The sequence below is a fragment of the Gammaproteobacteria bacterium genome (assembly GCA_013003425.1).
Classification (GTDB): domain Bacteria; phylum Pseudomonadota; class Gammaproteobacteria; order Steroidobacterales; family JABDKV01; genus JABDJB01.
Genome location: JABDJB010000081.1, coordinates 1 through 47786 on the forward strand (window position 1 = coordinate 1; position 47786 = coordinate 47786).

37 protein-coding genes are annotated in these 47786 nt (G+C 58.5%); 24 read left to right on the top strand and 13 right to left on the bottom strand.

All coding sequences use genetic code 11. The features are described from left to right. Window positions 1–37: 37 nt before the first annotated feature. On the bottom strand, window positions 38–1123 hold the full coding sequence (locus HKN06_11550) for an efflux RND transporter periplasmic adaptor subunit (GenBank protein ID NNF61946.1): 1086 nt from the start codon (window positions 1121–1123) through the stop codon (window positions 38–40). Continuing rightward, complete coding sequence (locus tag HKN06_11555) at window positions 1120–4413, bottom strand: efflux RND transporter permease subunit (protein ID NNF61947.1); 3294 nt, start codon at window positions 4411–4413, stop codon at window positions 1120–1122. Before HKN06_11555 ends, HKN06_11550 begins: the two co-directional genes overlap by 4 nt. 110 nt (window positions 4414–4523) lie before the next feature. Here HKN06_11555 and HKN06_11560 point away from each other — a divergent pair, with 110 nt between their 5' ends. The 3 genes from HKN06_11560 to HKN06_11570 are packed head-to-tail and all read left to right on the top strand — an operon-like array spanning window position 4524 to window position 6342. Then, window positions 4524–5054: a GNAT family N-acetyltransferase gene (locus HKN06_11560; GenBank protein ID NNF61948.1), complete on the top strand. Its 531-nt coding sequence runs from the start codon at window positions 4524–4526 to the stop codon at window positions 5052–5054. Further along, window positions 5051–5950, top strand: a complete 900-nt coding sequence (locus HKN06_11565) for a hypothetical protein (GenBank protein ID NNF61949.1) — start codon at window positions 5051–5053, stop codon at window positions 5948–5950. The genes HKN06_11560 and HKN06_11565 overlap by 4 nt, the downstream gene beginning before the upstream one ends. After that, window positions 5947–6342, top strand: a complete 396-nt coding sequence (locus HKN06_11570; GenBank protein NNF61950.1) for a GFA family protein — start codon at window positions 5947–5949, stop codon at window positions 6340–6342. The genes HKN06_11565 and HKN06_11570 overlap by 4 nt, the downstream gene beginning before the upstream one ends. Here HKN06_11570 and HKN06_11575 read toward each other — a convergent pair. Beyond that, on the bottom strand, window positions 6339–6719 hold the full coding sequence (locus HKN06_11575; protein ID NNF61951.1) for a hypothetical protein: 381 nt from the start codon (window positions 6717–6719) through the stop codon (window positions 6339–6341). The two genes, HKN06_11570 and HKN06_11575, sit on opposite strands and share 4 nt — an antisense overlap. Next, window positions 6716–9082: a phosphoenolpyruvate synthase gene (gene ppsA, locus HKN06_11580; GenBank protein NNF61952.1), complete on the bottom strand. Its 2367-nt coding sequence runs from the start codon at window positions 9080–9082 to the stop codon at window positions 6716–6718. The genes HKN06_11575 and ppsA overlap by 4 nt, the downstream gene beginning before the upstream one ends. A 52-nt stretch (window positions 9083–9134) precedes the next feature. Between ppsA and HKN06_11585 the strand changes: the two genes are divergently transcribed. From HKN06_11585 to HKN06_11595, 3 genes are all read left to right on the top strand, one after another. Then, the gene (locus HKN06_11585) at window positions 9135–9959 is read left to right on the top strand and encodes a kinase/pyrophosphorylase (GenBank protein NNF61953.1); all 825 of its coding nucleotides are present in this window, start codon (window positions 9135–9137) and stop codon (window positions 9957–9959) included. A gap of 212 nt (window positions 9960–10171) precedes the next feature. Continuing rightward, the gene (locus tag HKN06_11590; protein NNF61954.1) at window positions 10172–10564 is read left to right on the top strand and encodes a DUF1249 domain-containing protein; all 393 of its coding nucleotides are present in this window, start codon (window positions 10172–10174) and stop codon (window positions 10562–10564) included. 30 nt (window positions 10565–10594) lie between these two features. Further along, window positions 10595–11656 carry a hypothetical protein gene (locus HKN06_11595; GenBank protein NNF61955.1) on the top strand — a complete coding sequence of 354 codons (1062 nt, stop codon included), beginning with the start codon at window positions 10595–10597 and terminating at the stop codon, window positions 11654–11656. 54 nt (window positions 11657–11710) lie between these two features. Here the strand turns inward: HKN06_11595 and HKN06_11600 are convergent, their stop codons facing one another. The 4 genes from HKN06_11600 to HKN06_11615 all read right to left on the bottom strand — a co-directional run bounded on the left by HKN06_11600 (window position 11711) and on the right by HKN06_11615 (window position 21380). Then, window positions 11711–14800: an efflux RND transporter permease subunit gene (locus tag HKN06_11600; protein ID NNF61956.1), complete on the bottom strand. Its 3090-nt coding sequence runs from the start codon at window positions 14798–14800 to the stop codon at window positions 11711–11713. Next, complete coding sequence (locus HKN06_11605) at window positions 14797–18003, bottom strand: efflux RND transporter permease subunit (GenBank protein ID NNF61957.1); 3207 nt, start codon at window positions 18001–18003, stop codon at window positions 14797–14799. The genes HKN06_11600 and HKN06_11605 overlap by 4 nt, the downstream gene beginning before the upstream one ends. 2 nt (window positions 18004–18005) lie before the next feature. Continuing rightward, window positions 18006–19118, bottom strand: coding sequence for an efflux RND transporter periplasmic adaptor subunit (locus HKN06_11610; GenBank protein NNF61958.1), 1113 nt, complete (start codon window positions 19116–19118; stop codon window positions 18006–18008). 156 nt (window positions 19119–19274) lie between these two features. Next, entirely contained in the window at window positions 19275–21380 is a 2106-nt protein-coding gene (locus HKN06_11615) for a carboxy terminal-processing peptidase (protein ID NNF61959.1), read from the bottom strand. A 114-nt stretch (window positions 21381–21494) separates the two neighbouring features. Between HKN06_11615 and HKN06_11620 the strand changes: the two genes are divergently transcribed. Continuing rightward, on the top strand, window positions 21495–21779 hold the full coding sequence (locus tag HKN06_11620; GenBank protein NNF61960.1) for a hypothetical protein: 285 nt from the start codon (window positions 21495–21497) through the stop codon (window positions 21777–21779). A 213-nt stretch (window positions 21780–21992) separates the two neighbouring features. After that, complete coding sequence (locus HKN06_11625; GenBank protein NNF61961.1) at window positions 21993–24173, top strand: hypothetical protein; 2181 nt, start codon at window positions 21993–21995, stop codon at window positions 24171–24173. Here HKN06_11625 and HKN06_11630 read toward each other — a convergent pair. Beyond that, window positions 24170–24466, bottom strand: a complete 297-nt coding sequence (locus tag HKN06_11630; GenBank protein ID NNF61962.1) for a hypothetical protein — start codon at window positions 24464–24466, stop codon at window positions 24170–24172. The genes HKN06_11625 and HKN06_11630 overlap by 4 nt on opposite strands. A gap of 326 nt (window positions 24467–24792) precedes the next feature. On the opposite strand from HKN06_11630, the gene HKN06_11635 reads away from it, so the two are divergent. The 4 genes from HKN06_11635 (at window position 24793) to HKN06_11650 (ending at window position 30209) form a co-directional block, all read left to right on the top strand. Next, window positions 24793–27162, top strand: coding sequence for an EAL domain-containing protein (locus HKN06_11635; protein NNF61963.1), 2370 nt, complete (start codon window positions 24793–24795; stop codon window positions 27160–27162). 63 nt (window positions 27163–27225) lie between these two features. After that, entirely contained in the window at window positions 27226–28320 is a 1095-nt protein-coding gene (locus tag HKN06_11640; protein NNF61964.1) for an AI-2E family transporter, read from the top strand. 79 nt (window positions 28321–28399) lie between these two features. Continuing rightward, on the top strand, window positions 28400–29233 hold the full coding sequence (locus HKN06_11645; protein ID NNF61965.1) for a hypothetical protein: 834 nt from the start codon (window positions 28400–28402) through the stop codon (window positions 29231–29233). Beyond that, on the top strand, window positions 29223–30209 hold the full coding sequence (locus HKN06_11650; GenBank protein NNF61966.1) for a hypothetical protein: 987 nt from the start codon (window positions 29223–29225) through the stop codon (window positions 30207–30209). The genes HKN06_11645 and HKN06_11650 overlap by 11 nt, the downstream gene beginning before the upstream one ends. 208 nt (window positions 30210–30417) lie before the next feature. Here HKN06_11650 and HKN06_11655 read toward each other — a convergent pair whose 3' ends face one another. The 4 genes from HKN06_11655 to HKN06_11670 all read right to left on the bottom strand — a co-directional run bounded on the left by HKN06_11655 (window position 30418) and on the right by HKN06_11670 (window position 35221). Then, window positions 30418–31860: a mechanosensitive ion channel gene (locus HKN06_11655; protein ID NNF61967.1), complete on the bottom strand. Its 1443-nt coding sequence runs from the start codon at window positions 31858–31860 to the stop codon at window positions 30418–30420. Between the two features lie 210 nt (window positions 31861–32070). Next, a complete protein-coding gene (locus HKN06_11660; protein NNF61968.1) occupies window positions 32071–32532 on the bottom strand; it encodes a hypothetical protein in 462 nt (153 codons plus the stop codon). A 1-nt stretch (window position 32533) separates the two neighbouring features. Further along, window positions 32534–34417: a hypothetical protein gene (locus HKN06_11665; GenBank protein NNF61969.1), complete on the bottom strand. Its 1884-nt coding sequence runs from the start codon at window positions 34415–34417 to the stop codon at window positions 32534–32536. A gap of 3 nt (window positions 34418–34420) precedes the next feature. Then, window positions 34421–35221, bottom strand: a complete 801-nt coding sequence (locus HKN06_11670; protein ID NNF61970.1) for an SAM-dependent chlorinase/fluorinase — start codon at window positions 35219–35221, stop codon at window positions 34421–34423. A 141-nt stretch (window positions 35222–35362) separates the two neighbouring features. Here HKN06_11670 and HKN06_11675 point away from each other — a divergent pair, with 141 nt between their 5' ends. From HKN06_11675 to recQ, 12 genes are all read left to right on the top strand, one after another. After that, entirely contained in the window at window positions 35363–35950 is a 588-nt protein-coding gene (locus HKN06_11675; GenBank protein NNF61971.1) for a hypothetical protein, read from the top strand. A 166-nt stretch (window positions 35951–36116) separates the two neighbouring features. Further along, a complete protein-coding gene (locus HKN06_11680; protein ID NNF61972.1) occupies window positions 36117–36581 on the top strand; it encodes a cytochrome c in 465 nt (154 codons plus the stop codon). Window positions 36582–36719: 138 nt separating this feature from the next. Next, window positions 36720–38315 carry a hypothetical protein gene (locus HKN06_11685; protein ID NNF61973.1) on the top strand — a complete coding sequence of 532 codons (1596 nt, stop codon included), beginning with the start codon at window positions 36720–36722 and terminating at the stop codon, window positions 38313–38315. A 109-nt stretch (window positions 38316–38424) separates the two neighbouring features. Further along, window positions 38425–39360, top strand: a complete 936-nt coding sequence (locus HKN06_11690) for an FkbM family methyltransferase (protein ID NNF61974.1) — start codon at window positions 38425–38427, stop codon at window positions 39358–39360. Between the two features lie 231 nt (window positions 39361–39591). Beyond that, window positions 39592–40332 carry a class I SAM-dependent methyltransferase gene (locus HKN06_11695; protein NNF61975.1) on the top strand — a complete coding sequence of 247 codons (741 nt, stop codon included), beginning with the start codon at window positions 39592–39594 and terminating at the stop codon, window positions 40330–40332. 124 nt (window positions 40333–40456) lie between these two features. Next, window positions 40457–41377 carry a hypothetical protein gene (locus HKN06_11700; protein NNF61976.1) on the top strand — a complete coding sequence of 307 codons (921 nt, stop codon included), beginning with the start codon at window positions 40457–40459 and terminating at the stop codon, window positions 41375–41377. Between the two features lie 5 nt (window positions 41378–41382). Then, on the top strand, window positions 41383–42747 hold the full coding sequence (locus HKN06_11705) for an oligosaccharide flippase family protein (GenBank protein ID NNF61977.1): 1365 nt from the start codon (window positions 41383–41385) through the stop codon (window positions 42745–42747). Between the two features lie 10 nt (window positions 42748–42757). Then, a complete protein-coding gene (locus HKN06_11710; GenBank protein ID NNF61978.1) occupies window positions 42758–43942 on the top strand; it encodes a glycosyltransferase in 1185 nt (394 codons plus the stop codon). Window positions 43943–44162: 220 nt separating this feature from the next. Next, complete coding sequence (locus tag HKN06_11715; protein NNF61979.1) at window positions 44163–44765, top strand: alpha/beta fold hydrolase; 603 nt, start codon at window positions 44163–44165, stop codon at window positions 44763–44765. After that, window positions 44755–45003, top strand: a complete 249-nt coding sequence (locus HKN06_11720; protein NNF61980.1) for a hypothetical protein — start codon at window positions 44755–44757, stop codon at window positions 45001–45003. Before HKN06_11715 ends, HKN06_11720 begins: the two co-directional genes overlap by 11 nt. A gap of 15 nt (window positions 45004–45018) precedes the next feature. Next, complete coding sequence (locus HKN06_11725) at window positions 45019–45498, top strand: DUF2269 family protein (protein ID NNF61981.1); 480 nt, start codon at window positions 45019–45021, stop codon at window positions 45496–45498. A 24-nt stretch (window positions 45499–45522) separates the two neighbouring features. After that, window positions 45523–47328, top strand: coding sequence for a DNA helicase RecQ (recQ, locus tag HKN06_11730; GenBank protein ID NNF61982.1), 1806 nt, complete (start codon window positions 45523–45525; stop codon window positions 47326–47328). The last annotated feature ends 458 nt before the right edge of the window (window positions 47329–47786 follow it).

A 47786-nucleotide genomic window follows, 5' to 3' on the forward strand; every position in this document is an offset into this window, starting at 1 on the left:
CCCACCGAGCACGAAGGCACTGCCGCGATGGTATGAATCAGGAGCCGGCGGCGGAAGAGGGTGCGCCAGCGGGCGCGCCGCCGCCGTTGTTTATCATGACGTCCTGGCCAGGCCGCAGTCGCTCGGCACCACGAATCACGACAGTGTCGCCGACCTGGATATCGCCGGCGATGGCAATCATCTCGCCTGCACCAACGCCAGGCTGCACCGGTACGCGTTCGGCCTTGTTCTCGCTATTGACGCGAAATACTGCTGCACCGTCAGCGCGCAGCACCAGCGCGTCGCGCGGCACGGCAAGTACCTCCTGGTACGCTGCCGTCGGCACCTGCACCCGTACACTCTCGCCCACGATCCAGGCATCTGCCGGTACGTCAATGCGCATCTCGAACATGTGGGTGCGCGCATCGCCGTAGGGAACAACGGCCCTGATGATGCCGCTGCCGCTGGTGCGCTCGCTGGCAACGGCAATCGAAGCGCCTTCCTCGAGAAAACTCACGGCGCTAAGCGGGGCGCGAGCCACCACTTCGAGGCGATCGAGGTTGATCAGGCGCACGACGTCACCACCAATGCTGGCGCGCTCTCCAGTATTGACGAAACGTTCGGTGACCCGCCCGGAAAAAGGCGCACGCACTGCGGACTTGTACAAACCGATCTCGATCTGCGCCAGCCGCGCCTGCGCAACGCGCAGCTCGCTGCGGGCAATGCTGAGGTCAGACTCGGTCTGGTCCAGCTGGCTGCGGGCAGCGTTGTTTTGTGCGGCCAGCTTGCGCAGACGGGAAACTTCGCGCTGCAGGAAGGCGATTCGCGACCGTGCGCTTGAGACCAGTCCTTCGTTCTCTGCCTTTTGCTGCAACAATAACGCGTCTTCCATTTTTGCAACGACGTCACCGGAAGCGACGCGATCGCCGATTTCGGCGATCGTCACGATTAGTCCGGCGACTTCAGCTGAAAGCCTCGCATCGTCGCGACTGATGACAGTCCCGGAGACCTGTACCTGTGGCGCCAACTGCCTCATCTCTGCCTTGGCAACGGCGACCGGCGCAGGAAAGCCGCCGCCCTGCGCATGCGCCGTACCGGCAGCCAGCGCGAACGCCATAGTCAAAATTCCAAACTTCAATTTCATCCTCCGTCTCCGCGCACCCGGTCTGACAGGCCGCCGCCGGCGCCCGCAGCTGCTGGCGCGGGTTGTTCCAGACCAAAAAGCCGGCCGAGACGCGCCAGCAAATCATCAAGGAAAGTCGCGCGTAGCAGGCTGGGTAGCAGCACCAGTGTGAACACCGTACTCACGCTGAGGCCGCCGACGATAACGGCAGCCAGTCCGCGATACAACTCGGTGCCGGGCCCGGGAATCAGCAGCAGCGGCAGCATGCCGAACAGGCTTGTCAGCGTGCTCATCAGAATTGGTCGCAGGCGGATCCGTACCGCGCCGCGCACCGCATCGTCGCGTGATGATCCGCCGCGTTCAAAGGCGCGTGTCTGGTGCACCAGCAGGATCGCGTTGTTCACCACCAGGCCGAGCAGCGTGATAAAGCCGATCATCGTCAGCAGGTCCATTGGCTGATAGCTGCCAAGCTGGCCCGTGAAAGCCTTGCCAATCCACTCCAGCAGCGAACCGTCGCGTCGCTGGAAGGCAAGCAGCGTGTTGGTCATGTGCAGGCCCAGAACGCCACCTACTGTTGCCAGCGGCAGCGCCAGCACGACCAGTAAACCATCCTTGAAAGAGCGGAACAGGGCGCAGATCAGCAGGTACAGAATCGCGACAGCGAGCAGCAGGCTGTTGCGCATGTTTTCCAGCGCGATGCGCAGGTTGTCAGCGCTGCCGTAGTAGCTGACCTCGCCGTCCTCCGGCAGGATATTCAATATCACCGGCTCGACTTTTTCTTTCAGCGTGTCGATCGACTCCTGCAGCGACATGTCTTCCGGCGGGGTGATTTGCAGCGTGATTGCCCGGCGCCGGTCGACCCGCCTGATCTGGTCAGGCCCGACGGTACGCGACATTTTTGCCAGCTCACTCAACGGCACTACGCCCAGTTGCGGCGTCGCCAGTGGCATTGCCTCGAGTTCCTCGGGTGTCAGCCAGGGCGCCGCGCGCAGGACGATGTCGCGGCGTCGGTCGCCATCGAAATAATCACCAACGTAAAGGCCGTCGCCGAGGGAGCGAATGATCCGGGCCATCGTCTGCCGGTTCCAGCCGGCCTCGACGATCAGGCGCTCGTCGGGTACGAACCGTAATTCCGGTTCGGCCAGTTCCAGTCCCGGATCGGGGCGCACCTGGGCGCCGGGCAGAGCCTGCATCGTGACCCCGAACGCCGCCTGTGCCGCGGACAGCATGGCGTCGAGGTCGCGGCTCTGGATATTGAGCTCTATGCCGCGACCAGCGCCGACATTGCTGAATATGCCGCGCCGCGAGGCAAAGGCCATGGTGTCAGGAAAGCCGCGCAGCACCTGCCCGTTGAGTGCCGCGACTGCCTGCTCAACCGGGTCGTCCGCAAACATCTGGCCAAACTGGCACAGCGAGCGCCTGACCGCGCTGAGGACAAAAACCGGATCCTCCGGCGGCTGGCAGGGCTGGGTGACACGCGCACCCATGAAGCCGAAGCGACCGAACACACCAAGGAAGTACATGTCGAGGCTGGGTTCCTGCTCGCCGTTGATGTAAGGCATCAGGCGTTGGTCGACAACCTTTGCGAATTCCTTTTCGGCCGTATCGACGCTCTGGCCCGGCGGCGGGATGATGAAACCAAAAACAAAGTTCTGCTTGCCGGTTGGCAGGTAGTCGGGTTTTGGCAACAGCAGCAGGCTGAGGCCGATTGCCGCCGAGAACAGGCCAATAAACCAGACGGTGCGTCGCAGCGGCGTAGCGGTCAACTTCATGATCAGGTTGGTGCCGCCTTCCCACCAGTTGGTATGAGGGTCGACCAGCTCGGTATTGCGCAGCCAGGTTCGCGCAGCAGTGGGGATAACGGTTACGGCGATTATCAGCGAAATCACGACGGCCGTTGCCAGGGTGAATGCCAGGTCGGCAAACAGCTGACCGGAGACGTCTTTAAGAAAGATGATCGGGAGAAAGATCGCGACCGTCGTCGCCGTCGAAGCAAGTAACGCACCCCACACCTGGGTCGCACCATGCTCGGAAGCAACCGGGCCGGACTCGCCCTGTTCGCGCAGCCGTACGATGTTCTCCAGAACAATAATGGCCGAATCGAGCACCATGCCCATGGCGAAGGCGAGGCCGGCCAGCGAAATGATATTTAGTGTCCTGCCGCTGATCTCCAGCGCGGTAAATGCAACGAACAGGGAGATTGGAATGGCCAGGGCAACCACCAGCGTGGCCCTGAACTTGCGCATGAACCACCACAGGATGGTTACGGCCAGGCCAATGCCGATGAGCAGGTTTGTGCGCAGCATGCTGACAGAGTCATCGATGTAGACGGTCTCGTCGTAGACCTGCTGGATGCGCATGCCGGCGCGCGTCACCGGACCATTATTGAGCTCCTCCACAGCGATCTTGAGCTCATCCATGACTTGCAGCACGTTTACGCCAACCTCGGCCTGCGCATTGAAAGCAATCGACGCGCCACCGTTCTGGCTGAGAATGCCGCCACGGTCGACCAGCGTACGCTCGACCGTTGCGATATCGCGCAGCCGCACCGGACTGCCGTCGCGCCACGCCAGCACCATGTTGGAAAAATCATCCAACGCGTATTTGCCGGCATAGCGCACGGTGTAGTTGCGCCGGCCGACTTCGCTGGAGCCGGCCGAGATATCCACGTTGTTGCCGGTGAGCGTTGCCAGGGTGGGAATGTCGATGTTGTAAGCGGCGGCGCGATAAGGGTCGAATGTAATTCGAATTTCACTCGGCCGGCCGCCATAGACATCGGAATTGGCGATACCGGCGACCCTTTCGACGCGCGGCTGGATGACTTCCTCAACAAAGTCCTGCTGCTCTGACATATTGATATCAGTGCGATCGGCCAGTGGCCGTATGGCAAACCAGGCGATGGCGTTACCGAATTGCCCGCGGCCGGCATAGATTATTGGCTCGGTAACGTCAGGCGGGTAATTGGCGACCCGGTTCAACCGGTTCATAACCTCGATGAGCGCGCGTTCCAGCGGCATGTCCACTTCGAAGGTGATGGAGATGCTGGCAGAACCACTGGAAGCGCTGGCTTCCATCTTGCGGGCTCCGGGCAGGCCGCGCAGCGCATCTTCCTGAGGTTCGAGTATCTCTGCCTCGACTTCCTCCGGGGCCGCAGCGCGCCAGCCGGTGTTGATCTGGATCAGCGGGCGCTCGATATTTGGAATCATCTGCACCGGCAGCCGGAACAGGCTGACGACACCGAACAGCAGCACGAGCAGGATCGCGGCGACGACCGCGACCGGGTTGGATAGGGCCAGACGTGTCAGATTCAAGCGGGATCTCCTCCGTACAGCCCGTCATTGTAGCTTTATTCTGTAACGATGCACTGCCGCGCGGCCTGTCTGATATGAGATCATTGCGGGCCTGAAAGGTTGCAGTGAACATGGCAAAAGCGCGATTCAAGGTCTGTGCAGCAACGGATGCCGACGCCGCGGAGGTCCGGGCGCTGGTATTTCCCATCATGGAGGAGTTCGGCCTCGGGCTGGCACCGGCCGGTGCTGATGCTGATCTTTACAAGATTGAGGCAAGCTACCAGGCTCGTGGGGGCTGGCTGGACCTGGTCAGATCCGACGACCAGCTGGTAGGTACGGTCGGCATGTACCCGCTGGACGATCACACCATCGAGTTACGCAAGATGTACCTGCGCGCTGACCAGCGTGGCAGCGGGCTGGGTAAGGCGCTGTTGGCGCGCTCGATTCGCAGGGCGGCGGCTGCCGGATACGGCGAAATCGTGCTGGAAACCGCCACCGTGCTGAAAGCTGCCATCGGCCTTTATCGCAGTTTCGGGTTTGAACGCGACGACGGTAACCGGCCGGGTTGTGGCAAGCAGTCCTGCGACCAGGTCTGGCGGTTGCGTCTGGACCAGTTCCAGCTGCCGCAAATCGAGACACCACACCTGGAGGAATGCGCATGAGATCTATGCTGTGGCTTGCATTGTTGCTGGCGGGATGTGCCGCTACGGGTAATGGTCCGGCCGCGGACGCCAATCGTGCAATTGCTGCCGATGCGCCAGGCAGCGAGGTCTGGCTGGGCCGTCTGCAGCGTGGCAGTAACTGGGCAATCAAAGGCCTGAAAAATATTTCGACGCGGCAGGGCTACGACAACCAGCCGGGATTTGTCGCCAACAGCAGCGGCGTCTATTACACATCGATTCGCGATGGTGAACAGGCAGACATATATCTGTACGAGCCGGCGGTCGGTGGCCGTCATCGTCATACAGCGACGCCGCAGAGCGAGTTCTCCGCCCAGGCGATGCCGCTTGGGCAGGGTTTTTCTGTTGTCAGGGTTGAACAGGACGGCAGTCAGGGGCTGTGGAGTTATGCCGGTGGCAGACCGTTCAACCTGTTGGCCAACGTTACCAACGTCGGTTATTACACCTGGCTCGATCCCCAGACTGTGGCCGTCTTCCAGGTGACCGAGCCGCCACAACTGGCGATTGCGACGGTGCCCAACGGCTCGCTGGAGACCGTCCGTGCCGTGCCTGGCCGGTCGCTGCACCGTCTGCCCGGGACTGGTGACCTGACGTTTGTCGACAAGACCGATGCGGATGCCTGGTGGATAAGCCGCTACGAACGGGCGACTCGCAGAATCAGCCGGATCGCTCCGGCGTTGCCGGACAGCGAAGATTTTGCCTGGACCCCGGACGGGCAGTTGCTGATGGCAAGCGGCCGGAAGATTTTTGTCTGGCGTGATGAATGGCAGCTGGTTGCGGACCTGGGCGATACCGTGGCGGGGAAGATCACCCGCATTACGGTCGCACCTGACGGCAGGCAGATCGCACTGGCAGCTGCCGAGGGTGGCGGCGGTTGAGCGCATTACTCGAACATACCGGTGGCTGTCACTGTGGTGCCGTGCGTTTTGTCGCAAAGGCGCCGGCTGATGCGGTGGTGCAGACGTGCAATTGTTCGATTTGCAGCATGACCGGTTTTGTACACCTGATTGTGCCGGCGGCGCGTTTTCACCTGCTCGAGGGTGAGGATGCCCTGACGACCTATACATTTAACACCGGTGTGGCAAAACACATGTTCTGCCGGCTTTGCGGTATCAAGTCGTTTTACGTGCCGCGATCAAATCCCGACGGTTACAGCATCAACGTCAACTGTATCGACAGCGATACTACTGCGGGCTTCAACAAGGAAAATTTCGACGGGCGCAACTGGGAGCAGAACGCCGCTGGTCTGCGCCACCTGAGCGAGGATTAGTCTGCCGGCGGTCTGGATTCCCGCACCACCCGGTCAAGCGCCGAATCAACAGCCTGTCGTGCCGATGCGGTAATACCGCCCTTGCGATACTGCTCGGCGATCAGCGCTTCAATGCGATCGACAGCCTCATCAATGCCGCTGCCGCCACCGTAGTTACCAAACAGGTTTATCCATACATCGGTCCGCCGGCCCAGCGACAGCAGGTTGTAAAATCGGTTACCGCCGGTCACCAGGTCAGCCAGCGTCAGGAAAAAAGAAAGCGGGGACAAAATAAGGTCACGCATGCCATCGGCAAACAGCTTGACCTGGAAGACGGCAGCGTCGCGGATGAGCTGCCAGCGTCCCGGGCTGGTATCGCCACTGCTTTGTTCGGTCATGACGCTGTAGCGCTTTGTCCTGCAAGCATCAGTCGGGTCTCAATGACGGTATCCGGATTGAGCGACATGCTTTCGATGCCCTGTTCCATCAACCACTGCGCAAGGTCCGGGTGGTCCGACGGACCCTGGCCGCAGATGCCAATGTACTTGTTGCGCTTCTTGCAGGCCTTGATCGCCATCGACAGCAGTGCCTTGACGGCGTCGTCGCGCTCATCGAACAGGTCGGCGACCAGCCCGGAATCACGGTCCAGACCGAGAGTGAGCTGGGTCAGGTCGTTGGAGCCGATAGAAAAACCGTCGAAGTGATCGAGGAACTTGTCGGCCAGCAGGGCATTCGACGGCAGTTCGCACATCATGATGATTTTCAGCCCGTTCTCGCCGCGACGCAGGCCGTTTTTTGCCAGGGCATCGATTACTGCCTTTGCCTCGGAAACTGTGCGTACAAACGGCACCATGAGCTGCAGGTTGCTCAACTGCATCTCGTCACGCACCTTGCGCAGGGCGCGGCATTCGAGTTCGAAGCAATCAGCGAAGGAGCTGTCGACGAAGCGCGAAGCGCCACGAAAACCCAGCATCGGGTTTTCTTCGTGCGGTTCGTATTTGCTGCCACCGATAAGGTTGGCGTACTCGTTCGATTTAAAGTCAGACAGCCGCACGATGACGGGCTCGGGGGCAAACGCCGCGGTGATGGTCGCCACACCCTCGGTCAGTCGCTCGATAAAGAAACTGACCGGGTCGCGGTAGCCGGCCATCTGATGACGGATGGTTTCCTGCAGCGAGTCATCGAGACGGTCGAACTCCAGCAGTGCCTTGGGGTGTACCCCTATCATCCGGTTAATAATGAACTCGAGCCGCGCCAGGCCGATGCCGTTGTGGGGCAACGAAGCAAAATCGAAAGCCCGGTCAGGGTTGCCGACGTTCATCATTATCTTGGTGGGCAGCTGCGGTATGTTGTCCAGCTCGATCTGCTCATGCTCAAAGTCGAGCTGGCCGGAATAGACCTTGCCGGTGTCACCCTCGGCGCACGAGACGGTTACCTCGGCAGCATCGGCAACAGCCATAGTGGCGTCGCCGGTTCCAACGACCGCCGGTATCCCCAGTTCGCGCGCGATGATGGCGGCATGGCAGGTGCGGCCACCACGGTTGGTCACGATGGCTGCGGCGCGTTTCATAATGGGTTCCCAGTCCGGGTCGGTCATGTCGGTTACCAGCACGTCACCGGGTTGGACCCGGTCCATTTCTGCCGGTCCGTTGACGATACGCGCCATACCCTTGCCGATGCGGTGGCCTATGCTGCGGCCGGTAGTCAAAACCTTGCCGTGCTGCTTCAGCGTGAAGCGCTCGAGTGTCTGGCCCTGGTGACGGCTCTTTACCGTTTCCGGGCGGGCCTGGACGATATAGAGCTTGCCGTCGATGCCGTCCCGGGCCCATTCGATATCCATGGGACGCTTGTAATGATCCTCGATGACCACGGCGAGATGGGCCAGTTCCTGTACGTCAGCATCGTCGATACAAAACTGCTGACGCTCTGCTTCCGGCACGTCAACTGTTTTTACCGGCTCGTCGCCTGAGTCGCAGTACACCATGCGGATAGCCTTCTGGCCGAGGTTGCGTCGCAGGATGCCGTTGCATTTGCTGCGCACAGCGGGCTTGTAGACGTAGAATTCATCGGGATTGACGGCGCCCTGCACAACAGTCTCGCCCAGCCCGTAAGCTGCGGTAATGAAGACGGCGTCGCGAAATCCCGATTCAGTATCAAGGGTGAACATGACACCGCTGGCACCAATATCGCTGCGCACCATACGCTGCACGCCGGCCGACAGCGCCACTTCGTGGTGCTCGAAGCCGTGGTGCTCACGGTACGAGATGGCACGGTCATTAAACAGCGAGGCAAAAACCTCCCTGACTGCCAACAGCACGTTGTCCAGGCCTTTGACGTTCAGGAAGGTTTCCTGCTGCCCGGCAAACGAGGCTTCCGGCAGATCCTCAGCGGTTGCGGAACTGCGTACCGCAAACGAAACATCGGCGCCGGCATGCTCCTGCCAGGCGGAGCCAATTTCTTCGACCAGCCGCTGCGGTAACTCGCTGGCCATGACCCAGCCGCGAATTTTCTTGCCGGTTGCCGCAAGCTGGCCGACATCACTGACGTCCAGCTTGTCCAGCTCGGCGCGGATTCGGGCATCCAGCCCGTCCTGCGCGAGGAAATCGCGATACGCGTCGGCCGTTGTGGCAAATCCGGTGGGAACCCTGATGCCGACCGCCGCCAATGCGGAGATCATTTCCCCCAGCGAGGCATTCTTGCCACCGACCTGGGGTACGTCATTCATGCCGAGTTTCTCAAAGGGTATGATGTAGTCGCTCAAGGTCGCTCCCATAACTTAATGAGCCAGTTGGTGACATTGTGATACGAACAGTATGAACAGACGCACTGTTTTTTTCGTTTCCGATCAGACGGGGATTACCGCTGAAACGCTGGGCCGCAGCCTGCTCACGCAGTTCGATGCGCTCGATTTCAGGCAGGTGACTTTGCCATTTATCTCTACTGAAGACAAGGCGATGGAGGCCGTCAGGCGGATCAAGTTGACCGCACAGGTCGAGGGGCGCCGGCCGGTTGTGTTTGCCACCTTCGCGAGCGGTGAACTGGGCGACCTGATCCGCCAAAGCGGCGCGTTATTTCTGGATTTTTTTGACGCGTTTATCGAGCCGCTGGAAAAGGAATTTGAAACCCGCTCTTCGCATACGATCGGCCGTACACATGGCGTGTCCGGCGACGAATCCTACCAGCGCCGGATTGACGCGATGAACTTTGCGCTGTCTACGGACGATGGCACGGGTATGCGTAGCTATGAGGAAGCAGAGGTAATTCTCATTGGCGTTTCACGCACCGGCAAGACACCAACCTGCATTTACCTGGCACTGCATTACGGTGTGTATGCGGCGAATTATCCACTCACCGACGAGGACTTCGAGATGTCGGGTCTGCCAAAGACAGTGCAGCGATACCGCAACAAGCTGTTCGGATTGACCATCGACGCAGACCAGCTGCGTCGCATTCGTGAGGAGCGCCGCCCCGACAGTCGTTACGCATCAATGCAACAGATAAATTTCGAGTTGCGTGAATCGATGGCAATGTTCCGGCGTAACGGAATATCCTATGCCGACACGACTGACAGTTCGATCGAGGAAATATCCAGTACTATCCTCGATACCATGGAAATAGACCGCGCCGATCGCCGCTAGTGATGCTACAGGCCGGTGGAGTGTGAACTCCGTCGCAGAATTTACCGCACGCTTGCCGCACAGTGCTTATTGACCATAAATGGCCGGGCCGGTGACCTTGCATGCGTGTGGTATAGTGATTTTCAGTGGATTTACAGACATTAAGCGTACGCAAATCAGACAGCGCAGTGGTGTTGCCGAGGGCAACAAGACCGCTGAGTTTTGCTGGTCTGATGACCCTGTACGAAAGCAATTATGTTCGTCTTGGCTGGCTGGTACCGGAGTTGCCGGAGCAGGGCAGCAGCCTGGTTTCACGGCCCGGAACGGACATGCCGCTGCATCTGTCGGTGCAGGAAGTCGCACGTTACACGACCACATTGCGCCTCACCTATTACTTCAGGGACGGCGGCGCGCTGATTGCCGATCCGGATCTGCTGGTGCGGGTTTACCACGATGCCGGGCTGGTCGAGGCGATGGCCTGCAGTCACGAGCACCGGCACGAATTACTGCGTGCCTACCCGACCGGTCGTGGCAGCGAGCTGGAGCGGCGCTGGGTTCGCAACATGATGCTCAACAAATGGTTGGAGTATTGTGCGGACCAGGGTCACTCCTTCAGTCGCGACTGACACCAGGCACCGTCGAGGGAGTACTCCAAAGTGGGAATTAGCCAGACAGTGGGCCTTAACCCCGGCGACGAAGTTCCGGCAAAGACGACCGAGGAAGATCGTCTACTCAACCTGTTCTGGAACCGCGCTGAGCTCAAGAAAGAATTTTCCAACCTGCGTGATGATCGCGATCACCTGATCGAGCGCCTGCAGGAGCAGGAAAAGCAGACAGAGCGCGAACGCAAGCGTATGCGCGATATGGAGAAGCTGCTCGCCAACCCCGATTCGGGTTACCGCGCGATCGTTTACTTCCAGCTGCGTGCATTGTGGGGCAAATGCCACCGCCAGCTGGAGAAGTTTTGCGACCAGCTGAAAAAGCAGCAGCAGGACCGTGAGCGCAAGCGCCAGATCATGGAGTTCAACCAGGAACGACAGAAGCGCCTGCAGGAAATCAATGGTCGCATTGTTTCGACCAAGGCAGAGGCAGATGACATGAAAAATGTCATTGCCGGGTTCGAGCGCCAGCGTGACAACCTGCGTGGCTTCTGGAATTACTTCAAGCGGCGCAATATGCAGGCGACTGTCGACGAGCACAAGACAAAGCTGGCTGCGATCCGGTCTCGCCTGGAAGACCTGTTCGACCGCCGCATCAAGATCGAAAGTGAGCCATGGCCCGAGTACCCGGGGCTTGGTATTTCCGGCAAGCGCGCCATCAACGTAGCCATGCTCGCCTTGTCGCAGCATCTGTTTGTGCAGCTGTCAGACGGCACCGTTGCCAACCTGGCCCGCACTGCCAAGCACAAGAAAGTGCAGGATGTCGATTATGGCACGCGCTCGGACTGCGAGTACAAGATGAAAAAGATTGACGAGCTGGCCAATGCGCTGATGTCCAACCGCAACTATGCGGATGAGCTGCGCGCTCGCACCGACATGCTGAACAAGCAGGTGGAGTTCAAGAGCAACACGGAGACTGTGCCGGCAGCGACCTCAGTTGCACGGCTGGCCTCGGCCGTTCCCGGATTCGACCCGGGACGTACCGTTGCATCGATTCCGCTGGAGATAAATGTGCTGGCGGACGACTACTGGGATATCCAGAAGCTGCTGATGAAGTAACGCAGCCGGCTTGTCATCAGTTACGAGAAGGGGCCGCAGAGGCCCCTTTTCTGTTTATTTGATTGCAGCAGGCGTGGAGCCGGACGTGCCTCTTGCGGTACTGAGTACCTTGCGCCACCAGCGGGCGAGCCCGTCAAACCAGACGTAAACCGTTGGCACCACCAGCAGCGAGGTGATGGTAGAGAATGCCAGCCCGCCGATAATGGCACGTGCCATCGGGTAGTAGGGTGGCCCACCGCCACCGATCTGCGTATTGCCAACGGCTAACGGCATCAGCCCGAGGATGGTTGTAGCCACCGTCATCAGGATCGGACGCAGTCTGTCACGCGCACCCTGCAGTATGGCCTCGTGCCTGGTGTGTCCTTCGCGACGCAGGTTATTGATGTGGTCGATCAGCACGATGCCGTTATTAACCACAACGCCGATAAGGATCATGATGCCGATCGAAGCCATGAAGGAAAACGTGGTGCCGGTGATCAGGAAAAACCAGAACACGCCGAATATTGACAGCGCAATAGAGGTAACGATCGAAATCGGGTAAAGCGACGATTCGAACAGCGCCGCCATAACAATAAAGATAAGCATTATGCCAAGCAGGATATTTACTGCCATGATCTGCTGGGTTTCGTCGTTGCGATCAAAGCCGCGGCCGAATTTCCACGAGTAGCCCGGTGGTAACTCAAACTCTTCCATCAACGATTTTATTTCTGGTCGTACCTCGTCCATGGTTGTATCGTCGAGGTTTGCGTTGATAATGACGGCAGTCTGTCGGTCGACCCGCGTGATTTGACGCGCACCGCGCGTTACATGGAATGACGCAACGCTGCCCAGCGTAATGCGTTCGCCGGCGCCGCTCCACAGCGGCAGATTGGCCAGATCCTCGATGGTCTGCCGGTCGTTTTCCCTGAAAGCCAGCCGCACGTCGACCTCACCTTCGGCGCCGCGAAATTCCCGCAGGTTGTCACCACGCATGGCAATGCCGACGGAGGTCGCCACCTCGCCGGCCGTCAGGCCGACCCTGCTGGCCCGTTCACGGTCAACAATGACCTGTACTTCGTTTTCGCCGTTGGCCATATCGGCACGAATGCCTTCCAGGCCATCAACGGAGCGCAATATGCGTGTCACATCCTGTGCGATCACTGCCAGTTGCTCGGTCGAGTCCCCGCTGATCTGCAGGCTGAAGCCTTCGCCGCCGCCTTCCTGGTCGAAATCGAAACTCGGCTTGCCGATGATTATCTCGGGCAGATTTTCTTCGACAAACTCGATAACATCTTCGGTGCTTATAGTCGCGTCTTCGCGTTCGGTCAGCAGGATAGTCGACTCGGCCCGGCCTGGTTCGAAGTAGCTGTATACTGCGACGATATCCAGCTTTTCACGATTGTCGTAAAGGAAGCCCTCGACCTTGTAGACAGCTTTCTCCACTTCATCCAGCGGGTGCTGGTTCTCGATATGGAATGGCAGGAATAACCGTCGTGCCGCGGCCTGCGGGAAGGTCTCGAATTCGACGAGTTTGCCCGGAAACGCGATGCTCAGCCCGATGACCGCACTGCCACTGGCAACGATCAGGACGATGCCGAGCAGCGTCCACCAACGATGATGCAAGGTCCAGTCCAGCAGGTCGGCATACCCGTGCGACAACCGGGCCATCAGCGACCCGGTACGCGGTACGGGCGGGGAAGGCACCCTGGCGGCCAGCATTGGCACCAGCGTCTGGGCAATGACCAGCGAAGCCAGCATGGCGACAGAGATTGTCACCGCAACATGCGTCAGGAAAACAGTAATGTCGGTTTTTGTGCCAAACATCACCGGCACAAACACGATAATTGATGTGGCGGTGCCGGCAATGACCGCAACGCCGACTTCACGCACGCCCATCAGCGTGGCCTTATGGGGCTCGTCGGGGTACATCTGGCGGTAGCGGAAAATGCTCTCGGTAACCACGACAGCATTGTCGACGAGCATCCCGACGCCGAGCATCAGCCCCATCATGGACAGGATGTTAAGGCTGAGCCCGCTGAAATACATAACTGCCAGAGAAATCAGCAGGGAGAAGGGCACTGACAATGTCACGATGAGGGTCGTCGTCCAGTGACGCAAAAAAGCGTACAGCACGATGATTGCCAGCACCGCGCCGATCAGGCCGGACCTCAGAAGGTCGCTGAGCGACGAGCGTACGCCGTCTGCCTTGTTATCGAGCGTGAAGATATTGACCCCGCGCATCTGAGGCAAGGTACGGGCTTTCTCCACTTCCTCCATTACCCGGTCGGCGACTTCGACCATATTGGCGCCGGTAGTTTTAAACACGCTGATCCCGATTGCATACTGTTGGTCGAGATGACGGCCAAAATTGCGTTCCGGCGTGTGTAAGGATACGTCTGCTATATCGCGCAGCCGGAGCCCCTGGCTGCCGATGACCAGGTCGCGGATTTCTTCAAGTGATTGAAACTCGCCGCGGGGGCGAATACTGAAGCGTTGCCCGGCGTCAGTGATACGACCTGCGCTGACGGCAAAATTGCTGCGTTCCAGCTGCTCGCGCACCACGCGCACATCCAGCCCATGCGCCGCTATCCGGTTAGCATCAAGCAGGATACGAATCTCGCGCGGCATAACGCCCTGCAGTTCGACCCTGGATACACCTTCGATGCGTTCGATACGCCGTTTGAGCAGCCGGTCGAGCATGTCGTAGGAGTCTTCGAGATTGCGCGAATCGCTGGAGATTCGCAGCACGAGTATCGGCTGGTCACCCAGGCTGCCGGTGAAGATGAATATCCGTCGTATATCGGCCGGCAGGTCGCCACGGATTGCATCGACCTTGGCGCGCGCTTCGATGCCCTTGGCAGACACCTCTTTGTTCCAGCCGAACTGCACGAAGATTTGTGCCTGGCCCTCACTGGTCTGTGACTGGATCCTTTCGATGCCGCTGAGTGTCGCCAGTGCTTCCTCCACCGGTCGGGTGATCATCGTTTCTACTTCCTCGGCAGTAGCGCCGGGGTAGGGGATCTGCACGAAGATGCCGGGGAATTCGATGTCCGGAAACTCTTCCAGAGGCAGCAGCTGCGAGCCAATCAGGCCGACTACGCCCAGCGCCAGGAAAACCATCACCGTGCCGATGGGACGGCGCAGCGCAAGGGCGGTGTGTCTCATGCGCTGACCTCCGGCTGGCTGTGTAACTGTGGTTGTCGTGCACGGCCGCGATCGAGCAATGAATACACGACCGGAATGACCAACAGGGTAAGAACGGTCGATACCAGCAGCCCGCCTATCACGGTGATGGCCATGGGTGCACGCACTTCCGCCCCTTCACCAAAACCGATCGCCATGGGTAACAGACCCAGAGCGGTGGTCAGGGTGGTCATCAGAATCGGGCGCAGGCGGGTACGACCGGCTTCCATCAGTGCGCTGGTTTTGTCAGCGCCGCGGGCACGCAGCTGGTTGACCAGGTCGATGAGCACAATGGCATTGTTCACCACGATGCCGGCCAGCATGATCACGCCGATCAATACAACTACGTTAATCGGCGTATTTGTCAGCGTGAGGCCCAGTACCGCGCCAACCAGCGCCAGGGGAATAGTGAAAAGGATCACGAACGGGTGGATGATGGATTCGAACTGGGCCGCCATCACCAGGTAAACGAGAAAAACTGCCAGCGCCAGGGCAAAACGCATCGAGTCAAACGATGTCTCCATGTCACTGCTCTGCCCGCCCACGACAGCGCCGATCTCGGCAGGCAGGGGCGTGGCAGCCAGGATCTGTTCGACTTCAGCGACAGCGCTGCCCAGGTCGCCGTAGCGAGTATCGGCAGAAATGACAATAACGCGTTCCTGGTCGACGCGGCGGATTTCCGTCGGTCCCTGGGCAATAATGATATCGGCTACTGCATCAAGGGTAACGGGGCGTTTGCTCTCCGGGTTAACGATCAGGCGCCGGATATCGTCAAGCGTGGCATTGCGCTCATCGATACCACGCACCAGGACCGGAATTTTCCGGTCACGCCACGTGTAGCGTGTTGCCAGTTCGCCGCGTACCTTGGCCACCACCCGGTCGGCAATATCGCGCACCGCCAGGCCCAGTTTCGCAGCCCGTTCCTGGTCAAAAACAATCTGCACTTCCGGATTTCCGGTTTCCAGCGAGGTCCGCAGGTCGGTAAACCGGTCGGATTGTTCCATTGCCGCATAGATGCGCTCGCTGACCGCTTCGATCGCCGTCAGGTCATAGCCGCTTACTTCTATTTCCAGCGGACTGGCAAAGCTGAACAACTCGGGCCGGCCAAATTCGTACTGCAATCCCGCCAGTTCGTCCAGCTGTCGCCGCACATCGTTCATGACGCGGGTTTCATCGTCTCTCGATGCCGAGGTCTTGAGCTTGACGCTGAGTGAACCACTGTTTTCACCGGCATCGACCGGGCTGGCGTCGAGCCGGTTACCGGTTCCGGCGACCGAAAAGGTCAGCTCGACGTCGGCAAGGTCGCGCGTGGCCAGCTGGGCGCGCTGAATCATTTCATCGGTGCGTTCCAGCGGGGCGCCCGGTGCGAGGCGCAGGTCGATACGAAACTCACCCTGCGACAGCTGTGGAATCAACTCGGTGCCCAGGCGAGGCACCAGCGTCATGGTGCCGGCGAAAATTGCCGCCGCGACGAGGACGACAAACAGCCTGTTGCGCAGTGCCCATGCCAGCGTCGGGTCGTAAACGCGTGCGGCGATTGCATTCAGCGCCTGGAATACAGCTACAACCGGAGTGAAAGCCAGGCGCAACAATTTGCCGACAAACAGGGCCGCGCCAAGGACCATGCGCACCAGCCAGGCGATTGCCCGGGTAAACCGGGCCGGCTCGGTGTGACTCTCGGCATCGCTGAACGCATGTCCGGCACCCCATGCGGCCAGCATGGGTATGAGCGTCAGCGCCACGAGCAGTGAGAACAGCAGGGCAAAGGTGACGGTCAGGGCCTGATCGCGAAACAGCTGCCCGGCAATGCCGTGCACGAATACCATCGGGAAGAACACGGCAATGGTCGTCAGCGTTGCGGCAATGACAGCGGATGTCACCTCACCGGTGCCCTCACGCGCAGCGGTGCGGACATCAGCACCGCCTTCACGCTTGCGCACGATGTTTTCCAGCACCACGATGGCATTGTCTACAAGCAGGCCGACTGCCAGTGCTATACCGCCAAGCGACATGATATTGAGCGTCAGGTCCGAGGCATACATCAGTACAAAGGTACCGATGACCGAAACCGGTATAGCCGTGCCGATGATCATCGTTGCACGAATATCGCGCAGGAAGGAATACAGCACGATTATCGCCAGGATTCCGCCGATAAGCGCGGCAGAGAGTACCTGGTTGATTGCTTGCGAAATAAATACTGATTGATCGTAAATCTGTTGCAGTTCGACGCCAGCTGGCAGGTTTTCCTCGATACCGTCCAGGCGTGACTTGACCCGGCGCGCCACCTGCACCGTGTTGGCGTCGCCTTCCTTGTATACGGCGAGCTCGACCGATTCCTGACCATTGACCCGGGTGATCGCCTGGCGCTCCTTGTACCCGCGTTCGACCATTGCAATATCACGCAGGTAGACAGGTTGTCCGGCGGAGGAGGTGATGATGGCGTCGGCAATTTCCTCTACCGAGCGGAATTCGTTCAGGGTGCGGACAAGAAACCGCTGCGAGCCCTGTTCCAGTCTGCCGCCGGCAAGATTGACATTTTCCCGACGCAGCCGCTGCGCCACCTCATTGATCGGAATGCCAAGTTGCGCCAGGCGCTGCTGGTCGACGAGGATGCGGATCTCATCTTCGAGGCCACCACTGATCTTGACAGCAGCGGTGCCCTCGATCGCCTCGATTTCATTTTTCAGCTGTTCTTCGGCATAGCGGCGCAGGTTTTTCAGGCCGGCTATCCGCGCGACTTCATTGTCTGCTGCCTCACGCACCAGAGCGAGGCGAACTATCGGTTCATTCGACGGATCGAAACGCAATAAGATCGGGCGGTCTGCCTCCAGCGGCAGTTCGAGCAGGTCGAGCTTTTCGCGCACATCGACACTGGCAATGTCCATGTCGGTGCCCCACAGAAACTCCAGGATGACATCCGACTGACCTGACCGGGATACTGATCTGACACGGCGCACGTTCTTGATGATGCCAACCGATTCCTCGATCGGTTTGGTAATCAGGTTTTCTATTTCCAGCGGCGCGGTGCCGCTGAGTTCCGTGCGTACTGTGATGGTGGGATACGACAGGTCAGGCAGCAGGTTTACCTTCAGTCGTGTCAGTGAGACCACACCGAACAAAGTGATGGCAAGCGTGAACATCAGCACCGTGATGCGCCGCTCCGTTGCCAGTTTCACCAGGCCCATGTCTAGCTGGCCGGGTCGGTTTGCGGTGTTTCCTCGACAGCGGTCCGCGTATCGGGAGGCTCAGCACCGATTACCCGTACCTTGCCGCCATCCTTCAGCGAGTTCTGGCCGATCACGACAACCTGCTCATCGCCGGACAGGCCATCGGTAACTTCGACGCTGGCTCCGTTGGCGTAACCCAGCGTTACCTCGCGGCGCCGCGCTACACCATCTTCCACGACAAAAACCGCGGTTTCCGCATCGGTATCGACCAGGGCAGCGCGCGGGACCAGCATGCTGTTCTGACGCGTGTCATAGACCACGCTGATGCGTCCGAACATTCCCGGTTTCAGTTCGCCATCGCCGGAGTCGATTTCAACGGTTACCTTGAAGGTTCCGGTGCCGGCATCCACTACCGGGCTGATGCGAATTATCCGGGCCGGATACAGCTGATCCGGTCTTGCATCGATCTGGACTGCAGCCTGCTGGCCCGCCTTGATCTTGTTGAACTCTTTCTCGGGTACATGCAGATAGGCCAGTAACGGATCGAGGTCGGTAATTTTGAACAATGGCTGGTTGACGGTAATGGTATTGCCACGTTTCACGTAACGTTCGGCAATCACACCGCTGAACGGTGCTTTTATTTCCGTGTAACCCAGTTCGAGTCTTGCCAGCCGCAGTGCCGCACGCAGGGACTCCAGCTCGTACTTCATGCCTTCGAAAGCACCGGCGCTTACCAGGCCCTTCGAGTTGAGCTCGATATTGCGGCGGTAGTCCTGCTCGAGGCGTCGCACGTTGGCAAGCTGGCGCGCGACTTCAAGCCGCAGCCTTTCACCGTCGAGCCGAGCCAACACCTGGCCTGATTCGACCTGGTCGCCTTCCTCCACCAGCAATTCGACGATCTCGCCGGCAACTTTGGCGCTTACATCCGCCTCGGCATCAACCTCGAGGGCAGCGGTGCCGGAATAGACTGCAGTGATTTCGCCGCGTTCGACCAGCCGGGTTTCGACCGGTATCGGGGTTGCCTCTTCATCTTCTTCGGCGGTTTTCTCGCCTTCGCCGCCGATCTTGCAGGCGGTTATGAATGTGACTGCTGCGAGCAGGCCAATAAAACGAAGCAAACGTGTAGTGCTCATAATCCCCAAATTCCCCAACGTGCCACCACAGGTCAACTGCGACCGGAACGGCCATTTGCACCGAGGGTCATAGTGTTATAGTAGAGTATAACACTAAAGGGGCTAAGCACAACCACCGGCTGGAAGGGCCTGTGCTAGACTAAAACGCTTTTACTTTCAATTAGTTCCAACGTCTTTGCTGGCATCGTCGGCGCGGGCAATCACTGGCCCGGCGACAATGTCAGCAACAATCTCGGCGGTTTCGTGCAGCAGCACATCGACCGGCTCGACTTCATCCAGGTCTTCCGGCTTCTCCAGTGGCTCGAGATTGAGAGCGGCCCGCCGCTCATTTTCGCGCTCCAGGCGCCGCATGAGTTCTGCTTCACGTTCTTTCTCACGCGCTTCCCGATGCAGCGAGACCGAGCGGTCCTCGCTGTTGGCGTGAGCGATGCTGTCGAGCAGGAAACGAAAATCAGGATCGGTATCTATGCGGTCGGAGTGGCGATTGATCAGCGAGGGCACAAATTGAGCCGGCGCGCCGTACAAATCGTAACCGGTCGTGGCAATTTCATCCCAGGGCAATGCCGTTTCGCGGGCTGACTCGCCCACCTTGGAAACATCGACAGAGGAGGGCAGCTCAATGTCCGGTAACACTCCACGGTGCTGCGTACTGCCGCCGTTAACGCGGTAATACTTACCGATGGTCACGGTCAGCTGACCGAAGTCATCCTGGCCCGGTCGTGCAGAGTAACGGTTCAGGTCATAGAGGTTTTGTACCGAACCCTTGCCGTAGGTACGCTGGCCGATCACCAGGCCGCGTCCGTAATCCTGTATTGCTGCGGCTAGTATTTCCGATGCCGAAGCGCTGAAGCGGTCGACCAGAATCACCAGGGGGCCATCCCAGGCGATACCACGCTGTTTGTCGCGCAGGATTTCAACACGTCCGCTGGAGTCTTTCAGCTGCACTACCGGGCCGTTATCAATAAACAGACCGCTGAGTGCCGTTGCTTCAGAAAGATGACCACCGCCATTGCCGCGCAGGTCGAGTACCAGTCCTTCGATGCCATCTTTGCGCAGCTCACCAATCAGGCGTTCGACATCGCGTGTGGTGCTGGTGAAATTCTTGTCGCCGGAAGTCTTGGCCTGGAAATCCTGGTAGAAGCTCGGGATATCAATCACGCCTATTGGCACCTTGCGACCGTCGCGGTCGACTTCGATGGTGCTTTTCTGGGCGGCCTGGGCCTCGAGCTTGACCTTGTCGCGGCGCAGTTCGATGACTTGTTCGGGGTCACCAGGGGCAGCGCCGCCGGGCAGAACCTGCAGGCGCACAACGGTGCCGCCGGGTCCCCGGATCAGCTGGACTACATCGTCCAGTCGCCAGCCGACCACATCGGTGATTTCAGGCTTGTCGCCCTGGCCGACGCCGGTGATCCGGTCCTGGCGTTTCAGCTGGCCGTCAATTGAGGCCGGGCCGCCTGGAATGATATCGAGCACTGTCACGTAATCATCGGTGAGCTGCAGCGAGGCGCCGATGCCGTCGTAGGACAGGCTCATTTGTATGCGGTATTCCTCGGAGTTACGCGGCGAGAAGTAGTTCGAGTGCGGGTCGAGTGTATCCGCATACGAGTTCATGAAGGTCTCAAAAACCTCATCGCTGTTGAGCTGGTCGGTGCGCTTGAGGACGCGGTTGTAGCGCTTGCGCAGGATGTCGGCAGCTTCGGTCCATTCCTTGTTGGTCAGGACCAGGCTCAGCATGTCGTTCTTGACACGTTTGCGCCACAACTCACGCAGCTCCTGCTCGTCTTTAGCCCATTCGGCTTCGCTGCGATCGAAATAGTAGCGCTCGTCGATGGTGAAATCCGGTTCCTCATCGAGCTGGGCGAGAGCATTCTCGATGGAATTGCGTAGCCGAACGCGGTATGTCCTGAAAATATCAAACACCGGATCCATGTCGCCGCGTTTGACTGCTTCGTCCAGGCTGAAGCGATACTTCTCGAAGCGGTCGATATCGTCGGCAGTCAAATACAGCCGGTTCGAATCCAGCGCTTTAAGGTAGCGATCGAGAATCTTGGATGACAGGGCATCGTCGACCCGCGCATTGCGGTAATGTGATCGCTCAAACAGGGTGGTCACGAGGCGGGAAACCTTCTCGTGGCGGGGGCTGGGTTCCAGCACGCTTGTCTGCGGCAGGGAAACACCAGTACTGGGAACAAGTACCGTTGCCGGTATTGCCAGGAAACAGGCCGCAAGCAGCGGTGTGTAGAATCGCGTCATCTTTGTCATAATTTATTCGTCTCGCCCAATTCGAGGCTCGCCTCAGCCTAGTAGGGCAGGGTTCTCATCGCAAGGGCCGGAGCCACATTTTCCGCGTCCCTACAAGGCGTTAAGGCAAATTGTATGCGTCCACTGGCCATTCTGACCGGTTTCGTCCTCGGCACGTCAGCGTCCATAACGCTCAGCCTGGCTGTAGTCGGACTGATTTTTACGGTCCTGGCCCCCGAGTACGAACAGGTACGGGCGGAAATCCGGCCATTTCTGGCCACCGCCGGCCTGTTCCTATGTCTGACCGTCGCCGCGGCGCTCAGTTTCGTCAGTATGTTGCGCGAATTGCGGTGGCGCTGGCTGGCGCAGGCCGCTATGTGGGCGATCATTGCCGCCACGGTGTTTTATTTTCTGCCGTAAGCTGCGACAGCATAAGGTGCTCGTCAGCCTGTTTCTGCCACAACACGAGCAGCCTGCCGGTTTTTCGGGCCATTGCGCCAGGCTGGCCCGGTTGTCATCATGGGATGCAACGGAACTGTCGCCTGAAGCGTCTATCTATAGCCCTTACAGGGTAAATTTCCCGGTTTGGGGTGAGACGCGGTGATTGCGACTTCAGGCAGAGTCGGGGGCCCGATGAACAGCGCTTTATCGTCGATGAAGCGAATGATGGATGACTTGCGGCGGCGCAAGGTCTTTCGCGCTGCTGCGGCATACACAGTAACGGCCTGGCTGGTCATTGCTATCGCCGATGTTGTCGTGCCGGTTCTGCGTCTGCCGGACTGGACCATGAACCTGGTCATCCTGCTGGCTATCGCCGGTCTCCCGATCGCAGTCGTGCTGTCCTGGCTGTTTGATTTCTCACCCGACGGGGGGGTCGTGCGCACCACGACGCAGATGCCGTCCGCAGCTGCGTCCGCCGGCCCGGGTAGTTTCGTCATCGCCGCCCTGACCGGGGCGCTGGTTGTTGTTGCAGGATTCTGGCTATGGCGGCCGTTCAGCCCGGTAGCTGCATCCGACATCAGGTCCATAGCTGTCCTGCCATTCGTGGATTTCAGCGAGCAGCACGATACCGGCTATCTCGGTGACGGCCTGGCCGAAGAATTGCTCAACGCCCTGGTTGGCCTGGACGGGCTGCGGGTAGCAGCGCGGACCTCGTCGTTTGCATTCAAGGGCCTGAACGAAGACGTGCGTTCGATCGGCCAGAAGCTCAATGTCGATACCGTGCTGGAGGGCAGTGTGCGGCGCTCGGGCGACCGCGTTCGTGTTACCGCGCAGCTGATCAATGTCAGCGATGGCTTTCATTTGTGGTCACAAACCTACGATCGTCAACTGAACGACATATTTGCGATCCAGGACGAGATCGCACTGGCGATTGTCGATGCATTGCGAGTCAAGCTGGGTGCCGGCGAAGACCGTCGTGTCGCACGCGCCAGCAGCACGAGCTTTGCCGCGTATGACCTGTATCTGCTCGGTCGACATCACTGGCACCAGCGCACCCCGGCGTCCCTGCAGCGTGCGGTAGACCTGTTCGAGGAGGCGGCCGGGCAAGACCCGGAGTTTGCGCTTGCCTACAGCGGGCTGGCCGATGCCTACCTGTTGCTGCGCGACTATGGCGACCTTGATAACAGCGTTGCACAGGCCAGGGCCGAAGCCGCCATCGCCCGTGCCCTGCAGCTGGATAACGAGCTGGCAGAGCCGTATGCCTCGCTTGGGTTGTTGCGCATGAGTCGCGACGAACTTACCGGTGCCGAGCTGGCGTTTCGCAACGCGATCGAACTTGATTCCAGTTATTCGATGGCGCACATGTGGCTTGGCCTGGTACTGGACCGTACCCAGGGGCCGCTGGCAGCAGTGACGGAGTATCGCGCGGCATATCGCAGCGATCCGCTGCATCCGGTTATCAATGGCAACCTGGCGGGCGCACTGGCGCGTATGGGCGAATACGAACAGGCGCGTCGCTACCTGCAGCAATCCGAAGCGGCCAATCCGGATTCGGCAAGCCTCAGAGTGCACCTGTCATGGCTGGAGTCTTACTACGGCCGGCTGGATGAGGCCGTCAGATGGGCTTTGGGCGTCAACCGTTCACAGCAGGAACTTGCGGAAAAAACTCAGCCGTTGCTGGCAACAAGTTTTGCCACGATGGGCGACCTGAACCAGGCAATGACTTATCTCGGCGCGCAGGATCCGGCAACCGAGTCCGCGCGGGCATTCGGGGCACGGGCGCAAGTACTTTTTGCCGGCGGCGAATATGCCCGGCTCCTGACGCTGGCCAGCTCACGTATTGAGCAGAAACCGGCTGATGATGAAATTGCGGTGACAGAGCGCATATGGTCGGGTATCGCGAGAATGGCGCAGAGCGACTACGCCGGTGCAATAGTCGATTTTGAAGCTGTGCTGGATTTTGCTGCAAAAAAAGGTCTCGATGCCCCTGTGCACATCGATACGCTGGGAATGCTCGCGTTTTCGTATGGCAAGCTGGGCAACACCGTGGAACGCGACAGTCACCTGGCGCTAAGCCAGGAAGTGCTGGAGCGGGAACGGCAGCGCGGCTGGAACAGCCCGGCGTTCAGGGTCGCCGCAGCAGGCACTTTTGCGCTACAGGGGGATAGCCGTCGAGCGTTGGCGGAGCTTGCGGCGGCAATCGATAGCGGGTTTCGTGATTATCACTGGCTAAGTTTTGATCCGCGCTTCGAAAATTTGCGTGATGAATCGCAGTTTCAGCAAAGCATTGCCGGTGTGCGTAGCGAGCTCGACAGGATGCTGGGACGGTCAACCGAACTGATCAAGGCGACAGTTGCCGCCAGCTTGCGCTAACGCCCGAAGCTGTAACGAAAGCCCACCGTGCCATCGGCCTCAACGCCGATAAACAGTTCGTGTTTATGCGATTGAATCAGTTGTAGTACCGGCATGGCGCGCTGTTTGCGCAGTCGCTGCCAGAAGTTGCCATTGGAAAATGCCCGTCTTATTTTTCCAGGTTCTATTTTTTTTCCGGCTGGTTCCGGCTGGGCCAGGACCATGGTGGATGCAGCGGCAGGAGTGGTCAGTTCGGCAGACAAAGACAGGCCCGGCAGGGCAAGTAATCCGATCGCAACCCACTTATGCATCATGTTGACGATGTTATTGCGGTCAGTCGCGGCGGATCAGTGACATGCGTCACAGGATGAATTTGACAGAATACGTTGCATGGCGCATCGATCGGCGCAGAGTCAAGCCTGGCCGGCGCAATAGACCTGAAGTTGCTCAAATTATCGCGTCTAACCGCCTGTGCCGCATTGGGTTACAACTTATGTCACACGAGTAAAATCCAGTGAAAGTGTGGCTGTGATCACAGCCGAAAAAGCCCCAAGCCTCTAATCTCACGCGATACCGATAAAGCGCCGGGGCTCGAGGCCTGCCGGCGCCTGGTGAAATTGCGCGAGGTAACAGGAAAGTCGTGAGTCGCGGGTTCTACAGCTACAGCCTTGTAACCCTGATTGCCATTACCGTGGTTACGGTAGGGCTAACGGTAGCGCTTGCCATATTTTCAGCGCGCAGTACCGCTCTGGAAATGACCGATAACAGGCTCGCCAGTGCACACGAAATGACTCGAGCACTGCTGGCCGTGCGTAACGACCTGCTGCGCGAGACCGCGCTGAGTCTGTCACTGGACCCGCGTGTGGCCAATGCGCTGCGCTCGTCCGATCCTGCGCAGATTGGCGGTGTGCTGGCCCTGCATGGCAATGCCATGGTGCAGGCGATCATTCTCTTTGTGAATGAAGATGGTTCCGTTCGTGCTCACACTGGTCCGCGCGGCGTCGCCCGGCAACTGGATCCGCAGTTGTTGTATGCAACTGACACGGCAAACTTTCTGTCGCTCGGAGAACAGGTACACCAGGTTTCCTTTGCACCATTGCGTGCAAACAGGGACAGCTCCTGGGTTGGAGTCGCTGTTCCGCTGGATCGGGAATTTCTTGGTCGGGTGCGAAGTACAACCGGCGTCGACATAGCAATTGGCCTCTCCGGGTCGAGCGTCGCGACCTCGACGGTCCTTGGTGAGAAACTGCCATCGGACCGGAAGCTGAACGTGGTCCTTGACCAGCAAGGCGGTAGTCTCACCCTGGCTTATTCATTGCCGACGCAGGAGGCGCTTAGGGAATTCAGGGGATTTGCCTCCCGTCTGGCCGCGATAGGTTTTGCAGTGAGTGCGCTGGCAATCTTTTTCGGCGCGCTGGTGCTTGGCGGAATCGCCAGCCGCCTGGTAACCCGACCGGTGCGGATGCTGCGTGATGGCGTCGAGCGGGTGCGCAAGGGTGTTTATGGCGAGCCCGTCACGATTGCCGGCGATGATGGGCTGGCGCGAATGGCACGGGCATTCAACGAGATGCAGGCTGAGATCGCCGAGCGTGAGTCAAGGATCGTCCACCACGCCGAGTACGATTCCCTGACCGGACTTACCAATCGAACCGTCGTTGCCGACCGCCTGAAGGCGTTGCTGGGCCGTACATCGCGTAACGGCTCGACTGCGGCGGCAATGGTGATCGACATCGAGCGCTTCGGCGACATCAACGGCAACCTCGGCAACGAGATCGGCGATGCGGTTCTGCAGGAAGTCGCACGCCGGCTTGCCAGCAATACGCGTGCAACCGACCTGCTGGCCAGGGTTGGTGGTGATGAATTCCTGATTGTCGTCGAAGACATGGAAGAGCGACTGGCTGTTCATATTTCGCAATTCCTGGCGGAAACGCTGGAGAAGCCCATTGAAGTGAAGGGTCGTGCGGTCAACCTGCGGGTTCACATCGGTACGGCAATGTATCCGCATCACAGCGATTCACCGGAGGGGCTGCGGCGACTGTCCAACGTGGCCCTGGTCACGGCAAAGGAGACTGCCCAGCGGGTCGTCATGTACGAGCCGGGTCAGGATGAGCGCCACCTGCGTGAGCTGGCAGTGCTCAATGACCTCGATGAAGCCATAAAAAATGGCGACCTGTTCCTCAAGTACCAGCCGAAAATCGAAATGAAGACGCGTAACGTTGATTCGGTGGAAGCACTGGTGCGCTGGCAGCACCCGCAGCTGGGATTGATACCACCCGATGAGTTTATCGGCCTGCTGGAAGAGAACAACAAGATTCACAAGCTGACCGACTGGGTCCTGAAGACAGCAGTCGCGCAGGTACGCGACTGGACTGGCAAGGGTTTCGATTTAAGCGTCGCTGTGAACATATCAGCCAATGACCTGCTCGACCTCGGCCTGTCACAGCGGATCGGCAACCTGTTGCATCATTATCTTGTAGATCCCAAACGTCTCGTCGTCGAAGTGACCGAGAGCGCCGTCATGCAGGATCCGGAGCAGGCCAGTCGCGTGCTGCAGACCCTGCGGGAGCTGGGCATCAAGGTCTCGATTGATGATTTCGGTACCGGTCAGACCTCGCTGTCATTGCTGAAGAAGCTGCCGCTCAACGAACTCAAGATCGACCAGTCGTTTGTACGAAACCTGCGAGCCGATTCGGGCGACGGCATCATCATCAAGTCGACCGTCGATCTCGGGCACAATATGGGCTTGCTGGTGGTCGCTGAAGGCGTCGAGAATACTTACGCCTGGAACCTGCTGAAGTCCTATGGCTGCGATTCGGTGCAGGGCTACCTCATTGCCAAGCCCCTGAGCAGCATCGAACTGGAGGCCTGGTACCTGAAGTTACAGGCCAGGAACAGCAGCAAGCTGGACCTGGCCTTTGTCGACAGCCAGGCGGCCGAACAGCCTTCCAGCAAGCCCGAACCTCAGCCGCGGCCAGAGACCGATATCCTCAGCGAAATCCTCGGCGGTTAGTCGCGCCCCTTTCCGGGGCTGAACTCTATTACAATGAGCCCGCATCCGGTGGATTGGGCAACGATGAATCGTATTTCCGAATGGTTTCGCAGGAACCTCGCCGACCAGCAGGTGGTGCTGCTGGTTGCAGTCCTTGCCGCTGTATCTCTGGCAATTTACGTTACCGGCAGGATGCTGGCCCCGGTATTCGCTGCGCTGGTGATCGCCTACCTGCTGCAGGGTATCGTGATTCGTCTCGAGCGCGTCGGGACCCCGCACCTGGTGGCAGTGATTTGTACATTTGCGATTTTCCTGACAGTGCTGCTGTTCCTCATAATCGGTCTGCTGCCGCTGCTGATTAACCAGCTCAAGCAATTGTTCCAGCAGGCGCCGCAAATGCTGAACGAAGCCCAGAAAGCTCTGATAAAGCTGCAGTCTGAATACCCTACCGTCATTTCCGAGGAGCAGGTGCGCGATGTCATCTCGAATGTCGGGGGTGAAGTTGTCGGTTATGCCCGCGGTTTGCTGTCCTACTCGGTTGCGTCCGTTGTGGGACTGATCACTGTTGTCGTTTACGTGATACTTGTGCCGTTCATGGTCTTCTTCCTGATACGTGACAAGGATAAGTTGATTGGATGGTTCAGTCGTTTTCTGCCGCAGGATCGCCAGCTGACGGCCCAGGTCTGGCGCGAAGTAGATGACCAGATAGGTAATTACATTCGCGGCAAGGTGTGGGAGATATTTATCGTCGGCGGCTCGAGCTACGGCGTATACACCGTGCTTGACCTCGATTACGCGCTGCTGCTGGCTTTCCTGACCGGAACCTCGGTGATCATCCCCTATGTCGGCGCTGCTGTTGTCACTTTCCCGGTAGCGCTGGTTGCCTTTTTCCAGTTCGGTCTGGATGCGGGTTTCTACTATGCGCTTATTGCCTACGGCATCATCCAGGCGCTTGACGGGAATGTCCTGGCACCGTTGCTGTTCAGCGAGGCGGTCGACCTGCATCCGGTTGCCATAATCGTGGCAATATTCTTTTTTGGTGGCCTGTGGGGTTTCTGGGGCGTGTTCTTCGCTATACCGCTGGCCACCGTGATCCAGGCGGTACTGCGCGCATGGCCTGCGGCATCCCGGGGTGGCGAGCCGGCGCCTGCCGCGGCGGCCGGCGAAAGCCCGTCCTGACTGTAATTCACGCCGAAAAGACCCTATAGTGGGTCAAATAATTCCAAAAATGGCAGCAGGGTCCTGCCGCAGTGATCAGATGGCCGATACCAGAACCGCAATAATAAAGGCGTGTCGCAAGCTGCTGAGGCCGGTTGTGCGCATACTGCTGCGCAGCGGCCTGACCTTCCCACAATTCTCCAAGCTGGCCAAAGCCACCTACGTCGCGGTAGCCAGCGATGAGTTTGGTATTCGTGGCCGGACCACCAACGTGTCCAGGGTAGCCCTGCTGACCGGGCTGTCGCGGCGCGACGTGCGGCGCCAGCGCGAGTTACTGCAGGAGCTGGGTACGCCCGGTGCTGACAAGGCCAGCAACATCGCGCGCGTGCTGCATGGCTGGTATACGGACGCGCAGTTTCTCGACGATGGCGAGCCCGCCGTGCTCCAGCTGAACGGTGAACGAAGTTTTGACAGTCTCTACCAGCAATATGGGGGCGGCGACGTGCCGTGTTCCACGGCGTTGAAGGAGCTGCTCAACAGTGGATCTGTAGAGCAGCTCGATGGCGGCCGCGTGCGTGCCCTGAGCCGAACATTTGTACCGGTCAGAAGCAACCCGGTAGCAGTCGAGCGAGCAGGAGAGGTACTCGCTGATCTGGGTAACACAGTGGCAGAGAATCTCTACAGCGATAGTGATCTCACTTTGTTCGAAGGCAGGGCGACAAGCCGGCGCATCCCGGATGAGCAGCTGTTCGAGTTCCGCGAATTTTTGGAAGCGGAAGGACAGCGTTTTCTTGAACGGGTGGATGATTGGCTGACAGCACGCGAAAACCCCGCGCACCGGTCCGATGTCCGGCTGGGAGTAGGGCTTTATCAGATTCAGGTTGCACAAGACAAACCAGATAACAACGACAGAGGTCCTGACGATGAAAACTAGATTTGCGTTCGCAGTAACGGGCTGCCTGATTGCTGCCCTTGCATCGGGCGAGATTGATCGTGGTGGCATTACTCGCGGCGTACTGCAGTCTCAGATGACCATTGCGGGAATAGTCTTCAATGCAGACAGTGCCGCTGTCACCCGCAATGGCACTGCCGTTGCGCTGGAGCGGCTGCAACGAGGGCAGGTCCTTGAGGTCCACGGCCTGCTGGATCCGGCAGCCGAAAACGGGCTGGCCGCAAGCATCCACTATGACGCCGCCCTGATCGGTCCGGTGCAGCAGGTTACACCCGGTGAGATTACCGTCCTGGGTCAGCGGGTGCTGCTTTCGGCCGATACGGTGCTGGCCGATGGCCTCGTGCCACATCGCCTCCTGCCGGGGGCAACGGTAGAGGTCAGCGGGTTTCACGCTGCGGGCGGTTCAGCCATATACGCGACCTGGATCGGCGAGGGCCACGATGCGACTCGCGTCAGCGGATTGCTGGACGGGCTTGATGACGTAACCGGCGAGTTTTCGATCAATGGCCTGACTGGTGTGGTACCGGCGGATCTGCGGGCAACGTTGGGCGATGCTGGCTGGGTGCGACTGAGCGGGGATTTGTTCGATGGCCGGTTCTACGTCAGTTCGGCCGAGGCAGTGTTGGCACCGGCAGCGGGCGGCCAAATGGTCGTCTTCGAGGGCGCCGTCACGGCGGCAGGCCCTGATTCGTTTCATATCGGCGAAGCGGTGTTTGAAGTCGATGCATTCACTCGCCTGACTGGCGCGGCATTTGTGGCTGCGGGCGACCTCGTTGTGGTAACCGGCGCAGGCCGTCCCGATGGGTCAGTGCTGGCGTACGATATTTTCATTAATAACAGCGTGATAGCCTCTGAACCTCACACTGATTCCAGTGATGATGATGACGTCGATGACGACGACAGCGGTGATGACGACGACGATGGGGATGACGACGACGATGGGGATGACGATGACTAGGGTGCCGGAGCAGGCCTGAAGCAAATATCGCTTGACATCGCTGCATTTGAGACAAAAGATACCAGCGAGTGTTGAGATGTTGCAGTTCGCTGCAGCACGCTTCTGCCACCGTCGCGGCACCGCTCCCGCCGTATAGTGAGCGAACCCAGCACTCGCCCCGATGCGGACCTTGGTGTTCGGCGGTTGGCAGAAGCTTTTTTTTGGCGCGTCAGATCCCGAACAGGTGGCTGATGCGGCGCGCAAGGTGCAGCGCCCGCGAGCGGAAGTCCTCACTCTCCTCTGTCACTTCATTGCTGTCATTGCTGTGTTCGTTCAGATACTGGCGGCGTGCCATGATCTGGCCAAGCTCTTCGGCAATTGCGGGACGCGCCCGTAGTATGGGTTCGAGGTCTTCGCGCCTGATCTCAAGTACATAAACATCCGTGATCGCGCGCACTGTCGCAACGCGCGGTGAGCCTGTCAGCAACGACATTTCGCCGAAAGCCTGCCCCGGCTGGATCTTTCCGACCGAGCCATCCTTGCCATCCTCGTTGCGGGTAAAGACCTCCAGCACGCCTTCGACCAGCACATACAGACTGCTGCCGATGTCGTCCTGACGCACCACATCGCGGCCGGTGTCGTACTCCTTGGCAACTGCCACGGCAGCAAGTTGTTCCAGCTCGTCGTCGGTGAGCATCTCCAGCCAGCTGACTCGTGAAAGCAGGCGGCGCGCATTGATGCGCCGTTCCTTACGCGGCTTGCGCTCGCGCGTGAGAACAATTTCGTGTTGCGCGTACGGGATGGAGATACCTGCCTGGCTGATAAATTCCAGCACGTTGGCAGCCAGCCGGTGACGCAGCCTGACCTTGTCAGTGTAGTCATTGACCCAGAACCGTATCTGGTAGACCACGCCGCGCTCCTGGAAACCGGTAATCCTCACGTCGTGGCGCTGTGTTGCCAGGCCCTCGGTCGCGTGAATTGCCGCAAGCAGGATGTTTTCAATACGCGCGGGGTCGGTCGTGTAGTTGAGCACCAGCTCGAGTGATTCGCGGTAATAGCGTTCCGGCCGGCTGATATTGGCAAACTGCCGTACGGCAAGGTTGTTATTGGGTACTACAACAGTCTTGCGCGACTGCGTAATGAGTCGCGTTGCGCGCCAGTTCATTTCAGTTACGCGAGCGACCACGCCATCGAGTTCCAGCCAGTCACCAATCCGGTAGGGCTGTTCGATGTTCATTGCGAGGCCGGAGAAAAAGTCGGCGATCATGTCGCGTATTGCAAAGCCGATAATCACGGTGACTATGCCGGAAGTTGCCAGCAGTCCACCTACCGGGCGTTCAAAGACGAACTTGATGATGCAGAAAACTGTCGCGACGAACAGCGTGGCCGATACGACGTTTGAAAGAATACTCGGGGCTGGCGCGCCAGTGCGACTGCGGATAACCGGGTTGAGCACCAGGGTGTCGATGGCTCGTCCGGCAAGCCAGGCGCCGCTGAGCCATAGCGCCACGCCGACAAAGCGGGTAGCGAACAGATCGCTGTCAGGCAGCAGCTGGCTGAACAGGCTGGCTACCAGGCTGGCCTGGCTGTGCACAAAGGCGAGCAACAGGAACGCAATCAGGGGCGCTCCCAGCGACGTTATGCGGCTGCTGTTTATCGAGTCTTCTTTCATCAATTTCAATCACAGAAGACCTATTTGTCATAACAAGAGGACGTGGAATTCTGCTTATGAAAAGTGTCGCAGTAACGGCAATTTGCTTCTGTGAATGTGTTCACAGAAGGCAATGGCGCTTTTGTCGGAAGATACTCGGGCCCTCCTCAATTGGTTGGTATCTCTCCCCCGAGATGTCACCACGGCCGGTCTTTGATCGGCCGTTTTTTTTTACTTTTGTAACACCTTGCGATCGCGCTTGTCCGGGCCGGTTGCGGCATCTGCCGGCTGCCAGGCCGAAAAGGCTGCAATAGCCGCCGCTGTGATCAGCAGCAAGGCGCCGATCGGCACCAATACTATTGCCAGCGATGGGTCCGTTTCGGGATTCCCGATACCGCCAAGAAAGAATCCGGCCGGCATGAGTACCGCTGCTGTTCGCAGCGCTGCCGAAGCCCGGTGTGCTGCAGTGGCCGTCAGCTGCGAACCGTATAGCCCGAATACAACATTGACCAGGCCAAGCAATGTTCCATGGGCGTGCGCGAGGGTCCAAAGCTCACGACGAATCTGCGCCTCCATGTACAGTGGCAACTTGACCAGGTGCAGGCTTTCCAGCAGCAACCCGAGACAGGCAAAAACCAGCACGGCGGCCCAGCCAAAGCGCAGGCACTTACGGGCAGGTGAAGTTTCCGTCAAGTTACTCTCCAATTGCTATTTGCTTGCGATGACTGCGCCCGGCATCCAGCAGAGTGCCGGTTGCAGGCTGCGCGGGCTGCCAATGCGTATCCAGTAATGCGCCGGCTGGTGGCGGCGGCAGGCGAGTCTTGTCTGCACGTTGCCACGCCTCGCGCATCCCGGCAATCAATACGGCTCGATCTGCCGCATCACCAATGAAATCGAACTGGCGGGCGAGGGCGCCGATGCCGGTATCAATGCCCGCAGTTTGCAGCCCGCCGTCAATCACGAGCAGACTCTTGCGAGCCAGGTTGCGCGTCGACGGATAATTGTCCTGCATGGCCAGCAACAGGTGAGGAATAAGCCAGGCACGTTCGCTGTCGGGCACGGTGCCGGCCTGGTGTGCAGCGACGGCACGCTCGACCGGGTCACCGCCATGCAGCGATTCGAGTAAATAGGACGCACCTGCTACTGCGGGGCGCGGGCGGTTACGCCATAGCGTGTCAATCTGTGCAACAGCCCAGCCGATTGATTGATCGACGTGACAGTTTGTGCACGCACTGGGACGCTCATTGGCTGCATCGCTGGCAGGCCGCGGGACCTCGATGCGATGGCTGCGGTGTATCCCCGTCACGCCAAACACCAGTTTTGGCATGTGGCAGTCATAGCAAAGTGAGCCGCTGCTGTCCGCAGCATGCATCGTGTGGGCGCTGACATCGTCGGCAAACTCCGTATGACAGGCCAGGCACGGCCCGTTTCCGCGGTTAGCATTGGAAATGTTGCCGCGTATGTCGCCGGAGTGAAGCGTGTGACAGCTGATGCAGGTAAGCGCCTTGTCGGTGTAACACGCCGATTGCACCAGGCCCTGGTACTCGTAGGCTGTGAGGCGGGCAGTTCCGTCATTCCAGAAACGTAACCGAAAGAGGTCGGGGTCAATACCGGGCGGAACCGCCGTGTCACGGAAAACAGGTACGACATGTTCTTCGAGCTCTGCGCCGGCCCGAAAGGTGGGGCCGCTGTCGATCCATTGCAGCAGATGAGCGCGTGATGGTGGCGTGCGCTGGCCATGACATTGTCCGCAAATGGCAACGCTTTTTGCCTGGCTGACCTTTTGTGGATGAACAATGGTCGGATCACGCTCGTCAGTCAGGTGTAGCGCAATGCGCCTTAGCGGATTGCGGTTGCGACGTGCGTGCTCGGCGCCGGGTCCATGGCATGCTTCGCAGGCGATGCCCAGCTCTGCAACGCGCGAGTCATAGCGCGCCTCGAGCGCGGAATTGACCTGCTCACCGGCCAGCTCGCGCAGTGCGAGTTCATCCATGTTAACCACGTTTGGCTGTGGGCCGGTGTTGTGACAGAAAATGCAGTTGTGATTCCACACCGCGACCCGGTCATCAAAGCCCTGCTCATCGGGACGCAGAAACACGCCATTGATATGCATCCAGCGCTCGTCCTCCATGTGCCACAGCAGATGTATGCGAAAGTAGGTTTCGCCTCCGTTTGGTGTTTGTGTGAGGTATTGCTGGTAACGGTGTGAGCCAACGGTGCGCAGCACCGGCAGGCGCACACTGACTTCGTCGTGCTCGTTTAGATACTCAAAGTAGTAGCGGCCCGCTTCCCTGACCGGTCGCACGCCGATGCCCCAGTAACGGAATGTCTCGCCATTGAAATCGCCAAGCACTGACTCCTCGTCAGCTTCCTGCGTCATGGTGCGATGAAAGGTGCGATACCAGGAGGCATGTTGGTCCTGGTGGCAGGCCCGGCACGTCGCCGAGCCAGCCCAGTTGTGCGGCGCAGGCGAATATTCCTGTGTCAGTTCGTCCTGGTACATCGACGGAATCGTCGTTGTGGCCAGCAGGGCCAGGGTCATGGCAGCAGCAAGGCTGCCCAACAACACAAAGCGCATACGTCAGCCTGCCGGCTTCACCACGACGGGAGCGCCGCGACCGAGTCCCAGTGCTGCTGCCGCGCTGCGTTCGGCCTGAGCGATTTCAATCACGTCAAAGGAGTTGATCAGGGCCAGAAATTCGCCTGGCTGAACGTCGCTGTAGGTGCGGTGCAGCCTGAATTTCTGGCCGCCGGCCAGCACCACGGGTGAAGCTATCTGATTGACCAGTCCGCCGTCGATGTTGGTGATCAGGTTGCCGAACGTATCGGCCGTCAGCACAACACCGGCAATTGCTCCGTCGTCGACCCGGGGTGCATCGTGCCAGCGGCGAACGATATCGTCGATCTGCGGGCCGAGTCCCTCGGGGCTGATTCGGCCTGCGGCGAGTTCGGCAGCCAGCGGTGCAAAAATATCCCGGCCGTGAAATGTGGCGCTGGGAGCATCGATACCAAAATCAGCAAGACGGCCGGTATCAAGCCGAAAAAACTTCGCCGGATACTTTTCCACCAGCATGCCCAGTAATCCGTTGTCCGGGGCCAGGAATAGCTGTGACTCTACAGCCGCACCGATGATGTCGCGGCGCGAGCCGACACCGGGGTCGACTACCGCGACATGTACCGTGCCGTCAGGGAAATAGGGGAAAGCGCGTGCCAGCCAGAAACCTGCCTCGTCGGGCCAGTGCGCCGCGATTTCGTGAGTAATATCGACGATCCGGGCCGCAGGAAAGCGCTTTAGCATCTGCCCCTTCATGGTGCCGGCGAAAACGCCCTTGTGGCCAAAATCAGTTGTCAGCGTGATAACGCCAGACGGCACAAAACCCATGTATTGCCTCCCCGTCGGCAAATTATGCCTGTTTTTCAGTCGTCAGCCGCAGGAATCAAGAATGTGAAGCAGTTCTCACTATTTACCATAAGTCTGGGCTAGCCTAGCATCGTCCTGATACCCGCTTTCGAGGAGTCGATCATGAAGATTCGCGACCTGCTGTTGGCCGCCCTGGCTGGCCTGGTAACGAGTATGGCCAGCGCTGAAATCAGCTACGACTACGCCGAGCTCGGCTTTGGCGCCATTGATGTGGACGTCGTGCTGCCCCAGAACGGCGAGGGGACCGGACCGGCCGGATTCGTCTCTTACCAGTTCTACGGCCCGTTTGTGGCATTTGCCGGAACCGGCCTGATCGATTTCGAAGACGACAATATTGAGCTGTCTGACAGCCAGGTGGGGCTTGGCTGGACACTACCCATGGGTAAGAACGCCAGCAGTTTTGTCAACGTGGCCTACCTGCACAATGATGTCGAGCCCGCAGGGCAGCGTTCCTTCGCACAGGATGGTTACGGCGTAACGCTGGGTTACCGTGCGGAAAATCACTCGCCATGGGAGTTCATCGGCACCGTCGACTATGTCAATGTCGAGAGCGGCGTCGAGTTCGGTGGCGGCATGTCGCTGGTCTATGACGCGACGCGGAGATTCAGCGTCGTTGGTGGTTTCAGCTACTTCGATGCCTCGATGAGCGCATTTCTCGGTGCGCGGTTCTTTTTCGACCACAATCACTGATCGGGCCCTATTAACGTATGTCAACGGCGGCCATCCGGCCGCCGTTTGCTTTTACGCCCTGCTGCTGCGTTAATCCAGACCGGAAGTTGCGGATTTTGCGTATTACTCTTTGTCACGGGTGATGGGACTATCTGCACGATACCGTTTGGCGGATGGGGGATTACTGATGCGATTTTTGTTGATGTTCATTACGCTGGCGTTGCTCGCTGGCTGCAGCGGTGCACCTGTCAATGATGACGAGATACCGACCACCGGCAAGGCGTCGTCTGACTGCATCGATAACAAGGACTGGGCCTACACGGCCAACCGGGGAGCGACGGTGTATGCCGATAACTGCTCTTACTGTCACCAGGGCAACGGCACGGGCAAGGCTGACGGTGTGCCGCCGCTGGCTGGTAACGCGGCGCTGACCAGTGATCCCGAGCGCGGGATACGCATGATCCTTGTAACCCGTTCGCCTGATGTCGGCATGCATGGCATGGAATACGACGAGATGGTCGGTCTTTTTGATGAGCTGAGCGAGCGCGATATCGCTGACGTCATGACCTATGTGCTGAGCAGCTGGGGTAATTGCACCGGCCCGGTGACGCAGGACCAGGTGCGTTCGGTGATCGCGGCCGTCGAGGGCTGAGCGCCGGCGCACGCCGCGGAAAAACATCTCACAAGGTTGCCGGTCTGATTGGTACACTGCCGCGCAGTGCTGCCAACGACCAAAACTTTTAAATGCCTTGCGCCTGCGACTACCGTCGCGGCTGCGGTGTGCCTGTTTGTGCTGGTGTTTAACCCGGTCTCTGCCGCCGAGGCTAAGGAAGCATGCGGCGTTCCGGTCGCCGATAGTGCTTTGAGCGAAGGTGCGCTGATTGGTGACATCGTTTTCGACCGGCGCCAGGTTTTCGATACAAGCCTGCCGGACGAAGACAAGTGGCTGTATCGGCTGGCGAATCGTTACCATGTCCTGACGCGTACAGCGACAATTCGCGACCAGCTGTTGCTCAAGCCGGGCGATCGCTATTCCGCCCGACTGGTGGCCGAGACGGAGCGAGGCCTGCGCAACCGTAACTACCTTTACGATGCCTCGATTGTGCCTGTCCGTCCTGCAGCAGGGCAGGTCGACCTCTGTGTAACAACCCGCGACGTATGGACACTGCTCCCCGGCATATCGCTCGAGCGTGCCGGCGGCGAAGACGAAGTTTCAATCCAGCTGGAAGAGCTGAACCTGAGGGGAACCGGCGTTGCAGTCGGCATTGAATACGAAGAAGACGTCGAGCGTGATTCGCTGCAGTTCTGGTATTCCGACAGGCAGCTCGGCAGCAGCCGCGTGGCGATGAATGTTTCCTACCAGGACAACAGCGATGGCGACAGCGTTGCTTTCGCGCTGCAACGTCCATTCTTTGCCCTGGACACGCGCTGGAGTGCCGGTGGCGATGTACTTGTAGATGACCGGGTCCGGCCGTTGTACGACCGTGGCACGACAAAAGCAGAGTTTCGCCAGCAGCGGGAACTCCTGCGCGTGACCGGTGGCCGCTCGGCCGGGCTGGTCGACGGGTGGGTAAGGCGGTGGACTGTCGGCATGGTCTACGACGATTCCCGCTTCGGGCCCGGCGACACGCCGGCACTGGCCGGCCCGGTACCCGCCGATCGTCGCTTTGTTTACCCGTTCGTCGGCTTCGACCTGATCGAAGACCGTTTCGACACCACCAAAAACCAGGATCAGATGGGGCGGGTCGAAGACCTGTTTCTGGGTACCCGGTTAAGCGCCAGCCTGGGGTGGTCGGGATCGACCTTTGGCGGCGATGATGCTGCGCTGTTTGACGTGCGCTGGAGTACCGGCGTGGGTGTATCGGAGAAAGCCTTGTGGCGACTGCGTGCCGGCTTGCAGGGGCGCTATGAAAACAGCAGTCTGGGTAACGCAATTTTCAGCACCGCGGTACGTTTTACCCGGCGGCATACAAAGCGCAGGATGTTCTACGCCGCACTCGCTGCCGATGCCGGCAGACGTCTCGACATCGACAATCCGCTGCGCCTCGGTGGCGAAAGCGGCCTGCGTGGCTATCCGCTGGCCTATCAGAATGGTGAATCGCGCGCGCTGGTGACCCTCGAAGAGCGCTATTTCACAGACTGGTATCCGCTGCGGTTATTCCGTGTCGGTGCCGCGGTATTTGTCGATGCCGGCCGGGTGTGGGGCCGAAGCGCAGTAAGCGGGCCAGGTCAGGGCTGGCTGGCCGACGCCGGATTCGGTCTGCGGTTGAGCCCGACACGTGGTGGATTCGGCAAGGTGCTGCACATCGACATCGCATTCCCGCTCAATGGCGATGACTCCATCGACAGCGTACAGCTGCTGCTGGAAGGTCGCCGCAGCTTCTGATCCGGAAGGCACCAGGTTGTATTTGTATTCGCACAAGGCTGTCGGGGCCGGTTGGAAGTTATCATAAAGGGGCGAGGCGGAACCGGTCGATGGTGGCAACGGAGAAACTATGCGCGATATAGAGTCGCCACTGGGCTTGAAAGAGCGGGTCCTGTTAAGTTTGATCGATGTTTCTGGTTACCTGACCAGGCCATTGGACTATCGCGGTTATTACATTCTGAATAAGTGGATTGGCCGCGCGATGTCACCTGGCACAACTGCGCAAATCCGACTTAACTCTGACGCACTCTTCGAATTTGTCATCAGTGACCCTTATTGGAATCGACTGATACACAGGGGTTATTGCTACGAAGCCGAGATCTTTTATTTTCTTGAGCTGCTTAAAGGCGATACGTTTTCCTTCGTTGATGGTGGTTCCAATTGGGGCTACTGGAGCATCATGGCTTCGTCATCGGTCTACGGCGCGACAGAAACTGTTGCCTACGAACCGATGCCGCAGGCGTATTCCATGCTCGTTAGAAATTCCGCCATCAATAACAACCGCTTTCGAACAATCAACAAAGCGATTGCGGGACAAGACATGGCAAACGTCGCTATGACGATTGCAGACGTCGCCGAACTGAGTGCTGTCGGGGCCTCGATTTCTGCCCCGGTTGGCGACGACAACTCAACGATTCTGGTAGAGGCGGTTGGCATCGACAGGGTGCTTGGCGAGCTGACGAGCTCTGCTCCTGCTGTAATCAAGCTTGACCTGGAGGGGGTAGAGCGTGATGTCATCGAAGCGGCAACCTGGATCAATGATCATGATTGCGTTCTGGTTTTCGAGGACCACGGTGCCGATACTGAACACAAGGTAGCCGCTGCTGTTATGGCTCGTGACTGGCCAGTCTATTTTTTCCACCGGGATGGTCGTTTGGCGAGGGTTAATTCCCTGGACCACGTTGCTGCACTGAAGACGGTATCCCACCGTGGCTATAATTTTTTTGGCGCGCATCCTGGCGGCAAGTTCGATCGATTGCTTGCTGCCCATGCCGGTGACCGGTAGCCGGCGACAGGATGCGACCTGAGGTGATCCAGGGCAGGTCTTGGGCCATCAGGCCGAACGATGGGGGAGCGTTGCCCGCGGTCGGCTGTGCTTCGAAGCCGGCGGCTGTCGGCAGAAAATGAGCTTCAGGTCACCAGGCGTTGGCCCCGGCCACCTCTGATAGCCAGAGCCTGAATTGTGCGACAATTGGCGATTGACCCCACTTTCCAACATCAATGAAGAGCGCTGATCATGCCAAGCACGCCTTACTCTGAGCAATTCAAATCAGAGGACTTTGTCAACAACTACGAGACGGTCGAATATTCGCCAGGCAGCTATGCCAGCTCGATCTGGGAAATTCAAAAGCCGGTGATGGTGGAATGGATTGAGCGTATTCAGAAAGGCAAAGGAGGGGTAAAGCTCCTCGACTTTGCCTGCGGCACCGGCCGTGTCCTGTCCGAGCTCGAAAACAAAGTCCGGCAAACGACTGGTGTGGATCTTTCTGATCAGATGGTCGCCCTTGCAGAACAAAAATGTGCGTCTTCGGAACTGCTGGTTGGCGATATCGTCAATGATGCAAACCTGGCGAACGAAGATTTTGACATTGTTACCTGCTTTCGCTTCTTCCTGAACGTGGACATGACTACGCGCGAGCAGGTATTGAGTCAGCTGAGAGAAAGACTAATCCGGAAAGATGGTGTGCTTGTTACCAATTTCCATGGCAATCGGAACTCATTACGCCATTTTTCATTGATGTACCGAAAATCGGTGCGTGGCGAATCCCACTCGGAGCTCTCGCCTGCGGAAATTGAATCACTGTTTGCTCGTACCGGATTCGAAATTACTACGATGGCCGGTTTTGGAATCTTGCCCCCGACGCTTTATCGAACGCCCCTGCGCGGTTTGGCGTTTGCTGTTGACCGTGTCTGCAGCAAGCTGCCCTTCCTGCGGCGATTCTCTATTGACCTGATGTATATCTGCAAGCCCAGGTAAACAATACCGGGTCATGCGGTTTCGTAGTTACTGGGTGGGCGGCGTAGACCGTGTTGCAATTCCGGATAGCGTCAGCAACGCAGCCCGGACGAGGATGCTTGCCTTGTATCAGCCGCAACGGACCATGTCGCGAGTGTTCTGGGGAATACTGAGACGCGTGCCTCCGGGTGTTGCCATTCCCAAACACCTGAAGAATGCCAACTCACCTTCGGATCGGTTGCGGCACTTTGACTGGCAGAAGTGGGTAGAGCGTATAGCAGGAGATATCGGCGCGACGGGGTTGTACCCTGCGTTTTACTTCCCGCCAGATTTCCAACGATTTCAATGTGCCGCAATGCTGCTGGACCGGGACGGTCGCCAGGGCGTTTTTGCAAAGCTGTCCTGGGGCGAGAATGCAAAAGCGCGGCTGGCGCGGGAGTATCGCGGGCTGGAGTTCGCCGCGGGGCACCTGAAGTCTGTCTCCACTCCACGAGCACTGGCGCTTGGCGAGCAGGATTCCACGCACTATCTGCTGTGTAGCCTGATGCCGCCTGAAACTGAGGCGCCCCCGGTCAGGTGGGGATGGCCTTATGTTGATTTCTGCAATGAGCTGCAGTCCGGATTTGGTACACAGCGACGTCTGGAATCGATGCACTGGTGGCAACCGGACCAGATGAGCAGCGCGTCGCGCGCAGCCGCTGTATTCCTGGAGAAGAATGAGCCCCCTGACGGGTATCGCCTGAACCCTTCACACGGAGATCTCGCGCCATGGAATGCGCGGGTGCAGGACGGTAACCCCATTCTGTTCGACTGGGAGTGGTTCGAACCCCTGGCGCCCAGGCTGGTCGACCCTTACCATTTTGCGCTGACCAATGCGGTTCTGATTCAGAAATATCGTGATGCGTCTGATCTTCAGCAAGCGGTCCGGAAGATCCTGCAGACGATTCCGCACGCTCCGGAAGAGCTGTTACTGGCTCAGGTATATCTTGCGCTGATACTTCCTGCAAACATAGTTCGGGATTTGATCGAGATACAGATTGCAGCCGCGATGTCGGGCGAGGGCTGATTGTCGTGTCTGATACGTCCCGTCAGCAGATGATCGCACGACGCCTCCTCGGCGGTGGCTTGTTTGCGTTCTGGGGCCGTGTCTTCTCGTCACTGATTGCGTTTGTCATTGGCATTATTCTTGCGCGCTTGCTGAGCCCGGAATCCTTTGGCAGTTATTCCCTCGCGCTGTCCGTCGTGACCCTGATGGCGCTGATAGGGGGTCTTGGTGCTGACCAGGCTGTCGTGCGGCTCATTCCCTCGGCCAGCGACGCGGCGAAGATTGTCTTTGCCCGGACTGGTCTGGTAATCGCGAGCATCGGCGGGTTACTTGCCGGAATAGTGATCTGGCTTGGTGCCGCGACACTTTTTCAGGGACCCATCGACGCACCGCTGCTGGCAGAAAATGCGTTTCTGCTGGGGCTCTGGTGCCTGTTCCTGGTGCTGCAGCGACAGCTGTCTGAAACCTTTCGTGCAAATCACAACATTCGCAACGCCGAGCTCTTTGCCGGGATGGGACGCACCGGGGTGCTGTCGGGAAGCCTGTTCCTGCTGGCGGTTCTGGTGACTAACTCACTCGGAATGATGAATTATCGGGTTGCGGTGCTTTGCGCGCTGTTCTCCGTCGCGGCGACTGCTATCGCTGCATTTGTATTTTTGCTCAACAGCATTCGCGGTAAGTTCAGCCTGGCACTTAACAAGTCAATTTTTTCAATTGCGATTCCGTTAGGGTTTTCTGCGCTGATGATAACAATGCGCGGCCAGGTGGATCTGTGGCTGGTTGCTGGTATCAGTGGCACCAGCGATACGGCTTTGTACACGGCCGCATGGCGTCTCGCCGTGCTGGTGTTGATGCCGACATGGATCGTGAATGCCGTGGTACCACCGATGATCGCCGAGCTGTTCAAGTCACGGGAAATTCCCCTGATGGAATCACTGGTCAGATCGGTTGCCACGGTAGCCTGCATTCCGGCATTTCTCCTGTGCCTGGTCCTGATACTGGGTGCCGAACCGCTGTTGCAGCTGCTGTACGGTGAGTTTTATGGTGATGCATCAACGATGCTGATCTTCCTGGTTATCGCGCAATTCGCTGCCGTGCTGTCCGGGCCGGCCGCAGTGGGGATGGCTATGACTGGCGGCGAGCGCGCGCTGGTAGGCATTTCGACGCTTGCGGTCCTGTTTGCACTGGTTGCTGGGTATTTCGCGGGCATGGCGTACGGCGCCAATGGTGTAGCAGCGAGTTCGGCGGCGACCTTGATATTGCAGAGCAGCGCAATGGCGTGCTGGTTCCGTATGCATCTGGGAATCTGGCCGATTGCGACATTGTCTCCGAGACGCCTGATGGTGCTTGGACGACACTATCTGCCGGGAACTCAACAGCGGGATATGTGAGCAGAATTTGATGCGAGTCCTGGTCGGGCACAATCGCTATACGCAGCACGGTGGCGAAGACGCGGTCTTCAATGCCGAAGTCGCAATGCTCGAATCCAACGGGCATGAAGTTATTGTCTTCGAAAAATCAAATAATCAAATCGCGTCGATGAGCAAGGCCAGCGCTGCGATGTCTTTTGTCTGGTCCCGGGAGAGTAAAAGAGAGTTACAGGAAGTTATTGGCAGGAGAAGGCCGGAAATAGCGCATTTTCACAATACGTTTCCGCTGATTTCGCCATCTGCTTACTACGCCTGTAAGGAAGCAGGCATTCCGGTTGTACAGACGCTCCACAATTATCGCTTGTTGTGCCCGGCCTATACCTTGGTGAGGAACGGTGAGGTTTGCGAGATTTGTATCAACAAATCGTTCGCCTGGCCGGCGATCAGGTACCGTTGTTATCGAGGCTCTGCAATGCAGTCGGCAGGTGTCGGGGCAATGTTGACCATCCACCGACTGATGAAAACCTGGAGCGAAACCGTCAGCGCCTACATTGCTTTGACGCAGTTCTCGCGCGGGAAATTTATCGAGGGCGGTTTCCCTGCAGAAAAGATGCATGTGAAACCCAATTTTATGGTGCCGGCGCAAAGTTCGACGCCCGCGCTGCATGAACGAAATTACCTGCTGTTTGTCGGCAGGCTTTCGCATGAGAAGGGCACCGATGTTTTACTGCATGCCCTGACCCGGCTCAGGCACATACCTGTAAAAATAATTGGCGATGGCCCATTAGCGGAGCAGCTGGACTCATTTATCCAGGACAACGGGCTGACCAATGTTGAGCGCATCGGGCAGCTGCCACACGATGAGGTGCTGCCTTTTGTGGAAGCTGCTGCCTGCCTGGTGGTGCCGAGCCGCTGGTACGAAGGCTTCCCGATGACGATAGTCGAGGCATTTTCGCGGGCGGTACCGGTCATAGCCGCCCGGCTGGGCAGCCTCGCCGAGATTGTGGATGACGGAACTACCGGATTGCACTTCGACAGTGGCAGCAGCGAGGACCTGGCAAGGAAACTGGACTGGGGATGGTCCAACAAAGAGGCCATGCGTGCGATGGGTGATAATGCGCTGCGGGAATTTCGTGACAATTACCTTCCGCAACGCAATCACGAAATACTGATGACAATATACAAGAGCGCAATAGGTACCGGGGACCCAACGTAGCTTATTTGCAGGTATCTTCGGCTCCGGAATTGGCGCAAACGAGCTGCCCTTTCAGGGCGCCCGGCACCTTTTACGCGGGGCTGTTGCGCGTCGTGTCACGCTACCGCAAAGGCCTTGTCAACAAACAGGTCAGCTGCGGAAGCCTGTACCGTTTGGCTTTGACTCCGTGGGGTATGCTGGCAGGCGCTAACTCACTCACTCAGCGATACAGAGGCAAGTCATGCACGTCGTCAATACCGGAAGCTTCAGTTACCAGGGCCACGAGCTTCACTACGAGGAGCACGGGTCCGGCGACCGCGTCGTCGTGCTGCTTCATGGCCTTTTGCTGGATGCCAACGTCAATCGCGGACTGGCCCGCGGGTTTGCAGACCGCGGTTACCGGGTAATTCTGCTCGATCTGCTGGGTCACGGGCGCAGCGACAAGCCGGAGGATGCGAGGCTGCATCGTTTCGACCGTTATGCCGAACAGGTCGTTGAACTGCTGGATCATCTGAGCATCGACAAAGCAGTCATCGGTGGCGTGTCCCTCGGTGCCGACGTGAGCCTGCAGGTCGCCGTCATGGCGCCGGAACGCCTGCACGGGCTGATCGTCGAGATGCCGGTGATGGAAAACGCCACGCCGTTTGCGGCTTTGCTGTTCGTGCCGCTGCTGCTGGGCGTCCAGTTTGGTGGTCCCGTCGCGCGTTGGACCAGCAAGCTATGGGGCCGGGTACCCCGCACACGCTACGAAACAGCAAACAGCGTGCTCAACATGTTGTCCGCGCCGCCCAGGGTCACCGCCGCCGTGCTGCACGGCATCCTTGGTCGGGCCAGTGGCGCCTGACATCAAGCGGCGCCGCGGAATTTCTGTTCCCACGCTCGTGATCGGCCACAAGCGCGACATGCTTCACCCGTTTGCAGACGCTACCAACCTGGTCGAAGAAATCCCCGGCGCACGGTTCCTCGAAGCCAATTCGCTTCTGGAGCTGCGCACGCGGCCGGGGCGTTTGATGCCCCGGATCGTGGAGTTCCTCGACGAAGCCGTTTTCGACAATGGCAGGAATCGAGCGAACCACGCCTGATTGTAAGAGGGAACGATGAGCTATTTGCTTTGGAAGCTGGTCCATGTCGTTTCGGTGGTGGTATTCCTCGGCAACATATCCACCGGGTTGTTCTGGGCTGCACGCGCCCACAGGAGCCGCAACCTGGATCAGGTAGCGTCCACATTCGATAGCATCATTGTGAGCGACCGCTGGTTGACCGTTCCCGGAGTAATCGGGATTGTTGTCAGCGGCATTGCAGGAGCCATGGCGGGCGGATTTCCAATCCTTAGCACTGGCTGGATACTTTGGCCGGCGCTGCTTTTCATCGCTTCAGGCCTGGTTTTTGGAGTCTGGGTTGGACCGTTGCAACGGAAGATCCTGACGTTTGCACAATCCGCCGACGCTTCCGCGCAATCCTGGGCGACCTACTGCAAGCTGTACAAGAGCTGGGAGCTCTGGGGACTTGCGGCTCTGCTGACACCTGTTGCCGCCCTGGTCATCATGGTGTTGAAGCCCGCGCTGCCCGGTATGTAACGCACAATAAGTACCGGGTATTGAATGAACAAAACCCCAATCGATCTGCTGCGCGACGTTTTCGGATTTGACTCTTTTCTTGGCCAGCAAAGCCAGGTAATCGATGCGGTTCTCAATGGCCAGGATGCGATGGTCTTGATGCCAACCGGTGGCGGCAAATCGCTGTGTTACCAGATACCTGCAATGTTGGGTACGGGAACCGGCATGGTGGTGTCGCCGCTGATTGCATTAATGCAGGATCAGGTCAGTGCATTGCGCGAAGTGGGTATTCGCGCCACGTTCCTGAATTCTACGCTGAACGCAAAACGACAGCGCCAGGTATTTGAGCAACTCGAAGCCGGTGAGCTGGATTTGCTTTATCTTGCGCCGGAACGGCTGGTGCAGGCCGATACGCTGGACCGCCTCACTGCACTGAATTGGTCTGTTATCGCAATTGACGAAGCGCACTGTGTATCGCAGTGGGGCCATGATTTTCGTCATGACTATCTGTCATTGGGGCAATTGCGTGAACGCTTTCCGGGCGTGGCGCGCATTGCATTAACGGCAACGGCAACGATGGCAACGCGAAATGACATTGTTGAGCGATTGCAACTGGACCATCCGGCATGGTTTGTCAGCTCTTTCGACCGGCCTAATATTCGTTATCAGGTCGATATCAAGACTGATTCACGTGTTCAGTTAAAACATTTTCTGGCCGCTCACCGGGGTCATGCGGGTATTGTTTATTGTCTGTCACGCAAAAAAACCGAAGAGATTGCAGCCTGGCTGGTGGGCGAGGGCGTCGATGCGTTGCCTTACCACGCCGGACTGGACGCAGATGTTCGTGCCGCAAACCAGTCTCGTTTTATTAATGAAGATGCAGTCGTCATGGTTGCGACGATTGCGTTCGGCATGGGCATTGATAAGCCCGATGTCCGCTTCGTTGCGCATCTGGATTTGCCAAAAAATATTGAATCGTACTATCAGGAAACCGGGCGGGCTGGTCGCGATGGCGAACCGGCCGATGCATACATGGTATACGGCCTGCAGGACGTCGTGCGCCTGGGGCAAATGGTTGAGCAGTCCGAGGCCAGCGGCGAGCACAAGCAAAGCCAGCGCAGCAAGCTTGATGCCGTTTTGGGTTGGTGTGAAGTAACGACCTGTCGTCGCCGACACCTGCTGGCGTACCTCGGCGAAAAAACGGATGCCGATTGCGGCAATTGTGATATCTGCCTGGTGCCACCGGAAACATGGGATGGGACCGTTGCTGCACAAAAACTGTTATCCGCAGTGTATCGAACCGGCCAACGCTTCGGTGCCGCCCATCTGATCAATGTGCTGCGCGGTGCCGATACCGACAAGATTCGACAGCATGGTCACGACAATCTGAGTGTGTATGGCATCGGCAGAGATCGCGACATGATGCAATGGCGGTCGGTACTGCGACAACTTGTCGTGCGAGGCTATTTAAGATCAGACCACACGCGCTACGGCGCCTATGTTCTGACCGACAGCAGCCGCCCATTGCTTGTCGGTGAAGAAACGCTGTTGCTGCGTAATGATCCGGAACGAAAAAGGGGCGGGAAAAAGGCGCGCCGTGTGGCGCCCGAGCTTAGCGATGAAGACATACCCCTGTGGGAGGAATTACGTGCGTGCCGCAAACGCCTGGCCGACGAGCACAATGTTCCACCGTATGTCATTTTTCACGACTCAACCCTAAAAGCGATGCTCAAAGCGCGGCCCACTACTGAGGACGAACTGCTGGCAATCAATGGCGTCGGGCAAACCAAGCTTGAGCGTTACGGGGACGATTTCCTGGCAGCCATTGCCCTTGCCCCGGCATCTGAATAAAAGAGGTCACCTGCGCGTTTGGCCAAGGGTGATAAACAGGGATCATAAAAAAAGCCGTCCTGGGACGGCTTTGGTAGTGGTGTTGGTGGAGGCGGCGGCCACCGAAAAGCACGCCTAAAAATTTTGCGTAATTCTTGTCGTTTACTTGAGGTCAGTTGCCCCCATAAATGCCCCAAGCTTCCCTTTCGTCCCGCAATGTTGAGCCACAAATGGTTTTTAAGCGCCAGCCAATTAATCGCAAGTGCCGCTTCCCGCAACGTTGTTCCATGTGCCGTCAAGATAAACGCACAATGCACTGGAAGAATCGACATATATGTCGCCATTCGTCGGGCCCGCAGGTGGTGTAGACCTTGGAGAGAGCTTGAAAGCATAGGTTTCGATCAAGTTTCCCTCCAGAACGGAACCGGCGTACAACACACTGTCGAGAATAGGTCCGCTGCATACCCACGGATCAATTG

Excerpts from the sequence above, each read along its gene's own strand:
- HKN06_11550 (NNF61946.1), bottom strand. The coding sequence starts at position 1,123 with ATGAAATTGAAGTTTGGAATTTTGACTATGGCGTTCGCGCTGGCTGCC.
- HKN06_11560 (NNF61948.1), top strand. The coding sequence starts at position 4,524 with ATGGCAAAAGCGCGATTCAAGGTCTGTGCAGCAACGGATGCCGACGCC.
- HKN06_11565 (NNF61949.1), top strand. The coding sequence starts at position 5,051 with ATGAGATCTATGCTGTGGCTTGCATTGTTGCTGGCGGGATGTGCCGCT.
- HKN06_11575 (NNF61951.1), bottom strand. The coding sequence starts at position 6,719 with ATGACCGAACAAAGCAGTGGCGATACCAGCCCGGGACGCTGGCAGCTC.
- HKN06_11585 (NNF61953.1), top strand. The coding sequence starts at position 9,135 with ATGAACAGACGCACTGTTTTTTTCGTTTCCGATCAGACGGGGATTACC.
- HKN06_11590 (NNF61954.1), top strand. The coding sequence starts at position 10,172 with ATGACCCTGTACGAAAGCAATTATGTTCGTCTTGGCTGGCTGGTACCG.
- HKN06_11600 (NNF61956.1), bottom strand. The coding sequence starts at position 14,800 with ATGAGACACACCGCCCTTGCGCTGCGCCGTCCCATCGGCACGGTGATG.
- HKN06_11605 (NNF61957.1), bottom strand. The coding sequence starts at position 18,003 with ATGGGCCTGGTGAAACTGGCAACGGAGCGGCGCATCACGGTGCTGATG.
- HKN06_11610 (NNF61958.1), bottom strand. The coding sequence starts at position 19,118 with ATGAGCACTACACGTTTGCTTCGTTTTATTGGCCTGCTCGCAGCAGTC.
- HKN06_11615 (NNF61959.1), bottom strand. The coding sequence starts at position 21,380 with ATGACAAAGATGACGCGATTCTACACACCGCTGCTTGCGGCCTGTTTC.
- HKN06_11620 (NNF61960.1), top strand. The coding sequence starts at position 21,495 with ATGCGTCCACTGGCCATTCTGACCGGTTTCGTCCTCGGCACGTCAGCG.
- HKN06_11625 (NNF61961.1), top strand. The coding sequence starts at position 21,993 with ATGAACAGCGCTTTATCGTCGATGAAGCGAATGATGGATGACTTGCGG.
- HKN06_11630 (NNF61962.1), bottom strand. The coding sequence starts at position 24,466 with ATGATGCATAAGTGGGTTGCGATCGGATTACTTGCCCTGCCGGGCCTG.
- HKN06_11640 (NNF61964.1), top strand. The coding sequence starts at position 27,226 with ATGAATCGTATTTCCGAATGGTTTCGCAGGAACCTCGCCGACCAGCAG.
- HKN06_11645 (NNF61965.1), top strand. The coding sequence starts at position 28,400 with ATGGCCGATACCAGAACCGCAATAATAAAGGCGTGTCGCAAGCTGCTG.
- HKN06_11650 (NNF61966.1), top strand. The coding sequence starts at position 29,223 with ATGAAAACTAGATTTGCGTTCGCAGTAACGGGCTGCCTGATTGCTGCC.
- HKN06_11655 (NNF61967.1), bottom strand. The coding sequence starts at position 31,860 with ATGAAAGAAGACTCGATAAACAGCAGCCGCATAACGTCGCTGGGAGCG.
- HKN06_11665 (NNF61969.1), bottom strand. The coding sequence starts at position 34,417 with ATGCGCTTTGTGTTGTTGGGCAGCCTTGCTGCTGCCATGACCCTGGCC.
- HKN06_11670 (NNF61970.1), bottom strand. The coding sequence starts at position 35,221 with ATGGGTTTTGTGCCGTCTGGCGTTATCACGCTGACAACTGATTTTGGC.
- HKN06_11675 (NNF61971.1), top strand. The coding sequence starts at position 35,363 with ATGAAGATTCGCGACCTGCTGTTGGCCGCCCTGGCTGGCCTGGTAACG.
- HKN06_11680 (NNF61972.1), top strand. The coding sequence starts at position 36,117 with ATGCGATTTTTGTTGATGTTCATTACGCTGGCGTTGCTCGCTGGCTGC.
- HKN06_11690 (NNF61974.1), top strand. The coding sequence starts at position 38,425 with ATGCGCGATATAGAGTCGCCACTGGGCTTGAAAGAGCGGGTCCTGTTA.
- HKN06_11695 (NNF61975.1), top strand. The coding sequence starts at position 39,592 with ATGCCAAGCACGCCTTACTCTGAGCAATTCAAATCAGAGGACTTTGTC.
- HKN06_11700 (NNF61976.1), top strand. The coding sequence starts at position 40,457 with ATGTCGCGAGTGTTCTGGGGAATACTGAGACGCGTGCCTCCGGGTGTT.
- HKN06_11710 (NNF61978.1), top strand. The coding sequence starts at position 42,758 with ATGCGAGTCCTGGTCGGGCACAATCGCTATACGCAGCACGGTGGCGAA.
- HKN06_11715 (NNF61979.1), top strand. The coding sequence starts at position 44,163 with ATGCACGTCGTCAATACCGGAAGCTTCAGTTACCAGGGCCACGAGCTT.
- HKN06_11725 (NNF61981.1), top strand. The coding sequence starts at position 45,019 with ATGAGCTATTTGCTTTGGAAGCTGGTCCATGTCGTTTCGGTGGTGGTA.
- recQ (NNF61982.1), top strand. The coding sequence starts at position 45,523 with ATGAACAAAACCCCAATCGATCTGCTGCGCGACGTTTTCGGATTTGAC.